The following is a 53,694-nucleotide window of genomic DNA, read 5'->3' as shown; positions in this document are numbered from 1 at the left end:
AATATGCGGCAAAGGCGAAAGAAGCCGCCGCGTGAGCGCGGCCAAGGACGGGGGCGCGGTCCTTTCGGGCGACCTTGCCCGCCGCGTGATTGATCCGCACGCCTATGCCGCATGGGACGGGCTGCTCGACACCTTCGACCATATTCGCGCGTCCACGCCGGTGGCGCGGGTGCAGCCGGACACGCCGGGGCTGTTCGAGCCGTTCTGGCTGGTCACCGCCTATGACGACGTCATGCGGATATCCAAGGATAACGCCGCCTTCCTCAACAACCCGCGCCCGGTGGTGTTCAGCTTCAATCAGGCGATCGAATTCAGCCGCGCGGCTACGGGCTCGAACATGCTGGTGGATTCGCTGGTGGTGTTTGATGCGCCGATCCACCCGAAATACCGCAAGCTGACCCAGGAATGGTTCATGCCGAGGAACCTCGCCAAGCTGGAAGGCGAGCTGCGCGCGCTGGCGGCGGCGACGGTCGACCGGATGCTGGAGCGCTCGAAGGATTCGGGCGGCGAAGTGGACTTCGTCAAGGAAGTCTCCGGCCCCTATCCCTTGCGCGTGGTGATGCAAATCCTCGGCGTGCCGCCGGAGGATGAATTCCGGATGCAGATGCTCACCCAGCAATTGTTCGGGGGGCAGGACAAGGATCTGTCGGGCAGCGGCATGGACCAGATGACGCCCGAACAGGTGGTGCAGATCGTCGCAGGCGCAGTGAAGACCTTCGAGGATTACTTCGCCGGAATCGCCGAAGACCGCCGCAAGCATCCGACCGACGATGTGGCCAGTGTCATCGCCAATGCGCTGGTGGACGGCCAGCCGCTGCCCCCGCGTGACATGGCGGGCTATTACATCATCGTCGCCACGGCGGGGCACGACACGACCTCGGCCAGCACCGCCGGGGCGATGCAGGCGCTGGCGCACGATCCGGAGCAATGGGCGCGGGTCAAGGCTGACCGCTCGCTGCTCCCCGGGATCGTCGAGGAAGCGATCCGCTGGACCAGCCCCGTGCAGCACTTCATGCGCACCGCGGCCGAGGACTGCGAGCTTGGCGGGCAACAGATCAAGAAGGGCGACTGGCTGATGATCAACTACGTCGCCGCCAACCACGACCCCGCGCAATTCCCCGATCCGCGCCGCTTCGATGCCGCCCGCTCGCCCAACCGGCACCTCGCGTTCGGCGCGGGGGCGCACCAATGCCTCGGCCTGCACCTGGCGCGGCTGGAGATGAAGATCCTGTTCGAGGCAATCCTCGACCGGGTGGGAGCGGTGGAACCCGCGGGCGAGGCGAAGAGGGCAAGCAGCACCTTTGTCGGCGGGCTCAAGACACTGCCGCTGAAGGTCACCGCAGCCTGAAAAATCGACCGAAATCGGCATTGCATCGACCGATTCTGCTATGGATTGGCCCCCATTTGCCCTAGCTTTCGGGCCATGGGATCTGATGTTCGCCTTGCACAGCCGGGGTTGGCAGCGTGAGCTTGCTTGAACCGCATAACCTGCCGTTCCTGATCGCATTCGGCGCACTCGCGGTGATTGCCGTGCTGCAACTCACCGGCGTGTCCGAAGTCATCGAAGGCGCGGGCGAGTTCGACGTTGGCGATAATGGTGCCGATGGCCTCGAGATGGGCGGACTTGGCGAGGCGCTGACCACGCTGCTGGGGCTGGGCCGCGTGCCGCTGCTGATCTGGCTGGCGGCGCTGCTCTTTGTCTTCGCCACTATCGGCGTGATCGGACAATCGGTTTTGACAAGCATGCTCGGCGCGCCGCTCTCGGCCGGATGGGCCGCGCTGCTGGCGGGCGGGGCGGCGCTGCCGCTCAACAGCATCGCCATGCGCCCGCTGGCCGCAATCCTTCCCAGGGATGAGACTACCGCGATCGAACTCGACGATCTGGTCCGGCGCGATGCCGAAATCCAGATCGGCACCGCCCGCGCCGGATCGCCCGCGCGCGCCAAGGTGATTGACGTGCATGGGCAGGCCCATTTCGTCATGGTCGAACCGCATGACCAGACACTCGCATTCAACGCAGGCGATACCGTCCTGCTGGTGCGCCGCGAAGGGCAGATCTTCTACGGCGTGCAATATGAAAGCCCGCTGTTGGGGCTGGATAGCTAAAGGGGAACGCAGATGGCTTTGACCACAACCGCTGATCCGGGGGCGACGGAAGTTGTGAGCTCGTCCGGGGATCTGATCACATACGGCGTGATGGTCGGCGGCGGGCTGCTGCTGCTCGTCATCACCCTCGCGTTTCTTGCCAGACTCTACCGCCGCGCGTCGAAGGAAACCGCCTTCGTTCGCACCGGCCTTGGCGGAGAGCGCGTGGTGATGAACGGCGGGGCGCTTGTGTTCCCGGTGTTCCACGAAACCATGCCGGTCAACATGAACACGCTGGTGCTGCCGGTGGTGCGCCGCGATACCGAGGCGCTGATCACGCTCGACCGGCTCCGGATCGACGTGAAGGCGGAATTCTACGTCCGCGTGCGTCCCGATGCCGCCGCGATTGCGATGGCCGCGCAAACGCTGGGCCAGCGCACCATGCAGCCCGATCTGCTCAAGGATCTGGTCGAAGGCAAATTCGTTGACGCGCTGCGCTCGGTCGCGGCGGGGATGACGATGAACGAGCTGCACGAACAGCGCGCCGATTTCGTCCAGAAGGTGCAACAGGTCAGCTCCAACGACCTCGCCATGAACGGGCTGGAGCTGGAGTCGGTCTCGCTCACCGGGCTCGACCAGACTTCGATCGAGCACTTCAACGCCAACAACGCGTTTGACGCCGAAGGTCTGACCAAACTGACCGAGCAGATCGAGGCGCGCAAGAAGCTGCGCAACGATATCGAGCAGGACACCCGGGTCCAGATCGAAACAAAGAACCTGGAAGCCAGCCAGCGCAGCTTCGAAATCGCGCGCGATCAGGAATATGCGCGGTTGGAGCAGGAGCGCGAGGTCGAAGTGCGTCGCGCTGCTCAGACCGCCGAAATCGCCCGCGAACAGGCCGAACGCAATCGTGAGGCCGATGCAGCCAAGATCGAGGCCAAGAAGCAGGTCGATGCCCAGCAGATCGAGGCCGACCGCCTTGTCGAGGAGGCCCGCATCATCCAGCAGCGCGCGCTGGAAATCGCCCGGCAGGAGCAGCAGATTGCTGTGCAGAACAAGTCGCGCGAGGAAAGCCAGGCCAAGGCCGAGGCTGATGAAGCGCGCGCCAAGGCGGTCGAGGCCGAGGAACGCGTCACCACCGCGCGCGAAAGCGAAATCGCCGAGCGTCAGAAGAAGATCGAGCTGATCGAAGCCGCCAAGCAGGCCGAACGCGATGCCATCGGCGTGAAGGTACAGGCTGAAGCGGAAAAGGACGCCGCCAGCAATCGGGCTCAGGCGCTGAAGCTGGAAGCGTCGGGTGAGGCCGAGGCTGAAAAGCTCCGCGCCGAAGCCGCGCGGGTGCGCTTCGAAGTTGAAGCTGCGGGTCAGCGGGCGATCAACGAGGCGGCCAACATCCTCTCGAACGACCAGATTTCGCTTCAGACCAAGCTGGCGCTGCTGAAAGTCTTGCCCGAAGTCATCCGCGAAAGCGCCAAGCCGATGGAAGCGATCGATTCAATCAAGATCGTGCAGGTCGACGGGCTCACCAATGGTGGCCGCGCGGCCAATGATGGCAACGGATCAGGCGGCGGCGCAGGCGGTGGTTCGGGCAACCTTGCCAGCGATGCCGTGTCAGCCGCCCTCGCCTACCGCGCGCAGGCGCCGGTGCTGGACGGGCTGATGAAAGAGCTGGGGCTCGACGGCTCCTCGCTGTCGGGTCTGGTCAAAGGCGCGGCGGACGCCGAGGCGGAAAAGCCCGCCCCCGCACCGGCCAAGCCCGCCAAGCAAAAAGCCATCGCGCGCGACAATGATGCCGATGATGCACCGACAGGCGAGGCAGCGGAGTAAATGACGAAAGGGGGCGGCGGAAACGTTGCCCCCGATGCGTTACTTCAGCAGATTGAGCGCAATCGCCCGCACCTCGGCGCCCATGTCCTCGCGCGCCAGTGCGATTGCCAGCGTCGCCTCGACAAAGCCGACCTTGCTTCCGCAGTCATAGCGCGCGCCGTCGAAGGTCACGGCGTGGAACGGCTGGGTGCCGATCATCTTGGCCATCGCGTCAGTCAGCTGGATTTCTCCGCCCGCGCCCTTGCCCTGATTCTCCAGCACACGCATCACTTCAGGCTGGAGGATGTAGCGGCCCGAGACGATCTTGTTCGAGGGGGCTTCGGCCACCGGGGGCTTTTCCACCAGCCCGCGCACTTCGGTCAGCGCGCCGCGCGATTCGCCGGGATCGATCACGCCGTAAGACGAGACTTGCGCCATCGGCACTTCGAGCACGGAGATGAGGTTACCGCCCACTTCGTGGTAGGCCTCCACCATCTGCTTCATGCAGCCGCTGCCGCCTTCGCGTGCGACCATCAACTCGTCGGGCAGGAAGATCGCGAAGGGCTCGTCCCCGACGATTGCGCGAGCGCACCAGATCGCGTGGCCAAGGCCGAGCGGCACCTGCTGGCGCACCGCGATGACATCGCCCGGCGTTGCGCGGGTGCATTCCAGCACGGAGAGGTCCTTGCCCCGCTCTGTCATGGTCTGTTCGAGTTCGAAGGCGATGTCGAAATGCTCGACGATTCCGGTCTTGCCGCGACCGGTGACGAAGATCATTTGCTCGATCCCCGCCTCGCGCGCCTCGTCCACGGCGTACTGGATCAGCGGACGATCGACGACCGGCAGCAGTTCCTTGGGCACGACCTTGGTCGCGGGCAGGAAACGTGTGCCGAGCCCGGCAACGGGAAACACGGCCTTACGGATCGGTTTGGGAGACATTTGCTGCCCTCTTTGCTTGCTGACGGTTGCCTCGCGTCGTCTGGACCCGTGCCTTGCGCCATAACCGAGGTCAATGATTGATCGGAAGCGTGCACCACGAGTTGCGCCAAAAGCGCTTTTCGTTAAGGCTGCGAGGCATGGACAAACTGATCATCCGCGGCGGCAACCGCCTTTCCGGCACCATCCCCATTTCCGGCGCAAAGAATGCGGCATTGACGCTCATTCCCTGCGCGCTGCTCACCGAGGAACCGCTGACGCTGCGCAACCTGCCGCGGCTGGCGGATATCGACGGGTTCCAGCACCTGATGAACCAGTTCGGCGTCACCACCGTGATCCAGGGCACGCGCCCGGAAGATTTCGGCCGGGTGATGAGCCTTGAGGCGACCCGTATCACCTCCAACGTCGCGCCCTATGATCTGGTGCGCAAGATGCGCGCTTCGATCCTGGTGCTCGGCCCGATGCTCGCCCGCAGCGGCGAGGCGACCGTGTCGATGCCCGGCGGCTGCGCGATCGGCAACCGCCCGATCGACCTGCATTTGAAGGCGCTGGAAGCTTTCGGCGCGAAGATCGAGCTGGCAGCGGGCTATGTCCGCGCGATCCAGCCCGATGGCGGCATGCCGGGCGGCGATTTCGACTTCCCGGTGGTGAGCGTCGGCGCGACCGAGAACGCGCTGATGGCCGCGGTGCTGGCGAACGGCACCAGCCGCTTGTTCAACGCCGCACGCGAGCCGGAGATTGTCGACCTGTGCAACATGCTCGCCGCGATGGGCGCGGAGATCGAGGGCATCGGCACCTCCAACCTCACGATCCACGGCGTCAAGCGCTTGCACGGCGCGACCTACCGCGTCATGCCCGACCGGATCGAGGCGGGCTCCTATGCCTGCGCGGCGGCGATCACCGGAGGCGAGGTCCGTCTGGAAGGCGCCAAGGCTGACGACATGATGGCGACGATCCACGCATTGCAAGCCATCGGCTGCGAAGTGACGTGGGACGCCAAGAGCATCACCGTGAAAGCTGACGGGACACTAAAGGCGACCAACCTGACCACCGCGCCCTATCCGGGCCTTGCCACCGACATGCAGGCGCAGCTGATGGCGCTGCTGTGCAAGGCCGAAGGCGCGAGCGTGCTGAAGGAAACGATCTTCGAAAACCGCTTCATGCACGTGCCCGAGCTGGCGCGCATGGGTGCGGACATCACCACCGAAGGCCGCACCGCGATCGTCAAGGGCGTCGACCGCCTGACCGGCGCCGAAGTCATGGCGACCGACCTGCGTGCCTCGATGAGCCTCGTCATCGCCGCGCTGGCCGCGGAAGGCGAGACGACCGTGCGGCGGCTCTATCACCTCGACCGCGGCTACGAGCGGCTGGAGGAGAAGCTCCAACTCGTCGGCGCGGATATCGAGCGGGTCGACGATTGATGCGGCGGCCCGCAATGCTGGCGGCGCTGGTCGCGCTGGCGGGCGGGCTTCACGCACAGGATCGAGCCGATCCGGCGGTGGAGCTGGTGGTGGCCGGGCCACCAATCAACGCGTCGGAAACGGGACAGGCCTATCTCTACGACGATCCCGGCTCCATGGACGAACAGGGCGGGAGCAAGGCCCAGACTTACTCGATGCTCGGACGCGAGGACTTGGCGGCTCAGCGCAAGAAGGAATATGATTCCTCGCCCTGCCTGCCGCTGACGCCGGGCGCCGAGGGCGAGGCCGAAGTGCTCGCACGGATCGTGGATGCGGCGCAGACGCATCGTATCGTTATCATCAACGAAAGCCACACGGTTACGCAGCACCGGGACTTCACCCGCACAGTGATCGCGGCGCTGCGTCCGCTCGGCTACAGCGTGCTGGCGGCAGAGACCTTCGCGAACACCGACGAGCCCGGTGCCGATGTGGTCGATGCTCATGCTGCGCTACCCTACATCCATCAGGATCTGGGCTGGTACAGCCGTGAGCCCGTCTTCGCCGCGATGCTGCGCGATGCCAAGCGCCTCGGCTACCGCTTCGCCGCTTACGAGCAGGTGTACGATCCGGACCGCCCTCAAGCTTCGACAGACGAGGAATGGCGCATCGACATCCGCGACCGTGAGATCGAGCAGGCGCAGAATCTCGCTGCGATCCTGGATGCGATGGCACCCGAGGAAAAGCTGATCGTCCACGTCGGTTACTCCCACGCTCGCGAAGCCGTGGTGATTGAAAAAGACGGGTGGGACGATGCGTGGATGGCCGCTCGCCTGAAGCGCGATCACGGGATCGACCCGCTGACCATTGACCAAACCTATTGTCGCGGCAGTTCGGACATGGTCGGGCTCGCTCAGCCGTCAGCCAACAAGCAGGGGTGGTTCGACCTCTATGTTGATCACCCGGCGGTGAAGTTTCTTCATGGTCGTCCCGATTGGCGGTTTTCAGGCGGCCAGCATCCGGTGCCGATCCCGCCTGCGTTGCGCCCGACCGGAGAGCCGTGGGTGGTCGAGGTGTTTCGCGAAGGCGAACCTTACGATGCGGTGCCGGTTGACCGCGTGTTGGTGGCACCGGGCGATGATGTGCGGCTGGCGCTGGCTCCCGGCCGCTATGTTGCCCGCGCCGTGCGACTTCAGCCCGTGGCAGATTGAGCGGGCGGCGCGTTCACCACCAACCACACCCGGATCGCGCTGGCGAGGCCGGGGGGCGTGGGGGACTTGATCCGTTCGGCATCGATCCGGGCGACGAGGGCGGCAATCGCCAGCCCCTCGCGCGTGGCGGCGGCCTTCAGCATGTCCCAGAACAGCGGTTCGAGGCTGATTGAGGTCTGGTGGCCCGCGATACTCAGCGAGCGTTTGACCGGGGGGTGATAGGGGGAAGGCGTCTCCATCCCCATCGCCAATATTAGGCCGCTTCGAAGTCGTCCACATATTCGGGGTAGAAGCCCGGTTCGCGCTCGGACCAGCCGGGCGCGGTGGCGGCGGCTTCGCTGAGCGATTGCAGCAGCAATTTGCGGCGCTCCGGGCGGATCGCGGGAAGCGCGCTTGCGGCGCAGAAGGCGGCCGGAAGATAGGGCCGCACCCGCGCGCCGAGCAGGCGTTCGTAGAGGAAGCGGAAGGCAGAGAAGCTCGCCAACCGCTCCTGTTCCAGATCGAAAGCGGCGCAGCGCACCAGCTTGCCGAGAAAGCGCTCGACCTCCTGCGGCGTGCCCTCCTGGGGGATCAGCGCGCGCAGGGTCTTGAGATCCTGATAGGCGACATATTGCCGGCGGATCGCAGTGTTTTCATGCTCGCTGCGACCCCAGCGCCGAAAGGCGTCGGTGCGGGCGAGGCCGATGTCGAGACTGCGCTTGATGTAACGCTGCTCGCAGGGAGCGAACCCGGCAAATTCCCGCATTTCGGCAATCGACATCATCATGGCGCGTGTCTCCTTCAGACGGGGGAGAACGTCGCACGGGATGGTTAATTTAAGGTTAGGTGTGTTTTGTTCACGCGAAGACGCAAAGGCGCGAAAAGGTCGGGTCATGCGGCGAGGCCGCTCACTGACACCATGCAAGGCTTAATGTTAGTGGCCCTGACGAGCCGCGAGCGCGACGATCTTCGCGTCTTCGCGTGAATCCAATCAAATCAGTCCCGCCAGCGGCGAGCTAGGATCGGCATACATCCGCCGCGCCATGCGGCCAGCCAGATAGGCCTCGCGGCCCGCCTCCACCGCCAGCTTCATCGCGCGGGCCATGCGGATCGGGTCTTTGGCTTCGGCGATAGCGGTGTTCATCAGGATACCATCGCAGCCCAGCTCCATGCCGACGGCTGCGTCCGAGGCCGTGCCGACGCCCGCGTCGACCAGCACCGGCACCTTCGCACCTTCGACGATCAGGCGGATCATCACCCGGTTCTGGATGCCCAGCCCCGATCCGATCGGCGCGCCAAGCGGCATGATGGCGACCGCGCCCGCATCCTCAAGCTGCTTCGCCGCAATCGGATCGTCGGCGCAATAGACCATTGGCAGGAAGCCTTCCTTGGCCAGCACCTCGGTCGCCTTCAGTGTTTCGCGCATGTCGGGATAGAGCGTGCGCGCCTCGCCCAGCACCTCCAGCTTGACCAGATCCCAGCCCCCCGCCTCTCGCGCCAGCCGCAGCGTGCGCACCGCATCCTCGCCGGTAAAACAGCCCGCGGTGTTGGGCAGGTAGGTGATCTTTTTGGGGTCGATGAAGTCGGTCAGCATCGGCGCTTTGGGATCGCTGAGGTTCACCCGCCGCACCGCGACCGTGACAATCTCCGCGCCCGAAGCGGCGACGGCGGCCGCGTTCTGCTCGAAGCTCTTGTATTTGCCGGTGCCGACGATCAGCCGCGAGGTGAAGGTGCGCCCCGCGACCGTCCATGTGTCAGCGGCATGATCGCCCCCGCCGACGAAATGCACGATTTCCAGCGTGTCACCCTCAGCCAGCGGGGCCTCGGCCAAAGTCGAGCGCGGGACGATTGCGCCATTGCGTTCAACCGCGACCTTTTCGGGCGCAAGATCAAGCTCGCGGACCAGATCGGCGATGGTCGTGGCGGCGGAACGGTGCGGCGCGCCGTTGAGGGTGATGCTCTTGGAGGTGTTCATAATGCGCGAGACATAGGCGCTCGCCCACAGGGTGCAACCACGAGATTTAGGCAGGGGCTCAGCGCGCGGCGCGCAGGTTCATCAAGTGGCCGGCCGATACCAGCGCAACCCCCAGCAGGGTGAGCAGGAATTCGTTCGCCCCGTGCGGCACAATCAGCGCAGCCGCCATCAGCAGCAGGCCCCCGAGCGCAATGGTGAAGGGCAGCAACCGTCCGTGGCGGAGCAGGCCCCAGCCGATCGCCACGGCTGCCACGCCCAGCGCCAGCGCCAGGCCGACGCGGTGGATGCTCTCGTCAAACAGGAAGTGCCCACCGAAACCGAGTGTCGAGATCACCACCAGCGTCGCCAGACAGTGAACCGCGCACAGGCCTGCCAGCCCAATCCCGATCTGATCGAGTCGGCGGCGCAGCGTGGGGCGCAGCGAGCTTCGACTCGCGGGAGGGAGGGCATTTTGGGGCATGCTGTGACCGCACATATGTAATGTTGTTACATTGTGCAAGGACGACTTGCACCCACCGCATAGGCCTTTGCGGCAAACGGACTTGCGAAAGCGGTCGCGCGGGCACAAAGAGCGCCGATCATGGCTACGTCCGCCTCCGTGTCGAACCTGTTCCGGCCCGCCCCCCACACCCGCGCCCGTCCGCTGGCGATTGCCCGCTGGCTCGAGATTGTCGCCTTTTTGGTGGTGATGATCGTCGTCGTCGGCGGGATCACGCGGCTGACCGAGAGCGGTCTTTCGATCACCGAATGGAACGTCGTCAGCGGCATTCTCCCGCCCCTGAACGAGACGGCATGGCAGGCCGAATTCGCCAAGTACCGGCTGACCGCCGAGTACCGGATGGAGAGCGGCCCGGCCGGGATGGACCTTGCCGCCTTCAAGTTCATCTTCTTCTGGGAATGGTTCCACCGCATCCTCGGGCGCGTGATCGGGCTGGCCTTTTTGCTGCCGCTGATCGTCTTCGCGCTGCGCCGGGCGATCCCGGCGGGCTACGGCCTGCGGCTGGCGGCGATGTTTGCGCTGATCCTCGGTCAGGGCGCGCTCGGCTGGTACATGGTGTCCTCGGGCGTGGGCGAGACCGACCTTACCGACGTGAGCCACTTCCGCCTGTCCGCGCATCTGCTGACGGCGCTGTTCCTGCTGGCGGGGCTGGTGTGGACGTCGCGTGATTTGCGGCGGCTCGCGCGGGACGACACGGCCCGCCCTGCGCCGCTGACCGCCGGGGCTGCGCTGGTGGCGGGCGTTTTGTTCATCCAGCTGCTGCTCGGCGCGTGGGTAGCGGGGTTGAATGCAGGCCTTGCCGCCAATGACTGGCCGCTGATGAACGGGCGGCTGGTGCCGGAGCTGGACTGGTCGCGCGGCGTGTTCTGGTCACTGACCCATGATCCCTTCCTGCTCCACTTCCTGCACCGCTCGTGGGCGTGGATCGCGGTCGCCGCGCTGGTGTGGTTGGCGCGCCGGGTGCGCAAGTCTGACAGGTTCGCCAGCCTTGCCGTGCACACCGCCTTCGGGACGATGGTATTGCTGGGCATTGCCACGGTGATGAGCGGCGTCTCGCTGTGGATCGCCGCGTCGCACCAGCTGGTCGGCGCATTGACGGTCGCAGCAACAGTGTGGGCGATGCATAGCGACGGGGTTGCACGGCAGGGCGGAGCCGCCGCCTGATGGGTGCCGCTCTCGTCTGGTGCCCCTTTCCTGACATCGAGAGCGCTCGCGCCGCAGCCGACACGCTGCTCGATGAAGGGCTGATCGCCTGCGCCAATATCCTCGGCACGATCGAATCCCGGTTTGTCTGGGAGGGTGCCCGCGCTTCGGGCACTGAGACCGCAGTGCTGTTCAAGACCACCGCCGAGCGACTGGATGACGTGGTCGAGCGGCTCGGTGAGCTGCATCCCTACGACACGCCCGCGATCCTTGGCTGGCGTGTCGATGAGGCCCATCCGGCAACGCTCGCATGGCTGACCGGAGCCGTTTCGGGCTAGCGGTATTATTTTACCGTATCGCGAAATGGCGCTTTTGCTTGACTTTGACGGGTGTCGGCGACATTTGCGCCCCACTTCTCCGCTCGGTCGCATGATCGGCGGGGGCGATTCTCCCGGACATTCTCCCGGCAGACAGTTTCGAACCAAGGATACATGCCATGAAGGCGCTCACCAAGCAGACCCGGTCGATCAAACCGGCCGAGGTCGAAAAGAACTGGCACATCATCGATGCCGATGGCCTCGTCGTCGGCCGTCTGGCCGCGATCATCGCCAACATCCTGCGCGGCAAGACCAAGCCGACCTACACCCCGCACGTTGATTGCGGCGATCACGTGATCGTCATCAATGTCGAGAAGGTGAAGTTCACCGGCAACAAGTCGACCGACAAGATCTATTACAAGCACACCGGTCACCCCGGCGGCATCAAGGAAACGACCCCGGCCAAGGTGCTGGGCGGCCGCTTCCCCGAGCGCGTGCTTGAGAAGGCTGTCGAGCGTATGATTCCGCGCGGCCCCCTCGGTCGTGACCAGATGCGCGCGCTGCACCTCTATGTCGGGACCGAGCATCCGCATGACGGCCAGAAGCCGCAGGTGCTCGACGTCGCTTCCATGAACCGCAAGAACAAGGTGGCCGCATAATGTCTGATGAAACCACCACCGTGTCCGACCTGGCCGACCTCAAGGACATCGCCGCCGGCGTGCCGCAGGGCGACGCTGCCGAGATCGCCCGCGTGGCCATGCCGCTGCGCGACCGTGAAATCGACGCACAGGGCCGTTCCTACGCCACCGGCCGCCGCAAGGATGCGGTTGCCCGCGTGTGGGTCAAGCCGGGCACCGGCAAGATCACCATCAACGGCCGCGATCAGGAAACCTACTTCGCGCGTCCGACGCTGCGTCTGGTGATCAACCAGCCCTTCACCATCACCGACCGCACCGGTCAGTACGATGTGGTCTGCACCGTGCGCGGCGGCGGGCTTTCGGGTCAGGCCGGCGCTGTGAAGCACGGCATCGCCCAGGCGCTCACCAAGTACGAGCCGGAACTGCGTTCGGCCGTGAAGGCAGAAGGCTTCCTGACCCGCGACAGCCGCGTGGTCGAGCGTAAGAAGTACGGCAAGGCCAAGGCCCGCCGCAGCTTCCAGTTCTCGAAGCGCTAATCGCGCTTCCGGGGCATTTCTCGAACCGCCAAAAGCCAAACTCCGGTTTCCGGAAACATCAAGGGCGGCCCCGCAAGGGAGCCGCCCTTTTGTTTTGCCACGCGCCTCCGCGTCTTGCGACCGCTTAGGGGGGAAACCCGGAGCCTAACGTTGCATCAGCATGAGCCCGAAGGATAGTCCGCTGCCGGACAGGAAGATCGGCCACGACCAGTACAGCTTGAAATCGGCGATATGCGCCATGTGGATCGCCAGTGCCCCGCCGCTGGACCCCTGCGACCCAATCACCAGCGCTATCGTCGCGGACAGGATCGCGCCGAGCGTCAACGCCTTGATCATCTCCATAGCCATTCCCCAAAACAGGAACACGCCGCCCAATTGGCGGCTTGCCGGTTAACAGGGCACGGCAGGAAAGTGCCTGCACGCACACGCATCCCGAGCCTGCAGGCCCTTATCACCAACAAAGTCTTAAGACCGGCAATAGAGAAAAGGTTAAGACAGCCCCCGGTCAGATTACCGATGGTGCGCCCGCACCCACCAGCCGCAGGTGGGTTTCGATGGCACCGCCCGGCGCGCAGTCGATCACCCGCCAGCTCGCCGGCGCATCATGCCGCAGGCGGGTCGATAGCGTGCCCGTCCCGATCATCCGCATTGCTTGGCCGCCACATGCGCGCTGCTGATCGAAGGGGACATGGACATGGCCAGAGATCACCGCATGGGCACCCGCAGCGGCAAGCCGGGCGAAAGCAGTATCGCCGCCGATCGTGGGATTGTGCGGCTTGCCCTCGTCACCCAGCAGCGGATGGTGGGCGATGACGATAATCGTGCGCGGATCGCCCTTCAGCGCCTCCATCAAGGCAAGCGCCGCGTTGAGGGCGGTGGGCTTCACCACCCCGTCCGACCATGGAAAGCGGGTTTGCGCGCGCACCGTCGTGCGCAGCGGCACCAACACCACGTCGGGGGATTCAAACCCGCCGCTCACCGCCGCGCGCAGGCGTTCGTAGCGACGGAAAGGATCGGTGAAGCGCTCCCACGGATTGTAATAGGGCATGTCGTGATTGCCCGGCTCGAGCACCACAGGCACGCCCAGCGCGGCGAACCACTCGCGCGCGGCGGCATATTCGGAATGCTTGGCGCGCTGCGTCAGATCGCCGGTGCAGACCACTGCATCCGGCCGCTCGGCCGCGACCGCTCCGGCCACGGCGTCGAGAGCGGCGCGGTCTTCCACCCCGAAATGGACATCGCTGATATGGAACAGGCGGGTTGGCATGGCGGCCCTATACCCGCCGGGTAAGGATAAGCCACGCAGCGCCCGCGTTGACGGCGGTGTAGACCGCATAGGCCCAGGCATAGCCCGGCCAGCCTTCGACCGAGAGCAGCAGCGCGAAGAACAGGACCGCGAACTCGCTGGCAAGCGCCGCGCGCTGGCCGAGTGTCTGGCTGGCTTGCGGCAGGCGCGCGAATAGCGGGTGTCCGCGATCGAACACCGCACGGTTGATCGCGAAGTTGGCGATTCCCAGCAGGAAGATGATGACCGTCGCCCAACTCATGGCGGCACTATGGCGCTGCGCCGGTCGATTGGAAACCGCCATTTGTCGCCCGGCCAACACCATTGGTCATCCGGCCTGTCCGCCCGTCGAGCGGCGCAAGCGGCTTCATCGAAGGTCGAATGCGCAGGGGTCAGCAGCGTCGTATCAGGGGTTTCGGCAGGACACTTGACCCCCCGGATCGGACCCCCCGCCCGATCTCAAGTCCCTGCTTTTGGAGGATAGAGAGATGAAACCCCTTGCGAAAACAATCACCCACACGCTTGCGGCGCTTGGCCTTGCCGGTGCTGTCGCTTCCCCTGCCTTCGCCGGCCCGGCCACTGGCGGCGATATGCAGCACATGACCATTTCGGTCCCCACGAACGACCTCGATCTCGGCACTGCCGCCGGTCAGCGCACGCTCGACCAGCGCGTGGAAAAGGCAGTGCGTTCGGTTTGCCGGACGACCAGCCCGACCACTGGTTCGCGGGTGATGAGCCAGGAGGCGCTGGCCTGCCTCGCCAAGGCCCGCAGCAATGCCAAGCAGCAGGTCGCTGCACTGATCTCGAACGAGCAGCGCGGCGGCTGAACCGCGCGCACGTTTCGTCCTGCGCCTAACTCAACGCGCAGGCCATACGGCCCGAACCCTTCCAGTCCCTGGGGTTCGGGCCGTTTTTTATTTGGATTCGCTGACGCGAACTGCGGGGCGGGTGGTCTGCGCCACCGAAGGTGGCACGCAAACAAAGACTCTACCGTCCCGCCATGGCTTTGACGCGGGCCAGATAGGTGCGGCCGATGCGCAGCGCCTCGCCATTGACCAGTTCCGCCGACCACACGCCCAAGCCATCGTGCCGCAACCCGCGGATATGATCGCGGCGCAGGATGGTGGAGCGGTGGATGCGGATGAACTGTTCGGGATCGAGCCGTTCCTCCAGCCCCGCGATGGTCTGGAGGAGGAGGTAGGAACGCCCCGCCTCCGCACCGCCGACATGCAGGCGCACATAATCGCGCTCGGCATCGATCTGGTGCACTTCGCTGACCGCGATGCGCAGCAGTTCCGACCGGTGCGGCACCCACAGCTCGTCGAGATGGCGGCTGGCCTTCTGGCGGCGCTGGCCGCGGCGGGCGACGGCACGCTCGATCGCGCGCTCCAGCCGGTCGGCAGAGACGGGCTTCAGCACATAATCGACCGCTTCCAGATCGAAGGCTTCGACCGCGAAGTGATCATGCGCGGTGACGAAGATCACCACCGGCGATTGCGACTGCTCGGCAAAATGCCGCGCCACGCCAAGCCCGTCCATTTCGGGCATGGTCATGTCGAGCAGGACGAGGTCGGGTGCGAGCTTTTCCGCCAGCCGCAGCGCGGCGGCGCCATCACTCGCGGTGCCGACCACGCGCACGGATGGGATTTCGGCACAGATGACCTGCACCCGCTCGACGGCAAGGGGCTCGTCATCGACGATCAGGGTCCGCAGTGCGGTGTCTTCGGTTTCGCTATCATGCATGGCGGTTTGTCTGGTGGTTGATGGGTCGCGACAAGGGAATACGGATTTCCGTGCAATAGCCGCCCGGCACAGGGGCGGAGCTGAAGCCGATATCGGGGCCGAAGCGCGCCTCCAGCCGGTCGCGGACATTGGCCAGGCCGATGCCGAAACCGTGGGTGGTGCCCTGCGGCACGCCGGGTCCGTCATCGCCGACGGTGATGACCAACCGGTCGAATTCCTCGCGCGCGGCAAGCGTGATCGTAACCGGACGCGACACGGGCGAGACCGCATATTTCACCGAATTCTCGACCAGTGGTTGCAGGATCATCCCCGGCACGCGGGCTTCCTCCAGATCGGGCGGCAGGTCGAACACCGTCACCAGCCGCGTGGGAAAACGCACAGTCTCGATATCGAGATAAAGCTTCTGGAGGTCAAACTCGTCCAGCAGCGCAACATCGGCGGTCGGTTCATTGGCGAGGCTGTGACGGTAGAAGCGGCTGATCGTCTGGATCATCTTCTCCGCACGGTCGGCCCGGCCGGTCATAACCAGTGCGGATAGCGAATTCAGTGTGTTGAACAGGAAATGCGGGTTCACCTGATAGCGCAGGGACAGCAGCTCGGCGGCCTTGGCGGCAGAGCGGAACTGTTCCTCGCGCCGCTGTGCCGCACGCGCCTGCACACCCGCCAGCAGCGCGAAATAGGTCGATGCCCATGCCAGCAGCAGGAAATACCGCCCCAGCGCGACGTCGAGCAGCTTGCGCCAGAAATCGGAGTAGGTTTCCGCAGGCGCGATCATCACCGCCTCGGATCCGACCACTTCTTCACGCGTGGCATCCGCGTCACTGCCCGGCCCGGCCGGGCTGACCCGCCGCACCGGCACATCGACCAGCAGGTTCCCGCTTTCATCGCGGCGCAGGTTGATGTTGTACTTCTTGGCGTAGAGCTTCTCCTGCGCCAGCTCCATGTCCTTGAACACCCACTGGTTGACCTGCCCGATCGCCAGGGCGACCGGGAAGGCAAAGGCAATCGCGGCGGAAATCTTGAGCCACAGCGGGCGGTTGTCGAACAGGCGCAGCAGCAGCCACAGCACCAGTGTCAGAAGCACGCCAATGCCGGTCACCATCAGCCGCCGCCAGCCGAGTTCGAACTGCAGGCCGAAGTCCATCACCAGACTGCGGAAGGTGGTCAGCGCGAAATAGGTCGCCCACAGCACCACCATCGACAACAGCACCGTGCGGAAAGACACGGTGGCGGCGGGCTCGCCGGGGATGGCGTCGCTGGTCATGGTCATCGTCATTATGCCGGGCAGCGATAACGCCCCTGCCCGGCGATGACCACTAGCAGAGGCGTTCATCGTCGGGCGGGGTCAGGCTTTGGTCGAAAGATGAACAGCCATTCAGGGACGCTGAACGGCCTGACCTTCACTCGCGGGGTCAGTCGCGGGGCTTGATCATGTCCGCGGGCACCACCCAAAGCGCGAACTGCTCTTCGGTGAGCAGACCCAGCGCAAGAGCGGCGGCCTTCAGGGTCGTTCCCTCGGCATGCGCCTTCTTGGCGATCTTGGCGGCGTTGTCATACCCGATATGCGGATTGAGCGCGGTCACCAGCATCAGGCTTTCATTGAGCAATTGGGTGATGCGATCCGTGTTGGCTTCGATGCCCACAACACAATTATCGGTGAAGGCGTGGGCGGCATCGCCGATCAGCTTCATCGATTGCAGCACGTTGTAGATGATCACCGGCTTGAACACGTTGAGCTCAAGATGCCCGTGCGATCCCGCAACCGTCACCGTCATGTGGTTGCCCATCACCTGCGCGCAGACCATCGTCATTGCCTCGCACTGGGTCGGATTGACCTTGCCCGGCATGATCGAGGAGCCCGGCTCGTTGGCGGGGAGGCTGAGTTCGCCAAGGCCGGAGCGGGGGCCGGAGCCAAGCAAGCGGATGTCGTTGGCGATCTTCATCAGGCTGACCGCGAGAACATTCAACGCGCCCGAAATCTCGACCATCGCGTCATGCGCGGCCAGCGCCTCGAACTTGTTGGGCGCGGTGACGAAAGCATGGCCGGTTTCGGCAGCGGCCTCCGCGGCGAAGGCCGTATCAAAGCCGACCTTGGCGTTGATCCCGGTGCCGACGGCCGTGCCGCCCTGCGCCAGTTCCAGCACGCGCGGCAGCGCCGCTTCGACGCGGGCAATGCCGTATTCGATCTGCTTGGCATAGCCGGAGAACTCCTGCCCCAGCGTCATCGGGGTGGCGTCCTGCAAGTGGGTGCGGCCGATCTTGACGATGTCGGCGAATTCCTTGGCCTTGGCATCCAGCGCGCCGTGGAGCTTCTTCAAGGCCGGAATCAGGTGATCCAGCGCCTCGGTCGCGGCGGCGATGTGCATCGCGGTGGGGAAGGTGTCGTTGGACGACTGGCCCATGTTGCAATGATCGTTGGGGTGAACCGGTGTCTTGCCGCCCTTGTTGCCGGTCAGCATCTCGTTGGCGCGGCTGGCGATCACCTCGTTGGCGTTCATGTTCGACTGGGTTCCAGATCCGGTCTGCCACACCACCAGCGGGAACTGGTCGGCAAGCGTCCCGTCGATCACTTCGCGCGCGGCGGCAACGATCGCCTCGCCCAGCGTCGCATCCAGCACGCCGAGCTTCATATTGGCCTTGGCTGCCGCAAGCTTCTGGATTCCCAGCGCGCGGACCAGAGCGGGGGGCATCGTTTCGCCGCCGATCGGGAAGTTGACGATCGAGCGCTGCGTCTGTGCGCCCCAATGCATCCGGGCCGGAACCGCCACTTCGCCCAGCGAATCGGTCTCGATCCGCACGTCCTCACCGTTCGCCGTCATGTCACTCATCGAAGCTATCCCTCATTAAGTCGAATTGAGCCCCACAGGGTACGGCGCTCCCCTAAGCCCCTGCTCGGGCGTGGTCAAAGGCCGAAATCGCCAAGTTTGCGGACGCGTAACGGGGGCCAAAAGCCTTGGAACCGCGCCGCTGCACGTTTAAGGAGAGGGTTGACGAGCTGTATTGCGTAACTAATACAGCTTTGCCGAGAGAACATGAGCACCATGACAACAACCCAAATGCATTCTGGCCTTCCCGACACCCGGATCGCGCGCCGCGCAATGATCGACAGCCAGCTGCGCACCAGCGGCGTCAACGAGGAATATGTGCTGGCCCGGATGCTGGCTGTTCCGCGTGAGGATTTTCTGCCCGCCGACAAGGCATCGCAGGCCTATATCGACCGCGCGATTGCGCTGGGCGATGGTGGCCACCTCGCCTCGCCGCTGTTCTATGGCAAGCTGCTGCTTGAAGCCGCGCCCATGCCGGAAGATCGCGTGCTGCTGGTCGGCGGCGGCACCGCCTACCTCGCCGAACTGCTGCGCCCGCTGGTGGCCGACCTGACCGAGATGACCGCTGCCGATGCTGTCTCGGCAGCCGGTACAGGCAATTATTCGCTGATCGTGATCGATGGCGCGATCGAACAGCTGCCCGATAGCCTTGCCGCGCAGCTTGCCGATGGCGGGCGGATCGTCACAGGTCTCGTGCTGCGGCAGGTCACGCGCCTCGCCTCGGGGCGGAAGGTTGCGGGCCAGGTCAATCTCCAGCCGATCGAGGATCTCGGCATTCCGGTGCTGACCGCTTTCGCGGCGCCCAAGGGCTGGACTTTCGCGTGAAGGCACGAAACGCCTCGCTGCTGCTGGCCGGATCGGCGAGCCTGCTGACGCTTACCGCGTTGGCCGCGCCCGCTCATGCCGATAACCTGCGCGAGGCGCTGGCCAAGGCCTATAACACCAACCCCACGCTCGAATCCGCCCGCGCCAACCAGCGCGCGACGGATGAAGGCGTGCCGATTAGCCGTGCGCCGGGCCTGCCTTCGGCCAACATCACCGCGACACATATCGAATTCATCCAGCAATCGGCCAACGCCTTCACCGCCCCCGATCGTAACCTCGGCGTCAATGCGCAGGTGCTGGTGCCGGTCTATTCCGGCGGCGCCGTGCGCAACGGAATCGCCGCCGCCAAGGAACGGGTCGAGGCGGGACAGGCTGACCTGCGCAACACCGAAAGCACGCTCTTCGCCCAAGTGGTTGCCGCCTACATGGATGTGCTGCGCACCGAGGCGCTAGTGGCCCTCGCAACCAACAACGTTGCCGTCCTTCGCACCAATCTCGAAGCGACCAGCGACCGGTTCCAGATCGGCGATCTGACCATCACCGACGTCGCCCAGTCGCGCTCGCGCCTCGCGGTGGCGGAAGGGGATCTCCAGTCTGCCGAAGCCAACCTCATCGCCGCGCGCGAAACCTATATTCGCCTGGTCGGCAACGAGCCGGGCGAACTTGAGGCGCCGCCGCCGCTTCCGGGCCTTCCTGATACGGTGGGCGAAGCGATTGTGGCCGCACTCGACAACAATCCCAACCTCGATGCGGCCAAACAGCGCGCCGAGGCCGCCGGGTTCGATACCAAGGTGGCCGGCGCTGGTCGTCTGCCGACCGTCAATTTCTTCGTGAACGGCGATTACAGCGACTTCTTCGGTACGCTGGGCGGGTCGCTCGCCAACCAGGTCGATCCCAACAACCCCACCGCGCCGCGCTTCGCGCAGAGCGAAAAGACCGCCAACGCGGGCGTGCGTGTGACCATTCCGCTGTTTCAGGGTGGCCTCCCCGCCGCGCGGCAGCGTCAGGCCGGGGCGCGCGAGAGCGCTGCTCTTGAGGATGTGATCGCCTCCGAGCGCCAGATCATTGCCGAAACTCGCTCGACCTATTCCAACTGGCAAGCCGCCAACGGGGTGATCCGCAGCGCGCAGGCCGCGGTCGAAGCGGCCGAGCTCAGCCTTGAAGGCGTGCGCGCCGAAAACTCGATCGGTAACCGCCAGATCCTCGACGTGCTCAATGCCGAGCAGGAGCTGGTCAACGCCCGCGCCCAGCTGGTGACCGCGCGGCGCAATGCCTATGTCGCCGGTTTCAACCTGCTGGCACTGATGGGCCGGGCAGAGGCACGCGATCTCAACCTGGATTCAGGCGTGCTCTACGATCCCACCATCAACGCCGACCGCGTCAGCAGCAAGATGTGGGACTGGGACCGCGATCCCGAGCCCGCCCCGAAATCGACCAGAACCGTTGACATTCCGCCCGCCAACGCAACAATTGGCCCGCAATTGCTGCCCGGCGAGTAAATCCGGTCCCGATTCGGGACAGGCCGGGGGCAGAAAACGGGGCAAGTGATGGCGCAGGATAACGAGGCGTCGGTCGAGGAAATCCTCGAATCGATCAAGAAAGTGATCGCGCGTGACAACCGCGTTGGTGCGCTCGAAGCGCGGCGGCGGCGGATGCTCGTTTCCGAAGATGACGATGCCGAGCCCGCGCCCCTCGCCCGGACGCACACCGTGCGCGACGCGGATGAAGTGCTCGATCTGTCGGATATGGAAGTGCCCGCGGAACCCTCTGCCTTGCCGATGGAGCAGCAGGAAGAAACCCCGCTGATCGCCGATCAGGTGCGCGATGCGATGCAGGAAAACCTCGCCGCGCTCGCCATGCTGGCCGAACCGCCGGCCCGCCCGCAAATCGTCCGTTCGGGAGAGACCTCGCTTGAAGGTCTGACCCGCGAACTGCTGCGCCCGATGCTGGCCGAATGGCTCGAAGCCAATCTGCCGACGATGGTGGAGAGCCTCGTGCAGGCGGAAATCGCACGGATTGTCGGCAAGCACCGCTGATTCGCGCCGAGACTTAAGGGCAATCACTGGCGCGCCGCGCCAAGGCGGGCTAATCCCGCCAACATGCACAATCTCAAAGTTTCCGGCGCCCTGATCGCCGTCGCCGCGTCCCTGCTGGCCGCACCGCTCGCCGCGCAGGATGTGTCTGCCGTTCCGGGTGTCACTGCCCCGCCGATGAGCGCCGAGGATCTGGTCACCCTCCCTCGGCTCGGCGCGCCCGCGGTGAACGCGGGCGGCACGCTGGCCGTCTACAGCGTCACGGTCACCGATCCCGAAAGCCTGGCGCGCAGCCCCGCACACTTCCTGCTCGATCTCGCCAAGCCGGGCGCTTCGCCGGTTGCGCTGGACCTCGGCATCCGCGCCTCGTCGCTCACCTTCGGCGCGGATGGGCAGATCTATTTCCTCAGCAGCGAAAGCCCTGACAAGCAGGCCGCAGCGCGTAGCCGGGTGTGGCGCGTCAGCCTTGCCAAGGACGGGACCGCCGGTCAGCCGCAAGTGGTCGCCGATTATCCCCATGTCGAGATCGCCGGCTTCAAGCTCGCGCCCAACGGAAAGGCCATCGCGCTGTGGGCGGAAGTGCCGCGCGATTGCCCGACCTTCGGCTGCGCGGACGCCAAGCCGCAGCATCTCCCCGGCCCCGGCACCGGCCGGCTCTATGACGGCAAGGACGGCTTCGTGCGCCACTGGGACCGCTGGGCAACGCCGGGCACCCCCAACCGCATCTTCACCTTCCCGCTGAAGGACGGCGTGGCGCAAGGGCAGGGCGCTCCGGTCGACGGCACGGATCCCGCCACGGGGATCACCGCCGACAGCCCTACCATGCCCTTCGGCGGCGGGGAGGAAATCGCCTTCGCGCCCGATGGCAGCACGCTCTATTTCACGGCGCGCCTTTCGGACGGGGCGGAGCCGACCTCCACCAATCTCGATATCTACGCCTCCGACCTGTCGGGTGCTGCGCCCAAGCTGCTGACCGCCGCCAATGAGGCGACCGACACCACCCCCGCCGTCTCCCCGGATGGCCGCTACCTCGCGTGGCTGGCGATGGACCGGCCGACCTACGAAGCCGACAAGCTGTCGGTGCGCCTGCTCGATCTCAAGACCGGGCAGATGCGCAATCTGACGAAGGACACCGATCTCAGCTTCGCCAGCCTTGCATGGAGCACTGACGGCAAGCACCTGATCGCCACCGCGCAAAAGGTGCTCGACACCCCCGCCTTCAACATCGATCCGGCGACGGGCAAGGTCACCGAACTCAACCTGATGGCCGGGAACGAAGCGCATGTCGCCAATCTCGTCCCGCTGCCGGGGGGCCGGGCGCTGTTCACGCGGGATTCGCTCGGGCAACCGGCCGAATTGTTCCTGTCGGACGGCATGGGCCAAGCCCGTCCGCTGACCGATGTGGCGACATCGCGCATGGGCGGCCTCGCCAGTATAGTCACCCGCCGCTTCAGCTTTGCAGGCGCCAACGGCGATACGGTTTGGGGCCAGATCACCCGCCTCGCCGACCAGACCGGCCCGATCCCGGCGATCCTCTACATCCACGGCGGGCCGCAGGGCAGCTACAACGACAGCTGGTCGAACCGCTGGAACCCGCGCGTCACCGCCAGCCAGGGCTATGCGGTGATCTCGATCGATTTCCACGGCAGCACCGGATACGGGCAGGCCTTTACCGATGCGATCAACAAGGACTGGGGCGGCAAGCCGCTGGAGGATTTGCAGAAGGGTCTGGACGCCGCGCTCACCCTCGACTCGCAGATCGACGGCACCAAGGCGTGCGCCATGGGCGCGAGCTATGGCGGCTTCATGGTCAACTGGATCGCCGGAAAGTGGCCCGACCGTTTCGATTGCATCGTCCAGCACGATGGCATCTTCGACAACCGCAGCTTCTACTATGCCACGGAGGAATTGTGGTTCCCCCGCTGGGACTTCGGCGGCTCCTATGAAGAGGCGCGTGAGACCTACGAGAAGTGGAACCCCGCGAACCACATCGACAAGTGGAAGACGCCGATGCTGGTCATCACCGGGCAGCAGGATTTCCGCGTCCCCTACACCCAGGGCATCCAGAGCTTCACCGCCTTGCAGGAACGCGGCATCCCGTCGCAATTGCTGGTCTTCCCTGACGAGAATCACTGGGTGCTCGGCGCGAAGAACTCGCTGCAATGGCACAACACCGTCTTCGCGTGGCTGGATCGCTGGCTGAAGCAGGACGCGCAGAAGTGAGCCGACAGGAACTCGCTTCCGCGCAGCATTCGCTTGCCAAGCATTATGGTGATCCGGCGGAAGGGACCGCGATCCAGCGGCACATCATGATCTGCGCCGTTTCGGACAAGCAGAAATGCTGTTCGCGCAAGGAAGGCGAGGAGGCGTGGAGCTTCCTCAAATCACGCCTGAAGGAACTCGGCCTCGTCGGCCCGCAGCGTAACGACGATAGCAAGCGCGGGTCGGGCGGGGGCGTACAGCGCACCAAGGCCGATTGCTTCCAGATCTGCGCGGCGGGGCCGATCGCGGTCGTTTGGCCGGACGGGGTGTGGTACCATTCGTGCAGCCCCAAGGTGCTCGAACGGATCATTCAGGAACATCTGGTCGGCGGCGTGCCGGTCGAGGATTACATCCTCAAACCTGCCTAATCGTCCTTCGGGCTCCAGAACTCGTCCTTGCCGGGAAGCTGGTTGTCGACCGATTCGTCGTGACCCGTCCCGTTGGACAGGAACACAAGGCCCATCAGCCCTCCGCCGAGCAGCATGGTAAGGCTGATGCCCAGCGCCGCCGCGATGTAGAAATGCACCGAAATCATGCCGTTATATGCAAATAGCAGGCCCATCGCCAGCATGACGGTCAGCGTGGTCGCGGCCAGCAGCCATTTCATGATCTGTCGATAGCGCGCCCAGGCGTGCGCGGCGTTCACAGGATCATCGAGCGGGGATTTGCGTGTCATGCCCCCGACATGGCGTGCGCTCTGCTGCATTGCAACGCGCGAAAGCTGCAAGGAGCGATACGCGCGGTGCAAGTGAGGGATTCGCTTTTTCCTTCAATGCATGGCATTTTCCCTGCCTGAGAGAGGGAGTCTTCCATGACCATTGCCCGAATCATCGCCCAGCGCGGCCCATCCGACATCATCGCCTGCGACGTAGCGACGCCTGTTTCGCAGGTCGTGCAGACCCTCGCCAGCAAACGCATCGGCGCATTGCCGGTGCTGCGTGACGGGCGTGTGGCCGGCATCGTTTCGGAGCGCGACGTGATCTACCGACTCGCCGATCATGGTGGAGCGTGCCTCGACATGCCGGTGGAGCAGATCATGACCTCGCCCGCCGTCACGGTCGAACCCGGCACTACAGTCGACGAGGCGCTGGCCATGATGACCCGTCGCCGGTTCCGCCATTTCCCGGTGGTCGAGGAAGGCACGCTGATCGGCTTCATCTCGATCGGTGACCTCGTGAAGCACAAGATGGACGAGGTGCAGCACGAGGCCGAAGCGCTGCGCAACTATATTCAGGCGGTGTGACGCTTGAGGATCGTCCGGCGAGGCCCTAGATTAGAACCATGACCGCAGAGCCCCTGATCCTCACCCCGTCCGCCGCCAAGCGCATTGCGCTGATTGCGGCCAAGCAATCGCGTCCCGCGATCCTGCGACTGGCGGTCGAAGGCGGGGGCTGTTCGGGCTTCCAGTACAAGTTCGACCTCGCCGACGCGGCGGATTCGGACGACAGCGTCAGCGAAACCGATGGGGTGAAGCTGGTGGTCGACCCGATGAGCCTCGATCTGATTGCGGGAAGCACCGTCGATTTCGTCGAATCGCTGGGCGGCGCGGCCTTCAAGGTCGAAAACCCGCAGGCCGCCGCCGGGTGCGGCTGCGGATCCAGCTTCGGGATTTAGGTTAGACCCGCGCGCGCTTCTGAGGCATCAGGGCGCGCATGAAAATCGCCACCTTCAACATCAACGGGATCAAGGCCCGCCTGCCGCGCCTGCTCGAATGGCTCGAGGAAACCCGCCCCGCGGTCGCCTGCTTGCAGGAGATCAAGTCGCAGGACGATGGCTTCCCCGCCGCCGATTTCGAGGCGATCGGTTATTCCGCGATCTGGCATGGGCAGAAGAGCTTCAACGGGGTCGCCATTCTGGTCGATACCGCCGCGGGCTACACTCTCACCGAGGTGCAGCGCGGACTCGGTATCCCTGGCCCCAACGAAGGTGATGACGAACAGGCCCGCTATCTCGAGGCCGACGTCTCCGGCGTGCGGGTCGCCTGCCTGTACCTGCCCAACGGCAACCCCCATCCGGGGCCGAAATTCACCTACAAGCTGGCGTGGATGGCAAAGCTGCGGGAACGCATGGCCGACATCTGGGCCGAAGAAGTGCCCGCCGTGGTGCTTGGCGATTTCAACGTCATCCCCGAAGATGACGACGTCTGGTCGGTCAAGGCGATGCAGGACGATGCGCTGATGCAGCCCGAAAGCCGCGCCGCCTATGCACGGATGCTGGCAGACGGCTGGACGGACGCCATCCGCACCCACAACCCGCGCGGCGGCGTGTGGACCTATTGGGACTATCAGGCGGGTGCCTGGCAGCGCGACCACGGCTTCCGGATCGACCACATCCTGCTCTCGCCCGAATGCGCCGACCGTCTGGAGGCTTGCGGGGTCGACAAGGCCTATCGCGGCCGGGAAAAGGCCAGCGACCACACGCCGGTTTGGGTGCGGCTTAACACCTGATCCAGCCTTATTGCGCTGACCGGCCCGCAGGGCCGCAAGGGCGACCGCCCGCCCGCAGCCGCTCGCCCGTCAGGGCGAAAAGCGGCGAGGATCACCTATAAAAGATATGCGTGTCGATCTGGGCGAGCCGCGTTTTGGTGTGGCTCCAGCCCGGACGCACGTAGCGGGCGTGGAAGAACACCGCATTGCCCGCTTCGGATTCCCACAGGCCCTTGTGCGCGATCTGCGCGACGGCGACGGCGCGGTTCCAGGCGGCTGATCCTTCGCGCACCTGCGGCATGTGCCGGCCACGCATGAAGGAGAACTGGCCCGGCTGGGCGACCACACCGCAATAGGAGCGGGGGAAGCGGCCGTCCTCGGTGCGGTTGATGATGACCTGCGCCACAGCCAGCTGGCCGGCCAGCGGTTCGCCGCGCGCTTCGAAATATACGGCACCGGCAAGGCAGCGCATCTGTTCGTCCAACGCAGCATCAGTGTCGACCATGCCAACCAGCTCGGACAGCGATCCGGCTTCGGTCAGCGTTGCGGCCGCAGGCGTTGCGTCAGCAAGCGGCTGGACCACTTCCTGCGCGATATAGGTGATGGAATCGGGGACCAACTCGGGCGCATCGACCGTAACGGGGGCGGTGAGCTGGTCAGTCGCGGCTTGCGCCAGCGCGGCGGCGTTACGGCCGCTCGGAAACATCGTGGTTGCGAACGCCACAGCGGCGATCGCAGCAATCGTGGTGGTCTTGCGACTCATGAATTCTACAAATCGGGCGGTGAGCGCGCACAGACGCAGGCGAGAACCTTTTCCAGACCGTTTGAAGGATGTGGGGGGTTCGAAGAAGCCTGCCGGCCGCTCCCCGTCTGCGTGCTGGTCGATACGGCCGAATTGCCGCCCTGCCAGCCTGCGCGAGGAATTGGAGCGGGCCTCTGACGGCGCCTGCCGTTTACGTCAACGCAATTCGTCGAGCTGCGCGACGAACCGTTCAGGATCCGCGATATCCACCTCGATTAGCCACATATCACTGTCTTGATGGCGTCTTCTGGCCAGATATTCGGAAAATTCCTGAGGATTCTCAGGGTTTTCCCGCTTTGCCGCAATAAACTTACGCGATCCGTCAAGTTGCGGCATCCTTTCGTACAGGACACCATCCCTGCCGCGACACAGGGTTACGAGGAGGATCGTCCCGGCATCATGCTCGCCCTTGGCCAGCACCGTGGCAAAGCCACCCCGGGACTCGGCCAGGCGAAGAATCCCGCTCGCCTCGATATGCGCTGGGAGCCTGCCTTCCACGATCAGAGGCCCGAAGGCCCGTCCGCAGCGTAACCCGGCAAGCTCGACAAGGCGATCCGCGAGCGCATGAAGGTGCCCGTGCCGCGCCCGATTTCGTCGCCCTCGCTATCGACCAGCCGCGCTTCGGCGACGAACACGCGGCGGCGGCCGCTCACCCAGCGCCCTTCGGCGGTAACGGTTCCGGCGCGCACCGGCTTGCTGAAGAACAGGTTGAAGCTGGTGGTCAGCAGGAAACGGTCAGTCACCAGCGAGTTGGCGGCATAGAAAGCCGCATCGTCGAGCATCTTGAAATAGATGGTCCCGTGCGCCGCCCCTGCCGCGTGGTAATCTTCCGGCGTGACTGTGAAGGTCAGGCGCGATTGCCCCTCGCCCGGGATATGCAGCGTGCTGGCAAACTTGGCGTTGACCGGCGCGGAGGAATAGAGCCGCTCCAGCGCGCGGTAGTGCTGCTGAGCCCCGGTTTCCGGCACGCCGGCCGAAGCAAATTCATCACTTGCAGGCATTGCTGTTCAGATCGGGTCAGGCCGCGGTGCGCAGGAACTGGTTGGTCAGCAGCGCATAGACCGCCTCGGCATCGGGCGCATCGGCGAGCATCTGCAACGTCGTCTCGTCACGCGTCAGGCGCGAAATTGCGGCGAGAGCGTGGAGGTGGGTCGCCCCGGCATTCTCCGGCGAGACAAGGCCGCACACCAGCGTTACCGGCCGCGCATCGGCAGCGGCAAAATCGATGGGGGTTTCCAGCCGGATCAGCGCGAGGCTGGGACGGCGGACATCCTTGCTGCGGCAGTGCGGGATGGCGACGCCGCGCCCGAAGCCGGTGCTCCCCAGCGCCTCGCGCGCTTCGAGATTTTCCAGCACTTCACTCTCGTCCAGCCCGTAAGCGGTGCTGAGCAGCTGCGCGGTGCGCGCCAGAACCTTCGGCTTGGTATCCAGCCGGGCGAACGCGATCGCCTGCGGTGAGAGAGCGAGGTTGACGTCCATTGTGATAATGATCCCGATTGAATGTGCGCCCGTCTGGCGATGATCCGGTCCGGTCGTCCCCGTTGGGGAGCAGATCGGGGCCGGGGCGGAGCCCCTCCTGCTACCGCCGCCTGAGCTTTCGGATCGGGCCCCCGCCGCAAGGAATTCCCTTACGGCAAGGGCAGATCTGTGCCCTATCTCGGCTCGACCCATCCGATCGAGCCATCGGCACGCCTGTAGACCATATTATGCCGCCCGGTGCCAGCGTTTTTGAAGAACAGCGCGGTGGTGTTCCTGAGGTCCATCATCATCACCGCATCGGCGACGCTGGCGGTGGGAATGTCGACGCGGGTCTCGGCGATCACCAGCGGTGCGTCGGCGACGATTTCCTCTTCCTGGTCCTCTTCGACGGCGAAGATCGTGTAGGCCGCCTCTTCCTCGCCGCGCGCATGATCGGCCTGCTGATGGCGGTCGGTCAGGCGGCGCTTGTAGCGGCGCAGCTGCTTTTCGATCTTGGCGACCGCATCATCGAAGGCAAAGTGCGCGTCCTGCGCGGAGCCTTGCGCCTTGAGGATCAATCCCTGCATCACATGGGTGATGATATCGCAGGTAAAGGCGCCGGCAGGGGCCTTGCCGAAGGTCACGTGCGACGAAAGGGCGCGGTCGAAATACTTGTCGACGATTGCGCCCAACCGGTCAGATGCATGCGCCTGAAGCGCGCTGCCGGTGTCCATCTGGTGGCCAGAAATCCGAATATCCATGTAGTTTAGTCCTCCCGTCGCTGATGAGGATCCCAGTATGAGGAATGGCCGTGCGCCCGGGTTCGGTTGACGTGGTCAACGGGACCAGATTGCGTTGGCTATCCCTGCGATGAATTCGCGGTGGCGTTCCAGCTCCTCCTGGCTGGCAACATGGGGGCGAGGTTCGCGCCGGGGCTTGTCCGTTGCCGGACGGTGCCAGGGCGCATTGGGGGTGGGGTGGGCGAGATCCGCATTGTCTGCCGGTGCATCGACCAGCCCCAGACCGATCTGCCGCCCGCCCGTCAGTTCGACATAGACCTGCGCGAGCAGCTCGGCATCGAGCAGCGCGCCGTGCTTTACGCGGTGGCTGCGGTCGATACCGTAACGGGTGCAAAGTGCGTCCAGCGACAGTTTTGCGCCGGGGTGTTTCTTGCGGGCGATGGCGACGGTGTCGACCATCCGCTCCATGCTGATCGGCGCGCGGCCCGCCAGTTCAAGCTCGTTGTTGAGAAAGCCGAAATCGAACCCGGCATTGTGCGCGACGAGATCGGAATCGCCGAGGAAGTCGAGCAGATCGTCCGCCAGTTCGGCAAAGCGCGGCTTGGTGGCAAGGAAGGCGGCGCTGAGTCCGTGGACCCGCTCGGCCTCGACCGGCATATCGCGATCGGGATTGAAATAAGCGTGGAAGCTGCGGCCCGTTTCCACCCGGCCAATCATTTCGATGCAGCCGATTTCCACCATGCGGTCTCCCGTCTTGGGATCGAGTCCGGTGGTTTCGGTGTCGAAGATGACTTCGCGTGTCTGAAGCGCCATTTGCCGGACTATCCTCCCATGCGGCAGGACTTGCAAGGCCTGCTTGCAATCAAAGTGCAGCAATAAGGGCTGCCACCTGCGCGCGGGTTTCTTCGAGGCTGGTGCCGGTGTCGATCACGTGGTGGGCGCGGTCGCGCTTGTGCGTGTCGTGAAGCTGCAGGCCGAAAATATGCTCGAATTTCTGCGGGGTCATGCCCGGACGAGCGAGCACACGGGCGCGCTGGACATGCTCGGGCGCGGAGACGACGACGATGGTGTCGACCGACTCGTGCCCGCCGCGTTCGAACAAAAGCGGGATGTCGAACACCACGGCGGGCTTGTCGTGATGTTCGGCGAGAAAGCCTGCGCGTTTCGCCGCCACGGCGGGGTGGACGATGGCTTCGAGCCGGGCGAGGGCCTCCTTGTCGCCGAAGACCTGATGGCCGAGCCGGTCACGGTCGACACCTTCGGGGCCGGTCGATCCGGGGAAGGCGGCCTCGATCGCGGGGACAAGTTCGCCGCCTGGCCCCTGCATCGCTCGCACTGCGGCATCGGCGTCGAACACCGGAATGCCGGCCTCGGCAAACATCGCAGCGACGGTCGATTTGCCCATGCCGATGCTGCCGGTGAGGCCGATGATTTTCGGGCGGGTCATGATGTTAGCAGCGCCCGCAATTCGGCATCATGTTCGCGCGGCGTGGCTGCACCGAAGAACCTCTCGAAGGCGACCGCCGCCTGCCCGATCAGCATCGAGAGCCCGTCGATAGTGCGGTGTCCTTTGGCCCGCGCACCTTCAAGGAAGGGCGTATCAAGCGGCGCGGTGACGATGTCATAGGCGATGCTGCCGGGCGGGGCATGGCTCCAGTCGAAGGCGAGCGGCGGCTGCCCCTGCATCCCGAGGCTGGAGGCGTTGATCACCAGATCGAGGCACCCCTCGCGGTCATCGAAGGCAAAATCGGTCGGGTCGGCGAAGTGCGACAGGTGGATGGCGTGGTGCTCCCCCTTGGGTGCGAGCTCATCGAGCAGGGCGCGCGCCTTGTCCGGATCGCGGCCCGCGACCACCAGCGTGAAGCCCTTGTCGGCCAGCGCGGTGATAATCGCCCGCGCCGCGCCGCCGGTGCCGATGATCCGGGCCATGCGGTAATAGTGCGTCTCTGCCAGATCGGCTTTGAGCGGCTCCAGAAACCCGCTTGCATCGGTGTTGGTACCCGCTAGCCCGCTCTCGACCCCCTTCAGCACCGTGTTCACCGCCCCTATCGCACCGGCAGCGGAGTCGATCCGGTCGAGATGCGGCATCACCGCCTGCTTGTGCGGCATGGTGACATTGCACCCGCGCCACAGCGGGTCCTGCCGGCGTTCGGCCAGATAGTCGGCAAGTTGGTCGGGTCGCACATGCGCCGCGCGGTAATCAGCCTCGATCCCCAGCTTCCCGAGCCAGAAACCGTGGATTTTCGGGGATTTGGACTGCGCGATCGGATCGCCGATCACCTCGGCATAGGGGATGGTCATGCGATCAGCACCCCTTCCTCGCGCAGCGCGCCGAGCAGGGGAAGCAGCGGCATCCCGAGCACGGTGAACTGGTCACCCTCGATCGCTTCGAACAGCTGCACCCCCGGCCCCTCGATCCGGAAGGCCCCTACGGTGTGGCCGATCTCCGGCCATTCAAGCGTTAGATAATGTTCGATAAATGCGTCGGACAATTCGCGCACATGCAGCCGCGCGATGCTGGCGTAGCTCCATTCGCACCCCGCGTCCCTGACCAGCGCGGCGGCGCTGTGGAGCTCCATCACCTTGCCGGAGAAGAACCGCAGATGCTCCCCCGCTTCCTCGCGGCTGCGCGGCTTGTCGAACCGCCGTCCGGCAGCGACCACCAGAGAATCCGACCCAAGAACAAGCGCTTGCGGATGCAGCGCTGCGACCGCCGCCGCCTTGGCGACCGCCAGCGCCTCGGCCACTTCGGCGGGCGAGGCACCCGCCAAACCGGCCTCCACCGCGCGTTCGTCGATATCGGCGGGGACGCTTTCGTAAGTGACACCTGCCGCATCGAGCATGGCGCGGCGCGAAGCGGATTTGCTGGCGAGGATCAATGTCATATCGGCTTACCCACCCCGCCTTCGCTCGCCGGCTTGCGCTCGCGCTCCTGCGCCAGGCGGATAATGGCCGCGGCGGTTTCCTCGATCGAGCGGCGGGTCACGTCGATCACCGGCCAGCCATTGTCGCCGAACATCCGGCGCGCAAATTGCAGCTCGGCCTTGACGCGGTCATTGTCGACATAGGCGGTCTCTGTCGCTTCGTTGAGGGATAACAGCCGGTTGCGACGGATCTGGATGAGACGCTCGGGCGAGGTCGTCAGCCCGACCACCAGCGGGTGCCGCAGCCGGTAGAGTGTCTGCGGCGGGGGGCTTTCCACCACCAGCGGAATATTGGCGACCTTGTAGCCGCGATTGGCGAGGTAGATCGAGGTCGGCGTCTTGGACGAGCGCGAGACCCCGACAAGGAGGATATCGGCTTCCTCCCAATCCTCATGCGCCAGACCGTCATCATGGGCGATGGTGTACTGGATGGCATCGACGCGCTTGAAATAGTTCTCGTCCATCATGTGCTGGCGGCCCGGCCGGCCATGCGCTTCCTGGCCGAGCTGCGCTTCCAGTGCGGCGGTCACCTGATCGAGCACCGGCACCGCGGGCAGGCCGAGATGGCGGCAATGCTCCTCCAGCCGCTTGCGGGTTTCGGGGTTCACCAGCGTGTAGAACACCAGCCCGGGATGCGCGGCGAGATCGGGGACGATCCGGTCGAGATGCTGCAAGGACCGCACCATCGGCCAGAAATGGCGGTTCACGCTCGGGTTATCGAACTGCGCCAGCGCCGCCTTGGCAATCATTTCCAGCGTCTCGCCGGTCGAATCCGATACAAGGTGCAGGTTGAGTCGGTTCATTGCCAATTGATCCCGGCGCGCCTGTGGACAGAAGGGGGCATAAACCACGGGAGGGGGAAGCGGACAAGCTGGGGAGCAATTTTCCTCCCCGCTACCGGCCTTTTCCTCGGGGTATTTGCCCACATGGGACAAGTTTTGTCGACAGTCTGTGAAGAGTGGGGATAAAGCTGGCTTGACGTCCAATCCATGCGGATTCGGTGGGGGCTTGGGAAGACAGGTGAGGTGGGGGTAATCCGGCAAGGCCCGGTAATTCCCGCTTTCCACAGGGCCAACAGACTCCATCAATCCTTTTATAATTTGATTTGTTTTGTCTAAAGGAACCCTATGCCCGGTCCGCTTCTCGATACGCTCAAAGGTGTCCGTCAGGACGTTGCCCCCGTCTGGCTGATGCGCCAAGCCGGGCGCTATCTTCCTGAATACCGGGAACTTCGCGCCGAAAAGGGCGGGTTCCTCGAGCTGGTTTACGACAGTGAGGCGGCGGCTGAAATCACCGTGCAGCCGATCCGGCGCTTCGGGTTTGATGGCGCGATCCTGTTCTCCGATATCCTGATCGTGCCGCACGCGATGGGGCAGGGGCTGACCTTCGCGGCGGGTGAAGGCCCGCACCTTGCGCCGACGCTGCTGGAGGTTGGACTCGACTCGTTCACGCAGGCTTTCGAGCGGTTCGAGCCGGTTTACGAGACCGTGCGCCTGACCCGCCAGCAGATTGGCCCGGCGGTGACCATGCTGGGCTTTGCGGGGAGCCCCTGGACGGTCGCGACCTATATGATCGCGGGCGAAGGCTCCAAGGATCAGGGCCCGGCGCGGTTGCTCGCCTATCGCGATCCGGCCCACATGCAGGCGATCATCGATGCGATCATCGATGTTTCGGTGACCTATCTGCGCGGCCAGATCGATGCGGGCGCAGAAGCGGTGCAGCTGTTCGACAGCTGGGCTGGCAGTCTTGCGCCCGACCAGTTCGAAAAGTGGGTGATTGCGCCGAATGCCGCGATCACCGCCAAGCTCAAGGAAACGCACCCGGACACGCCGGTCATCGGCTTCCCCAAGGGCGCGGGCGCGAAGCTGCCCGCCTATGCCCGCGAGACGGGCGTGGATGCGGTGGGTCTCGACGAGACGCTCGATCCTGCATGGGCCCATGCCAGCCTGCCGCAAGGCATGCCGGTGCAGGGCAACTTCGATCCGCTGTTGCTTGAGGCTGGCGGCCCTGCCGTGGCCGCGCGGGTCAAGACCATCATCGCCGCCTTCGAGGATCGTCCGCATGTCTTCAACCTCGGCCATGGGATCGGCCAGTTCACGCCGATTTCGCACGTCGAGGAACTGCTCGCAGCCCTAAGAGGTTGATCTGATGCAAGAACTGCTCTCCTCGATTTACCTGTTCCTCAAATCGGGCCACGTGATTTTCATGGTGTTCTGGCTGGCGGGGCTATTCATGCTGCCGCGCCAGTGCATCTACATGCTCGACCATGAACCCAAATCTGCGGGGGAGGCCAAGTGGGCGACCCGCATGGGCAAGCTGCGCGCGATCATCCTCACGCCGAGCATGATCATCGTCTGGGTGCTGGGGCTGTCGATGGCCTGGTCGGGCGGGTGGTTCAGTGAAGGCTGGCTCCACGCCAAGCTGACGCTGGTGCTGATCATGACCGGCTATCACGGCTGGCTGGTGGGCCAGACCAAGAAGATGGCACGGGGCGAGCGTCCTCTGACCGAAAAGCAGCTGCGCATGATCGGCGAAGTGCCGGGCCTGCTGCTGGTGCTGATCGTGGTGCTGGTTTACCTCAAGCCGTTCTGACGGTTTCAAACACGGGCGCGCGCCGCCGCAATCGCCGATTGACCTGACGGGCGCGCGCTCCTATTTCCTCCTGACCTATCCGGTTGCCGGAGCGCCAATCCGCTTCGCCACGGTCTGCTTTCTCCAAGCCCAGCCCTGACACATCGGGGCGCCGCCACCTTCACGGCGGTACTGACCATCCGGCCACTCCTGACTTTCGGAAATACAAAAATGCATCTCAAGGACCTCAAGCGAAAGACCCCGGCCGAATTGGTCGCAATGGCGGAAGAACTCGGCGTCGAAGGCGCTTCGACCATGCGCCGCCAGGATCTGCTGTTCAGCATCCTGCGCGAACTGGCCGAGGACGAGGAATACGAAGAAAAGATCATGGGCATCGGCACCATCGAGGTGCTGCAGGACGGTTTCGGCTTCCTGCGCTCGCCCGAGGCGAATTACCTTGCCGGGCCGGACGATATCTATGTCTCGCCCAACCAGGTGCGCCGCTGGGGCCTGCGCACCGGTGACACCGTCGAAGGCGAGATCCGCGCACCGCGTGAAGGTGAACGCTATTTTGCGCTGACCACCCTCACCAAGGTCAATTTCGACGATCCCGACGCAGTCCGTCTGCGCACCAATTTCGACAACCTGACGCCGCTTTATCCGGACCAGAAGCTCAACCTCGACACCCTCGATCCGACGGTGAAGGACAAGAGCGCGCGGGTGATCGACATCATCGCCCCGCAGGGCAAGGGCCAGCGCGCGCTGATCGTCGCCCCGCCGCGCACCGGTAAGACCGTGCTGCTGCAGAACATCGCCAAGGCGATCACCGACAACCATCCCGAGGTGTTCCTGATCGTCCTGCTGGTGGACGAACGCCCCGAGGAAGTCACCGACATGCAGCGTTCGGTGAAGGGTGAGGTGATCTCCTCGACCTTCGACGAACCCGCCAACCGTCACGTTCAAGTCGCTGAAATGGTGATCGAAAAGGCCAAACGCCTGGTCGAGCACAAGCATGACGTGGTGATCCTGCTCGACTCCATCACCCGCCTCGGCCGCGCCTACAACACCGTTGTGCCGTCCTCGGGCAAGGTGCTGACCGGCGGTGTAGACGCTAACGCGCTCCAGCGCCCGAAGCGCTTCTTCGGCGCCGCGCGGAACATCGAGGAAGGTGGCTCCCTGTCCATCATCGCTACCGCGCTGATCGACACCGGCAGCCGCATGGATGAAGTCATCTTCGAAGAGTTCAAGGGCACCGGTAACTCGGAAATCGTCCTCGATCGCAAGGTGTCCGACAAGCGCATCTTCCCCGCGCTGGATGTCGGCAAGTCCGGCACCCGCAAGGAAGAACTGCTGGTCCAGAAGGACAACCTCAGCAAGATGTGGGTGCTGCGCCGCATCCTGATGCAGATGGGCACCGTAGATGCGATGGAGTTCCTGCTCGACAAGATGAAGGATTCCAAGACCAACGAGGACTTCTTCGCCACGATGAATCAATAGTTTGCCCTGCCAAGCGGGCCATGGGGTCGGCCCGCGCGGACAGGATTGAAGGACAGGACGGGATTCGTGCTCAGCCAGTATCTCTATATCAGCACCGCGCCGACCCTGCCGCGCGAGGAGGTGGACGCCATCCTCGCCGCGAGCGCGCGCAACAACCCGGCACGCGGTATCACCGGGCTGCTGCTGTTCAACGGTCGCAACTTCCTCCAGCTGCTTGAAGGCGAGGAGGGCGAGGTTTCGTCGCTGATGGAGACCATCACCGCCGATCCGCGCCACGCCGGGGTGTCAGTGCTCGATCGCCGCGCGATCGCGGCGCGTGCCTGCCCGGATTGGGCGATGAAGCGCGTGATGATCGCCGAGAGCATCGAGAGCCGCCGCGACATGCTCGAGCGTGATCTGCCGCAGGATCTCGATCCCGATGTGCGCAAGATGATCGTCAATTTCGCGGTTCTGAACTGACGTCTAGCGTAAATCCCTTAGGCAGGGGCAACCGGCTTTCAGACCTTCATGCGCTAGACAGGGCCCCGACTATTTGGGGGACCGCAATTGCGCAGGATCATTTATCGCAGCTTCGCTTCACCCGATCTGGACCGGGTTGAAATGTTCAGGCTCGTCTACCAGGCCCGCGTCGCCAATGAGGCGCGGGGGCTGGGTGGTTTCCTTGTGCATATTGATGACCGCATCCTCCAAGTGCTCGAAGGCCCGACGTGGAAGCTGGTCGCCACTTTCGAGAACATCCGCCGCGATCCGCGCCACAGATGCGTCGAGGTGCTCGACGAGCGCCTGATTCCCGAACCCGCCTTTGGCGGCTGGCGGATGCGTTATTTCGATGGCCGCAACATCCCCCGGATGCTGGCGCAGATGAACGAGGGAGCGGGTGGGGATGTACCGCGGCTGGTGCGCGAGGCTGTGCTCGATTTCCTCGGCCCCGATCTGATCCGTCCGATTGTGGAGTCCTTCGTGACTGCCGCTCCGGCGGGGGTCAGCCCTTCGCTGTCTGAAGCTGCGCAGCCATCATCTCCCAGACCTTGTTGATCGCCTTCAAGGGACGAACCATAACCTTGAAATCGCTGATCTTTCCGTCTTGATTGAAGCGGATGATATCGACCCCGTTGATGCTGATTCCGTCGAGTTCGGTAACGAATTCGAGCATCATGTCGTCCCCGTCCACCAGCTCGCGGACATAGTGGAAGCTGTCGTTCCCCAGCACATGGCTGGCGGCGACGAGATAGGCCATCACCACGGGCTTGCCCGCCTGCGGGGTATGCACCACCGGCGAATGGAACACCGCGTCATCGGCGAGCAGGTCTGACAACACGGCAGGATCGGCGCCGCCCATCATGTATTCGTGCCACCGGGCGAGGCCTGCGTGTCCTGAACTCATTATCGTCCCCCTGTCTACCGATCCGGACCGGCCACCAGCCACCCGAGCAATTCGTCCCCGCTGGGCGATTCCTCCAGCGCCAGTGGCGGGCTGGGCTTCTTGCGGCGCTTCTCGTCGACCTTGGCATAGGCGGCATCTCCGCCGCCGGTGTTGAGCTGCAAGGTGCGGGTGACAAGATCGCCGGTCAGCAGGTTCCAGCTCGCCTCGCGCCCATCATGCGCGAAGGTGCGACTGTAGAGCGTCGCATCCAGGCCGATCAGCATCATCACCCCCTGCGTGCTGTCCCAGCGGAAGCGGTGGGTGGACGCGACCGCGGTGGTGCCGCCGGTCAATTCCTCAAGCACCAGCACCTTGCCCCGCAAATTGCCCTTTACGGCAAGCGCCGCATCGGCGAGCGGGTAGGCATCGAGCGCGAGGATCTGCACGGGATTTTCGCCGAAGTCAGTCTCGTTGACATAGCTTGTCACCACCCGCAGCTCGCGCGCATCCTCCTTCGCCGCAACATAGGCAAGATCGGGATTGCCATCGCCGTTGAAGTCGGCGCGAAGCTCCACCTCGATGGTCTCGCCCGCGTTTAAAAACGCCTGCGGCCCCTCCTGTGCGGCGACGGGAGAGGCGGCCAGCGCGAGCGCGAGGAGGGCAAGGCGGCTCATCCCAGATGTTCTGAGAAGAAGGCGGCGGTGCGCCCATCGGCGAGGTTCGCAGCGTCCTCCTGACGGCGCTTGCCGTGCTCGGTGGCAAAGCCGTGGTCCAGGCCCTCGTAATCGTGCAGCGTCACCTTGGGGTGATCGTCCAGCCCCGCGTGCATGGCGTCCTGTGTTTCACGTGGAACAAAGCCATCATTCGTCGGGATGTGCAGCATCAGCGGATGGGCGATGGCGTGCTTCTCGTTCAGCAGGCCATCAATGCCGACCCCGTAATATCCGACCGACGCGTCGATATCGGTGCGCGCCGCGGTCATATAGGCGAGCCTTCCGCCAAGGCAGTATCCGACGCAGCCCACTTTCGCCACGCCGAGGGTGCGGCGGATGTGATGGATGGTCGCCTCGATATCGCGGATGCCGGCGTCCTGGTCGAATTCCCCGAACAGGCCAAGCGCGCGCTGGAATTCCGGCTCGACATCGGGATCGAGCACGATGCCCGGCTCGATCCGCCAGAACAGATCGGGCGCGACGGCCAGATAGCCCTCGGCCGCCAGCTTGTCGCACTTCTGGCGGATGCCGGGGTTCACCCCGAAGATCTCCTGAATGACGATGATCGCCCCGCGCGGCGTGCCCACGGGCTGCGCGACATAGGCGCCGAAGCTGGCGTCACCTTCTAGCGTGGGGATGGTGGCATTGAGGCTCATGGGGTGTCTCTCTCGTGGTTCGCAAGGCTTGCCACGTGGTCTATCTCTTGCCTTGCTCGGCTGCCAAGCCCAAATGAGTGAGGTGAGCGGGAGAGGAGACCAGCCCCATGAAGATCAACATCGAAATCGAATGCACGCCCGAGGAGGCCCGCAGCTTCATGGGCCTGCCCGATGTCAGCGTGGCCAATAATGTCTATGTCGAGAATATAGCCAAGGCGATGCAGGGCATCTCCAATCCTGACCAGTTGCAGCAATATGCCTCGGCCCTCGCGCCGATGGGGCAGGTGGGGCTGAAGCTGTTCCAGAGCTTTGTCGAAGGCGGGATGAAGGCCGCCCAGGGCGGATCGAAGCCCTCCGAATAGATCCTGATGAGCGAGACCCCGACGATCTTTGCGCTATCGAGCGGCGCGCCGCCTGCTGGCGTCGGGGTGATCCGGGTGTCCGGCCCGCGTGCCGGTGCGGCCTTGGAGGCGCTCGCGGGCAGGGTGCCGCCCGCGCGGCGGGCCTCGCTGGCCAAGCTGCGCGATACGGCAGGCGCATTGCTGGACGAGGCGCTGGTGCTGTGGTTCCCCGGCCCGAACACGGCGACAGGCGAAGATCTCGCTGAATTCCACTGCCACGGCGGCCGTGCGGTGATTGCGGCGGTGGAGGGTGCGCTGGGGGCACTTGCGGGTCTGCGCCGCGCCGAACCGGGTGAATTCACCCGCCGCGCCTTCGCCAACGGCCGGATCGATCTGGCCGAGGCCGAAGGGCTGGCCGATCTGCTCTCCGCTGAAACCGAGCTGGCGCGCGCCGCCGCCCTGGCGAATTTGGGCGGCGCATTGTCCCGTCAGGTCGAGGGCTGGCGTGAACAGGTTCTCGGGTTGTCCGCCGAAGTGGAGGGTGTGCTCGATTTTTCCGACGAGGAAGACTCCGCCGATTTGCCCGAATGTTTCACGTGGAACATTTCTGCGCTGGCGGGCGAGATTAGGGAATGGCTGGCCCGGCCGCGCTCCGAGAGGTTGGGCGAGGGATACCGCGTCGTCCTCGCCGGGCCGCCAAACGCTGGTAAATCAACACTTTTCAACGCCCTGATCGAGAGCGAGGCCGCCATCACCTCGCCGATTGCCGGAACCACCCGCGATGTGATCGAACGCAGTGTTGCGATCGGCGGGGTGCCTTTCACCTTCGTCGACACCGCCGGGTTAAGGGCAGTCGAGGGTGGGGCAGAGGCCGACCAGATCGAAGCCATCGGCATCGCCCGCGCCGAGGCCGAGTTGGTTCGGGCTGATCTGGTGCTGTGGCTGGGGCCGGAAGGCGAAGGGCCGCAAGGCGCATGGGAAATTGCCGCGCAGGCCGACCGTGCGGGGTTTGTACCCAAAGCGGGCGCGCGCTTCACGCTCTCTGCGGCCACGGGTGAGGGAACGGCAGCGCTCAAGAATGCATTGGCGCAGACGGCCCGCGATGGGCTCCCCAAGCCGGGCGAGGCATCGCTGAATGCGCGCCAGCATACGCGACTATCCGAGGCGGGCGAGGCGCTGGAAGCGGCGCTGCGACTGTCTGATCCTCTGCTCGTCGCCGAGGAGTTGCGGCGTGCTCGGTTGGCATTCGATCGGTTGATCGGGCGCGCAACGACCGAAGACATGCTCGACACGCTGTTCGGACGGTTCTGCATCGGCAAGTGATGGCGGCCGCAAAATGTTTCACGTGAAACATTTTGGCCCGTGAATCCGCTTTGACTGTCTGCCCCCGGCGGCCTATTTGCCCGCCCATGCACCAGTTTGATGTCATCATCATCGGCGGCGGTCACGCCGGGGTCGAAGCCGCCCGCGCTTCGGCGCGGATGGGTGCGCGCACGGCGCTGGTCAGTTTCGACCTTTCCGCCATCGGAGCGATGAGCTGCAATCCCGCGATTGGTGGTCTGGGCAAGGGTCATCTGGTGCGCGAGGTCGATGCGCTCGACGGTGTGATCGGGCGCGCGGCAGATGCGGGCGCGATCCACTACCGGATGCTCAACCGCTCCAAGGGCAGCGCTGTATGGGGTCCGCGGGTCCAGGCTGACCGGGTGCGGTTCAAGGCGGCGGTGCAGGCGATTGTCCGCGCGCAGGCGAACCTTGCGCTTGTTCAGGGCGAGGCTGCGGCGCTGGTGATGCAGGGCGGGGCGGTCGCAGGTCTCGAGCTCGCCGATGGCACCATCCTCGATGCCCCCCGCGTTGTGCTGTGTACTGGCACCTTCCTTGGCGGCGTGCTGTTCCGCGGCGACGAGCGCTTCGAGGGCGGTCGCATCGGCGAGAATGCTGCCAAGCGGCTCGCGCAGCAGCTTCGTTCGGCGGATTTGCCGATGGCGCGCCTCAAGACCGGCACCCCGCCGCGTCTTGACGGGCGGACAATCAATTGGGCGGTGTTGGAGGAGCAAGCTTCCGATGGCGAGGCGTGGACCATGTCCCCGCTCACCCCGCGCCGTATCAATCCGCAGGTGTTCTGCGCGATCACCCGCACGACGCAGGCGGGGCATGACGCGATCCGCGCGAATCTCCACCGCTCCCCGCTGTTCTCCGGTGCGATTGCGGCGGCAGGGCCGCGCTATTGCCCGTCGATCGAGGATAAGATCCACCGCTTCGGCGACCGCGAGGGGCACCAAGTGTTCCTCGAACCCGAGGGGCTGGATAGCCACGTCGTCTATCCCAACGGTATCAGCACCTCGCTTCCCGTCGATGTGCAGGAAACCGTGGTTCGCACCATGCCGGGCTGCGAGCGGGTCGCCATCGTGCAGCCGGGTTACGCCGTGGAGTACGACCACATTGATCCGCGCGCTCTGACGCCCGACTTGCAGGTGCGCGCCATCCCCGGACTTTACTGCGCGGGCCAGATCAACGGCACCACGGGTTACGAGGAAGCCGCCGCTCAAGGTCTTGTTGCCGGGATGGAGGCGGCGGCGGCCTCGCTCGGCAAGGCTGCGCCCCGGCTTGACCGGGCGAACAGCTATATCGCTGTCATGGTCGATGATCTTACGCTTCAGGGCGTGTCGGAGCCCTACCGTATGCTCACGGCCCGCGCCGAATATCGCCTGCGCCTGCGCGCCAACAATGCCGCAACCCGCCTGACAGGGCTGGGCATCGAGGCAGGCTGCATCGGCGAAGAGCGCCGCCTGTGGTGGGAACGGCGCGAGGCGATGCGCGAAATGTTTCACGTGAAACATTCCGAGAAGGTCCACGCCCGCGAACTCGCCGATCTCGGCCTGCCCGTTCGGCGCGATCATGGCGAGAAGTCGCTCGCGGAATGGCTGCGCTTCGACGGTGTCTCGCCCGAGGCGCTGACCCCCTGGCTGGGCGAAGTGACCGCGCTTGATCCGCTGCTGGCCGAGGAAATGGCCGAGGATGCCGCCTATGCGCCCTATCTGGCGCGGCAGGATGCCGAACTGCGCGATCTGCGTGCCAGTGAGGCGCTGTCGCTGCCTTCGGACTTCCCCTATGGCGAGGTGCCCGGTCTCTCCAACGAAATGGTCGAGCGGCTCAGCAAGGCTGCGCCGGGCACGCTGGCGGCAGCAGGGCGGGTGCCGGGCGTCACGCCCGCCGCGCTCTCGGCCCTGCTGGTGCATGCCCGCCGGCGCATGACTGACGGGCAGCGCGCGGCATGATTACCAACGAAACCGAAGCCCGCGCCTATGTCGCCGGGTTGACCGATGCTGAGGGCATGGCCCGGCTTGAGGCCTTTGCCGCACTGGTGCTTGAAGAGAACCAGCTGCAGAACCTGATCGCCAAAGCGACCGAACCGCACCTGTGGCAGCGCCATATCGCGGACTCCGCGCAGCTCCTCGAAAATGTTTCACGTGAAACATTGGGGCCCAATGCGGGTGGCCCGTGGCTCGATCTGGGAAGCGGCCCGGGCTTTCCCGGATTGGTGATTGCCGCGCTTTGTCCGAATATGCCGGTGGTCCTTGTTGAATCCCGCGCGCGGCGTGTGGAGTTCCTCAATCGCGCCATTACCGCGCTTGGCCTGAGCAAATGCCGGGTCGAGGGGCAGCGTCTGGAGCGGGTTACGCCCTTTGCGGCCCGCGCCATTTCGGCACGTGCTTTTGCTCCGCTTCCCAAACTCCTCAGCTTGTCCGCACCCTTCTACACAAGGCAGACCGCCTACGTGTTGCCGAAGGGGCGTTCCGCCGCGCAAGAGTTGGAGACGCTCAAGCCTTCGAGTCGGGCAATGTTTCACGTGAAACATTCCTTGACCGATCCCGAGGCCGGGATCATCGTGAAGGCCTGACACGCGAAACACGCGCAGGTTCACTTGAATCCGCGCGGGAAGGACGGAACAACGCCATGCTGACCCCTCCATGTTCGTAATCGCGATCGCCAATCAGAAGGGCGGGGTGGGTAAAACCACCACCGCGATCAACATTGCCACGGCAATGGCAGCGACCGGATGGCGCACGCTGCTGATCGACCTCGATCCGCAAGGCAATGCCTCGACCGGGCTGGGCGTCTATGCCGCCGCGCGCGAGGTCTCGAGCTATGATCTTCTGGTGGACGAGGTTCCGCTGGATACGGCGATCGTGCCGACCACCATTCCGCGCCTCGACATCATCCCTGCCACGGTCGACCTGTCGGGCGCCGAGGTGGAGCTCGTCGCGGTCGAAGGTCGTACCCACCGGCTCGACAAGGCGCTGGCCAACCACACGGGCCACGACATCTGCTTTATCGACTGCCCGCCGTCGCTGGGCCTGCTCACGCTTAACGCGCTGTGTGCTGCCGATACGCTGCTGGTCCCGCTGCAGTGCGAGTTCTTCGCGCTGGAAGGGCTCAGCCAGCTGCTCCAGACGGTCGATCAGGTGCAGCAGCGGTTCAACCCGGATCTCGGCATCATTGGCATTGCGCTGACCATGTATGACCGGCGCAACCGGCTGACCGATCAGGTCTCCGATGATGTGCGCGATTGCCTTGGCAAGCTTGTGTTCGAAACGGTGATCCCCCGCAACGTCCGCCTCTCCGAAGCGCCGAGCCACGGGCTCCCGGCGCTCATCTATGACCAGCACTGCACCGGTAGCCGCGCCTATATGTCCCTGGCGCGCGAATTGATCGGGCGATTTCCCGCAGAAAGACAAGCCGCATGAGCAAGCAACCTGAACCCGTCAGCCTCGTTGCAGCGGCCCGATCCGCCGTGGATCGGCCGCGCCGGCTGGGCAAGGGGCTCGGCGCGCTGATGGGCGAGACCCGGCGCGAGGAACCTTTGGTGCGCCGCGATGATGCGACGGACGAGACGCAGCAGGTGGCGGGAAGCTCGCCGCTGCGGATGCTGGCGCTGGCCGCGATCAAGCCGCTCCCCGGCAACCCGCGCAAATATTTCGACGAAGCGGCGCTGGACGAGCTGGCTGCGTCGATCGCGACGCGCGGGGTGATCCAACCGATCATCGTCCGCCCGCACCCCAATGGTGAGGGTTATCAGTTGGTTGCGGGCGAACGCCGTTGGCGCGCAGCCCAGAAGGCGCGGCTGCACGAGATTCCCGCGCTGGTCCGCGATCTGTCCGAGCGCGAAGTGATGGCGCTGGCGCTGATCGAGAATCTTCAGCGCGAAGACCTCAACCCGGTCGAGGAAGCGCGCGCCTATCACCGCCTCTCGGAAGTCGAGGGGATGATCCAGGTCGATATCGCCAAGATGGTGGAGAAATCGCGCAGCCACGTCGCCAACATGATGCGGCTGGTGACGCTGCCCGATCCGGTGCTGGACCTAATTCAGGAAGGCAAGCTGACGATGGGCCACGCCCGCGCGCTGATCGGGCGCGAGGATGCACTGGAAATCGCCCAGATCGCCGCGGCCGAAGGGCTTTCGGTGCGCGATGTGGAAACGCTCACCCGCAAGCCGGCTAAGCGCGATGCTGCGCCCGCGCCCGCACCTTTCCAACCCACTGAAAATGCAGATATTGTTGCCGTTCAGCAGCACCTTGAGGAATTCCTCGGCCTCAGCGTCAGGATCAAGCCGGAGATCGATCCGCGCAAGGGTACGGTGACGATCCGCTACACCACGCTCGATCAGCTTGACCTGCTGTGCCAGCGCCTGACCGGCGGCGAGTTTTAGGCGCGGACCAACCCTCTACCAGACAAGCAAAAGCCCCGCAGGTCGCCTGACTCTGCGGGGCTTCCTGTTTGTCCCTTAGGGGACGGTCAGAGCTTACCGATCGGATTTGATCATCTTGGGCGAGGGGCGCGGCGCGGGGGCCGGGATCACGCGCGCTGCGCCGGGGACGGTATAGGTTTCGAAACGCTCGGTCTCGCGCACCACCACCTGCTGCTGCACCTCGGTGCGCACCGGCACCATCACCATCTGCGGCGGCGGGGCATAGGTGTAACCGTAGCTCGCCGGGTAGCCATAGCCATAGGCCTGCGCCGGATAGGCGATCTCGCGGCTGGCGATGCGCGCGCCGGGGGTGCCGTAATGCGACAGGTAGCTGTCGAGCGCGGCTGCGCAATCGTAGCGGTCCTCGTCATCGTCGCCATCGAAGATGCTGCCGAGCAATCCACCGATCAACCCGCCGCCGCCCACGCCGAGCACGGTGCCCAGCACGCGGTCACCGGCACCGGCGATTTCATATCCGGCAAAGCCGCCTGCGATTGCGCCCAAAAGGCCGCCGATGATCAGGCCGGTGTCATCCCGGTCCTGCCCGCGCGTGCGGCGCTGGCATTCGTCGATCCATTGCTGGCGCTCGAACACCATCGGGGTGGGCGCATAGGCCACTGGCGCGGCATAGGCGTGGCTGTAGCCCTGGGGCGGCGCGGCGGGAGTTGCGGGCAAGGGCCGCGGCGTATCAATGCGGCGGGTGCGAGTGATCGTCTCGACCCCGTTGACCGTGGTCACCGTCTCGCCCGCCTGCGCCGTTACCGGGCCGCTGCGCATGTCGGCAGGCAAAGTGCGCAATTCCGCCTCGCTCATCGGGGTGAGCGGCGGCAGATCGGTGTAGTTCTGGGCCTGCGCCGCGGCCGGAAGGGCAAGTGCGAACGCGGCAACCGCAACAGCGGGCGAAAGGGCGGGCAAAGTCTTGGACATGGGCAAATCCCCCTGAATCAGCCGGGCGCGGCTGATGGTTAACAAAAGCCTACCACCGGAACCACCGTCCGCCCAAGGATGCCGTCGCCTCTGTCCCGTTTCGGGAAGGTCGCGGGTGTGGGCCGCCTTCAGATGCGTGCCGAAAGCATTGCGGCCAGCGCCTCGATCCCCGCCGCGTCAGCCTCGGCAAAGCGGGCGGGGGAGGGGCTGTCGAGATCGATCACCGCCACAACCACCCCATCGCGCAGCACCGGGACGACCAGTTCGGACTGGCTCGCGGCGTCGCAGGCGATATGCCCGGGGAAAGCGTGGACATCGGCAACAAGTTGCGTGGCGCGACTTTGCGCCGCCGTGCCGCACACGCCTGTGCCGAAGGGGATGCGGATGCAGGCCGGGCGGCCCACGAACGGGCCGAGCACCAGCTCGTCAACCGCACCATTCTTCGCCGCGCCGACGCGGTAGAAGCCCGCCCAGTTCAGATCTGGCAGGAATTCCCACAAAAGCGCCGCAACATTGGCCATGTTGGCGACCGAATCGGGTTCGTCCGCAGTCAGCGCATCGGTAGCGGCCAGCAGCTCGCGATAGAGCTCTTCCGGCGCGAGCGGCGTGGCGGGTTTGAAATCATACATGGCGTAACGGCCTTTCGTCGCTTCCCGCCCACGGTTCTAGGTTGCCGCAAGCGCAGCCGGGGCTTATCCCACCGCACATGGCCATTTTCCGCAAAATCGCAATCGCTCTCGTCACCCTGATCGTGGTGGCGGGCATCGCTCTTTATTTCCTCAGCCGCGGCGATACCGCCGATCTGCCGGTCGACGAGGTCGCCGGCACCGATCCGGTGCTGCAGGAGGGCGATCCGCAGAACTTCCCGACCGTCCAGATCGCCGAGCCGGTGGGCTGGAAGGCGGGCGAGGCGCCGACCCCGGCCGAGGGGCTGGAGGTGGTGCGCTTTGCCGAGGGGCTTGACCATCCGCGCACGCTGTTCGCGCTCCCCAATGGCGATGTACTGGTCTCGCTGACCCGCGCGCCGGAGAAGAAGAACCGCGACACCGGGGTGATGGCGACGATTCGTGGCTGGGTCGAAGGTATCCTGTTCGCCAAGGCAGGGGCGGGCGGTAAATCGCCCAACCAGATCGTGCTGTTGCGCGATACCGACGGCAACGGAAGCGCCGAAACGAAGCAGGTGATCCTGACCGAAGGGCTCGATTCGCCCTCGGGCCTCGCGTGGAAGGACGGCACGCTGTACGTGGCCAACCACAATGCGGTGCTCGCCTTCCCCTATGAACTGGGCGGCGAGAAGGTGATCGGAGCGCCGCGCAAGCTGATGGACCTGCCGGCGGGCGGCGGGCACTGGATGCGCAACCTCGAACTCTCGCCCGATGGGGAGCGGCTGTATGTCGCTGTCGGCTCGGTCAGCAATATCGGCGAGCAGGGCATGAAGGTCGAAGAAGGCCGGGCGATGATCTGGGAATATGATCTCGCCAAGCGTCGCCAGCGCCAGTTCGGCGCGGGTCTGCGCAATCCCAATGGCATGGATTTCAGCCCCTGGTCGGGCGAGCTGTGGACCACCGTGAACGAGCGCGACATGCTCGGATCGGACCTCGTGCCCGATTACCTCACCAATGTGCCGGTCGGCGCGCAGTATGGCTGGCCGTGGGTCTACTACAAGACCAACCGTGACCGCCGGGTCGACGCGCCGATGCCGCGCTTCCTGATGGAATATGTCCGCAAGCCCGAATTCGCGCTCGGCCCGCACGTCGCGGCGCTGGGGCTGGTGTTCTCGAAGGAAGGTGACCGGATGGGCAGCGGCTTTGCGGGCGGGGCCTTCATCGCGCGGCACGGGTCGTGGAACCGCAAGCCGCCCTCGGGCTATGACGTGGTGTTCGTGGACTTCGATGATCGCGGCAATCCGGTGGGCAAGCCCAAGCCGGTGCTGACCGGCTTCCTCACCGGCGAGGGCACGACGCGCGGTCGTCCGACCTGGGTCGAATGGGCGGGTGACGGGTCGCTGCTGGTGTCGGACGATACGGCCGGGATCATCTGGCGGGTGCGTTCACCCTCGGCCACGCCTGCGACTGCGATTGCGCGCCTGCAAGGCGAGTCGCTCCCCCCGCGCCAGCTGACCGACCCGCGCGCCGATTTCGAAGCGGATTACCTGCGCAAGCAGGCGGGGCAGAAGGTCAATTAGAGCCTGACCCCCGCCCGTCCGGCGAGTTCGGTGGCGAATTGCAGTGCGGTGCGGCCTGACCGGTTGCCGCGCTGGATGGCGAAGGCCATCGCCTCCTCGGGATCGAAGCTGAGGCCGAGCGGCGCTGTGTAAGCCGCGATAATTGCGAGGTAGGTGTCCTTGTCCGCCGGGTGGAACCCCAGCGTCAGCCCGAAGCGGTCGGCAAGCGCCAGCGCATCGTCCCGCTCGTCGCGTTCGTGGATGGCGGCGGAGGTATCCTCCCGCTCGACAATCGCGCGGCGGTTGGCGGTCACGGCGAGGCGGATGTGCGCCGGACGCGGCGCAACACCGCCGTCGAGCAGGCTTCTGAGCGCCAGCATCTCCGCCCGCCCGTCCGCGCCGAAGCCGAGATCGTCGATGAACAGCAGAAAGGCGCGCGGTTGCTGCGCCAATTGCGCGATCAGTGCGGGGAAGTGAGGCAGGGATTCCGGGGCGAGCTGCACCAGCGCCAGAAACTCCGGCCGCTCCGCCTGCACATCGGCCACCACCGCGCGCACCAGCGCCGATTTGCCCATGCCGCGCGCGCCCCACAGCAGTACATCATGCGCCGCCGCGCCCGCAGCAAGCCGCGCGCAATTGTTGCGCAGCGCGACTTTCTGGGCGTCAATCCCGTGGAGCGCGTCGAGCGGCAGTGCATTCAGCACCGGCACAGCGCGCGCGGCCTCGCCCTCCCAGATATAGGCAGGATGGGCGAGCCAATCGGTCGGCGGAGGCGGCGGAGGCGCAAGCCGCTCTAGCGCGGCGGCAATCCGTTCGAGCGCCTCGTCCGTCACCTCAGCCAACCAGGGCTTCGGCGGGCAGGGCGTAAAGCAGTTCTGCCCCCGCGACCGCTCCGGCCTTAAGGCCAGCGGCCTCCGGCACGATCCGGTCGAGGAAGAAGCGCACCGTCACCGGCTTGATCGCCGCGAGTTCCGGCGCAGCGCCTGCCGCAACCGCCTCGGCCTGCTTCATCAGCTGCCACCCGGCGACCGTGACGGCGGCCATGGTGCAGAAGGGGACGCTCCCGGCCAGGCGATCGTCGAGGCTTGCCTCGTCACGCATCCAGCGCGCTACGTTGGCGCAATCGCGCGCGAGTGCGGACAGGGCGAATTCCTCGGCGGCTTCAACGGCAATCGTATCGAGCAGCGTCACCAGCGCTTCCCCGCCATCAAGGCCAAGCTTGCGGGTCACAAGGTCGGCGGCCTGGATCCCGTTGGTGCCTTCATAGATCGGCGCGATCCGCGAATCCCGCCAGTGCTGCGCCGCGCCGGTTTCCTCGACAAAGCCCATCCCGCCGTGGATCTGGATGCCGAGGCCCGCCACCTCCACGCCGATATCCGTGCCCCACGCCTTGAGCATCGGGACAATCAGCTCCGACCGGTTCTTCGCCGCTTCATCGCCCAGATTGCCGCGATCGACCTGCCCGGCGCAGTAATAGAGCAGCGCGCGGCTCCCCTCGGTCAGCGCCTTCATGCGCAGGATCATGCGGCGCACGTCGGGATGCTCGATGATCGCCACCGGGGTCTTGTCAGGCGAACCGGCGCGGGCGGATTGCACCCGGTCGCGCGCATAGGCGAGCGCCTGCTGCGTCGCCCGCTCGCCGATCTGCACGCCCTGATTGCCGACATTGATGCGCGCATTGTTCATCATCGTGAACATCGCGGCGAGGCCCTTGTTCGGCTGGCCGACCAACTCGCCGATGCATTCGCCATTGTCGCCATAGCTCATCACGCAGGTGGGCGAGGCGTTGATGCCGAGCTTGTGTTCGAGGCTGACGCAGCGAAGGTCATTATGCGGGCCGAGGCTGCCGTCCTCGTTCACATGATATTTCGGCACAACGAACAGCGAGATGCCGCGCGATCCCTCGGGCGCGCCCGGCAGGCGGGCGAGGACGAGGTGGATGATGTTCGCGGCCAGATCATGCTCGCCCCAGGTGATGTAGATCTTCTGGCCGGTGATCAGATACTTGCCTGCGTGGGGGCCGTTGACGATTGGCTCCGCGACCGAACGCAGTGCGCCGACATCGCTCCCTGCGGCGGGCTCGGTGAGGTTCATCGTGCCCGACCATTCGCCGCTGACCAGTTTGGGAAGATACTTCGCCTGCTGGTCGTTCGACCCGTGATGTTCCAGCGCCTCGATCGCGCCGACAGAGAGCATCGGCAGCAGCGTGAAGGCCATATTCGCCGCGCCGAGGTTTTCGAGCACGTTGCAGGCCAGCGTGAAGGGCAGGCCTTGCCCGCCGTGAGCGATGGGCGAGGCAATCGCATTCCAGCCCTGCTCGACATAGGCGCGATAGGCAGCGTCGAACCCGTCGGGCAGGCGCACCACGCCGTTTTCGAGCTTTGCACCTTCAAGATCGCCCTTGCGGTTCAATGGCGCGAATTCCCCGGCGGCGAACTGGCCAACGCCGGCAACGATGGCTTCGACGAGATCGGGTTCGGCATGGGCGAAGCGCTCGGTCTGGGCGAGTTCGTCGATCCCGGCATTGACGCGGATGGCGAGCAACTGGTCGGCGGTCGGCGGGGTAAAGGGGGTCACTTGGGGGCGTCCTTCAGGTGGGAAAACGCCTGCACACTTGGCAGGGCGGGGGTTTGAATATAGCGCCGGGGCATGAGCGGCAAGGACGTTACGGAAGTGGTGCTGGCAGACGCCGCGGGGATCGCGCGGGCGGCGCGTTGCCTCGAATCGGGTGGGCTTGTCGCGGTGCCGACCGAAACGGTCTACGGCCTCGCCGCGCGGGCGGACAGCGCCGAGGCGGTGGCGAAGATCTATGCCGCGAAGGGCCGCCCGGATTTCAACCCGCTGATCGTGCATGTCACCGGGGTTGAGCAGGCGGCGCGTTATGGCGTGTTCTCGCCCGAGGCCCGCGCGTTGGCGGAGGCGCATTGGCCCGGGCCGCTGACACTGGTTGTGCCGCGCCGTGCCGATAGCGGTCTTGCTGACGCGGTCACCGCGGGCCTTGCGACCATTGCCCTGCGTGCGCCCGCCCATCCGGCGATGCGGGCGTTGCTGGAGCAACTCGACTTTCCGCTCGCCGCGCCCTCGGCCAACCGCAGTGGCTTTATCAGCCCGACCACGCCCGGACACGTGCTCGCCTCGCTCGACGGGCGGATCGATCTTGTGCTCGACGGTGGGCCGACCAGGGCGGGGGTGGAGTCGACGATTGTTGCTGTGCGCGCCGATGGCCGCGTCGAGGAATTGCGCCCCGGCCCGCTTTCGATCGGGGTGCGCGGAAGCGGAGCGCATATCGAGGCACCGGGACAGCTCGCCAGCCACTATGCGCCGGGCAAGCCGGTGCGGCTGAATGCCGAAGCTGCCGAGGCTGGCGAATTCCTGATCGGCTTTGGGAAGATCGCGGGTGACTGCACGCTGTCAGCCAGCGGAGACGTCACCGAAGCGGCGGCGCGCCTTTACGCCTGCCTGCACGAAGCTGCGCTTGCCTCTCAGCCCCGCATTGCGGTCGCACTGGTGCCGGAGGGTGGCGTGGGCCGCGCGATCAATGACCGGTTGCGGCGGGCGGCGGCTTAATCCCCGTCTGGCTCCACCGGCACACCCGGCATAATCGCCTTCATCTCGGCCCGGATCGCCTGAGCCTTGTCGCAGGCTTCGTCATTGCCGTCGGCGCAGCGTTCCATCTGCTTGTCGTAATCGCGCTCAAGCTTGCCGAGCCGTTCCTCGCGCTTGCGGATGTCGCGTCCGCGCTTCTCGTCTGCTTCGGACTGGCTGGTGGTGGCGACATCCACGCCCTTGCTCACCGCGCGTACCGGCAGGGTGACCACATCCACGGCTGCGCGCGCAAGGCAGCCCTGCAAGGCGAGGGCCGCTACAGAGAGAGCCAGGAGACGAATTGCGTGCATCACGCGAACAATGTCGCGCGTCGCCTGCCATAAGGCAAATGCTATTCTGCGGGTTTGGCCGCTACCGGCGCGGCCGGTGCCTTGGGCGCGACCGGTACCTCGGGGCTTTGCGCAGGCGCCGGGATCGAGGCTGTCGCTCCGCTACCGCCGGGCGAGCAGTTCAGCGCGCCCGATCCCACGGCATTGACCGTGCACTTGGCCGTTCCCGTAACGGTGACATCGCCTGCGCCCATGATGTTGGCTTCAACCGTGCCGTCCGAGGCAAAGGCGATATCGCCCGCGCCGCCGATGGTGACTTCCGCCGTATCGGCCTTCAATCCGGCCAGTTCCACTTCACCGCTGCCGCCGATCAGCACTTCCAGCTCTTTGGTGGTGCCAGCCCCGCGCACCGTGCCGCTGCCGCCGATATTGATGGCGAGTCGCTGCGCCGCAATGCTGCCGAATTCGACCAGCCCGCTGCCGCCGATGTTGATATCCGCCTCGCTCGCCAGACCTTGCGCCTTCACCGTGCCGCTGCCGCCGATCACGACTTCCTTGGGCGCGGGCATGGTGATGCGGATGGTGGCGTTCGTCTCGCCCTCCCAGCCTTCCTCGCGGGTGATGCCGATCAGCTCGCTGTCGCGCACGAAGCGCAGGCCTTCGGTGCCGCTGCCTTCGACCTTGATCGCGAAGGTATCGCCCTCGGTCAGGATCACGGTGTCACCAGAGGCAAGGAACACCTTGGACGGCGGGGCGCCGGCGATCTCGATGTCGGAGAGCGGCACGCCCTTCTGCCCGTTGATCTCGATATCCGCGCCGTCACAACCGGCGAGCGGGATGGCAAGGGCGATCAGCGCAGCCGGAGCGAGGCGGTGGTAGATGGCGTGGATCATGCGGTCTCTCCCGTGAGCCGGTTGGCGTGTTGCCTGTGTAATACACCTACTGGCATGGTGCAAACAAAAAGGGCCGCCCCGCAGGGCAGCCCTTGATGTTCGCTTGTCGCGGAAGGTGCCTCAGGCTTCTTCGGCGGTGTCGTAATATTGCGGAGCGTGTTCGCGCAGCACGTCGAGGATCTTGCCGAGCGCGGTGGGCTCGTCAGTCTCTTCCATCGCCGCGAGTTCGCGAGCGAGGCGGCTCGATGCCGCTTCGAAGATCTGGCGCTCCGAATAGGACTGCTCGGGCTGGTCTTCCGGGCGGAACAGGTCGCGGGTCACTTCGGCAATCGACACGAGGTCGCCCGAGTTGATCTTCGCTTCATATTCCTGGGCGCGGCGCGACCACATGGTGCGCTTCACCTTGGGCTTGCCCTTGAGGGTTTCCATCGCCTGCCTGAGGGTCTTGTCGGAAGACAGCTTGCGCATTCCGATCGCTTCGACCTTGCCCACCGGCACACGCAGAGTCATGCGCTCTTTCTCGAAACGGAGGACGTAGAGTTCGAGCTGCATCCCGGCGATTTCCTCGCTCTGGAGCTCGATCACCCGGCCTACGCCGTGCTTGGGGTAGACAACATAATCGCCGACGGTGAATGCGTTCGCGGTGCTTGCCATGCAAGTTCCTTTCAATCGGCCGACCTGGCAACGGGAGAGAGCGGACGACTTACCCGGCAGCGCGACCTTTCCCCTCACGGAGAGAGCGCCGGGTGTAGATCATCCGGTTAGGGGGTTGCTGGTGTCGGGCCTTCCTGGTTTTCAACGCCTGCGCGGGCTCTGCCCAGCGCGGTCATCCGATTATATAGCACGTCTGCAACAAAATTGCGAGTCGGCGATTTGCGCAGGCCTATGCAGCTATGCAGATTGATAGGTTAGGCGCAAAAATCAGTCGCCATCACCCGGATCGGCGCTGAAATACTTCTCGAACTTGTCCTTTTCGCCCTTGTGCGCGTCGGCATCTTCGGGCGGCGCCTTCTGGCTGGTGATGTTGGGCCACTGCGCCGAGAACTTGGTGTTCAGCTCGAGCCACTTTTCCAGCCCGTCTTCCGTGTCGGGCAGAATCGCCT

The 53,694-nt window shown here is 65.1% G+C and carries 65 protein-coding genes (2 of these 65 cut by a window edge); 32 read left to right on the top strand and 33 right to left on the bottom strand.

All coding sequences use genetic code 11. From position 1 onward, the window contains the following. The 4 genes from KVF90_RS03000 to KVF90_RS02985 form a co-directional block, all read left to right on the top strand. A protein-coding gene (locus tag KVF90_RS03000; RefSeq protein WP_264394644.1) for an acyl-CoA synthetase crosses the window boundary here: on the top strand, positions 1-35 show its final stretch. Its footprint begins 1,507 nt before the window's first position; 35 of the gene's 1,542 nt are visible here — the last part of the coding sequence; its start codon lies beyond the left edge, outside the window; its stop codon occupies positions 33-35. Then, the gene (locus tag KVF90_RS02995) at positions 32-1,348 is read left to right on the top strand and encodes a cytochrome P450 (RefSeq protein WP_264393363.1); all 1,317 of its coding nucleotides are present in this window, start codon (positions 32-34) and stop codon (positions 1,346-1,348) included. The genes KVF90_RS03000 and KVF90_RS02995 overlap by 4 nt, the downstream gene beginning before the upstream one ends. Before the next feature lie 116 nt (positions 1,349-1,464). Continuing rightward, complete coding sequence (locus tag KVF90_RS02990) at positions 1,465-2,106, top strand: YqiJ family protein (RefSeq protein WP_264393362.1); 642 nt, start codon at positions 1,465-1,467, stop codon at positions 2,104-2,106. 90 nt (positions 2,107-2,196) lie between these two features. After that, complete coding sequence (locus tag KVF90_RS02985) at positions 2,197-3,912, top strand: flotillin family protein (RefSeq protein WP_264394642.1); 1,716 nt, start codon at positions 2,197-2,199, stop codon at positions 3,910-3,912. 39 nt (positions 3,913-3,951) lie between these two features. Here KVF90_RS02985 and KVF90_RS02980 read toward each other — a convergent pair whose 3' ends face one another. Beyond that, positions 3,952-4,830: a UTP--glucose-1-phosphate uridylyltransferase gene (locus KVF90_RS02980; protein ID WP_264393361.1), complete on the bottom strand. Its 879-nt coding sequence runs from the start codon at positions 4,828-4,830 to the stop codon at positions 3,952-3,954. Between the two features lie 137 nt (positions 4,831-4,967). Between KVF90_RS02980 and murA the strand changes: the two genes are divergently transcribed. Then, entirely contained in the window at positions 4,968-6,248 is a 1,281-nt protein-coding gene (gene murA / locus KVF90_RS02975; protein WP_264393360.1) for a UDP-N-acetylglucosamine 1-carboxyvinyltransferase, read from the top strand. Then, positions 6,248-7,435 carry a hypothetical protein gene (locus tag KVF90_RS02970; protein ID WP_264393359.1) on the top strand — a complete coding sequence of 396 codons (1,188 nt, stop codon included), beginning with the start codon at positions 6,248-6,250 and terminating at the stop codon, positions 7,433-7,435. The genes murA and KVF90_RS02970 overlap by 1 nt, the downstream gene beginning before the upstream one ends. On the opposite strand, the gene KVF90_RS02965 is transcribed toward KVF90_RS02970, so the two are convergent. From KVF90_RS02965 to KVF90_RS02945, 4 genes are all read right to left on the bottom strand, one after another. After that, positions 7,417-7,674, bottom strand: coding sequence for a ribbon-helix-helix domain-containing protein (locus tag KVF90_RS02965; RefSeq protein WP_264393358.1), 258 nt, complete (start codon positions 7,672-7,674; stop codon positions 7,417-7,419). The two genes, KVF90_RS02970 and KVF90_RS02965, sit on opposite strands and share 19 nt — an antisense overlap. A gap of 14 nt (positions 7,675-7,688) precedes the next feature. Then, positions 7,689-8,201, bottom strand: a complete 513-nt coding sequence (locus tag KVF90_RS02960) for a hypothetical protein (protein ID WP_264393357.1) — start codon at positions 8,199-8,201, stop codon at positions 7,689-7,691. Positions 8,202-8,405: 204 nt separating this feature from the next. Beyond that, positions 8,406-9,389 (bottom strand): sulfur carrier protein ThiS, encoded by a 984-nt coding sequence (thiS, locus tag KVF90_RS02955; RefSeq protein ID WP_319641049.1) that lies wholly within the window; start codon positions 9,387-9,389, stop codon positions 8,406-8,408. A 58-nt stretch (positions 9,390-9,447) separates the two neighbouring features. After that, the gene (locus KVF90_RS02945) at positions 9,448-9,849 is read right to left on the bottom strand and encodes a MerC domain-containing protein (protein ID WP_264393356.1); all 402 of its coding nucleotides are present in this window, start codon (positions 9,847-9,849) and stop codon (positions 9,448-9,450) included. A gap of 120 nt (positions 9,850-9,969) precedes the next feature. On the opposite strand from KVF90_RS02945, the gene KVF90_RS02940 reads away from it, so the two are divergent. From KVF90_RS02940 to rpsI, 4 genes are all read left to right on the top strand, one after another. After that, complete coding sequence (locus KVF90_RS02940; protein WP_264393355.1) at positions 9,970-11,052, top strand: COX15/CtaA family protein; 1,083 nt, start codon at positions 9,970-9,972, stop codon at positions 11,050-11,052. Next, the gene (cutA, locus tag KVF90_RS02935; RefSeq protein WP_264393354.1) at positions 11,052-11,369 is read left to right on the top strand and encodes a divalent-cation tolerance protein CutA; all 318 of its coding nucleotides are present in this window, start codon (positions 11,052-11,054) and stop codon (positions 11,367-11,369) included. The genes KVF90_RS02940 and cutA overlap by 1 nt, the downstream gene beginning before the upstream one ends. A gap of 158 nt (positions 11,370-11,527) precedes the next feature. Further along, positions 11,528-12,007, top strand: a complete 480-nt coding sequence (gene rplM / locus KVF90_RS02930) for a 50S ribosomal protein L13 (protein WP_264393353.1) — start codon at positions 11,528-11,530, stop codon at positions 12,005-12,007. After that, on the top strand, positions 12,007-12,522 hold the full coding sequence (rpsI, locus tag KVF90_RS02925) for a 30S ribosomal protein S9 (protein ID WP_264393352.1): 516 nt from the start codon (positions 12,007-12,009) through the stop codon (positions 12,520-12,522). The genes rplM and rpsI overlap by 1 nt, the downstream gene beginning before the upstream one ends. Positions 12,523-12,666: 144 nt before the next feature. On the opposite strand, the gene KVF90_RS02920 is transcribed toward rpsI, so the two are convergent. From KVF90_RS02920 to KVF90_RS02910, 3 genes are all read right to left on the bottom strand, one after another. Beyond that, entirely contained in the window at positions 12,667-12,864 is a 198-nt protein-coding gene (locus tag KVF90_RS02920; protein ID WP_264393351.1) for a hypothetical protein, read from the bottom strand. Positions 12,865-13,027: 163 nt separating this feature from the next. Beyond that, complete coding sequence (locus tag KVF90_RS02915) at positions 13,028-13,789, bottom strand: metallophosphoesterase family protein (protein WP_264393350.1); 762 nt, start codon at positions 13,787-13,789, stop codon at positions 13,028-13,030. 7 nt (positions 13,790-13,796) lie between these two features. Beyond that, complete coding sequence (locus KVF90_RS02910) at positions 13,797-14,069, bottom strand: hypothetical protein (protein WP_264393349.1); 273 nt, start codon at positions 14,067-14,069, stop codon at positions 13,797-13,799. A gap of 226 nt (positions 14,070-14,295) precedes the next feature. On the opposite strand from KVF90_RS02910, the gene KVF90_RS02905 reads away from it, so the two are divergent. Continuing rightward, a complete protein-coding gene (locus KVF90_RS02905) occupies positions 14,296-14,634 on the top strand; it encodes a UrcA family protein (protein WP_264393348.1) in 339 nt (112 codons plus the stop codon). A 160-nt stretch (positions 14,635-14,794) separates the two neighbouring features. Here KVF90_RS02905 and KVF90_RS02900 read toward each other — a convergent pair whose 3' ends face one another. From KVF90_RS02900 to fumC, 3 genes are all read right to left on the bottom strand, one after another. Further along, a complete protein-coding gene (locus tag KVF90_RS02900; RefSeq protein WP_264393347.1) occupies positions 14,795-15,550 on the bottom strand; it encodes a LytR/AlgR family response regulator transcription factor in 756 nt (251 codons plus the stop codon). After that, positions 15,543-16,814, bottom strand: a complete 1,272-nt coding sequence (locus KVF90_RS02895) for a sensor histidine kinase (protein ID WP_264393346.1) — start codon at positions 16,812-16,814, stop codon at positions 15,543-15,545. The genes KVF90_RS02900 and KVF90_RS02895 overlap by 8 nt, the downstream gene beginning before the upstream one ends. Positions 16,815-16,962: 148 nt before the next feature. Further along, positions 16,963-18,369 (bottom strand): class II fumarate hydratase, encoded by a 1,407-nt coding sequence (gene fumC, locus KVF90_RS02890; protein WP_264394638.1) that lies wholly within the window; start codon positions 18,367-18,369, stop codon positions 16,963-16,965. 222 nt (positions 18,370-18,591) lie between these two features. On the opposite strand from fumC, the gene KVF90_RS02885 reads away from it, so the two are divergent. From KVF90_RS02885 to KVF90_RS02865, 5 genes are all read left to right on the top strand, one after another. Further along, on the top strand, positions 18,592-19,200 hold the full coding sequence (locus tag KVF90_RS02885; RefSeq protein ID WP_264393345.1) for a protein-L-isoaspartate O-methyltransferase family protein: 609 nt from the start codon (positions 18,592-18,594) through the stop codon (positions 19,198-19,200). After that, a complete protein-coding gene (locus KVF90_RS02880; protein WP_264393344.1) occupies positions 19,197-20,699 on the top strand; it encodes a TolC family outer membrane protein in 1,503 nt (500 codons plus the stop codon). Before KVF90_RS02885 ends, KVF90_RS02880 begins: the two co-directional genes overlap by 4 nt. 48 nt (positions 20,700-20,747) lie before the next feature. Next, complete coding sequence (locus tag KVF90_RS02875) at positions 20,748-21,236, top strand: DUF2497 domain-containing protein (protein WP_264393343.1); 489 nt, start codon at positions 20,748-20,750, stop codon at positions 21,234-21,236. 63 nt (positions 21,237-21,299) lie between these two features. Then, entirely contained in the window at positions 21,300-23,456 is a 2,157-nt protein-coding gene (locus tag KVF90_RS02870) for an alpha/beta hydrolase family protein (protein WP_264393342.1), read from the top strand. Next, positions 23,453-23,863 carry a (2Fe-2S) ferredoxin domain-containing protein gene (locus tag KVF90_RS02865; protein ID WP_264393341.1) on the top strand — a complete coding sequence of 137 codons (411 nt, stop codon included), beginning with the start codon at positions 23,453-23,455 and terminating at the stop codon, positions 23,861-23,863. Before KVF90_RS02870 ends, KVF90_RS02865 begins: the two co-directional genes overlap by 4 nt. On the opposite strand, the gene KVF90_RS02860 is transcribed toward KVF90_RS02865, so the two are convergent. After that, on the bottom strand, positions 23,860-24,171 hold the full coding sequence (locus KVF90_RS02860) for a hypothetical protein (RefSeq protein ID WP_264393340.1): 312 nt from the start codon (positions 24,169-24,171) through the stop codon (positions 23,860-23,862). The genes KVF90_RS02865 and KVF90_RS02860 overlap by 4 nt on opposite strands. 135 nt (positions 24,172-24,306) lie before the next feature. Between KVF90_RS02860 and KVF90_RS02855 the strand changes: the two genes are divergently transcribed. The 3 genes from KVF90_RS02855 to xth are packed head-to-tail and all read left to right on the top strand — an operon-like array spanning position 24,307 to position 25,942. Then, positions 24,307-24,738: a CBS domain-containing protein gene (locus KVF90_RS02855; RefSeq protein ID WP_264393339.1), complete on the top strand. Its 432-nt coding sequence runs from the start codon at positions 24,307-24,309 to the stop codon at positions 24,736-24,738. 38 nt (positions 24,739-24,776) lie between these two features. After that, on the top strand, positions 24,777-25,109 hold the full coding sequence (erpA, locus tag KVF90_RS02850; RefSeq protein ID WP_264393338.1) for an iron-sulfur cluster insertion protein ErpA: 333 nt from the start codon (positions 24,777-24,779) through the stop codon (positions 25,107-25,109). A gap of 38 nt (positions 25,110-25,147) precedes the next feature. After that, the gene (gene xth / locus KVF90_RS02845; RefSeq protein ID WP_264393337.1) at positions 25,148-25,942 is read left to right on the top strand and encodes an exodeoxyribonuclease III; all 795 of its coding nucleotides are present in this window, start codon (positions 25,148-25,150) and stop codon (positions 25,940-25,942) included. A 91-nt stretch (positions 25,943-26,033) separates the two neighbouring features. On the opposite strand, the gene KVF90_RS02840 is transcribed toward xth, so the two are convergent. The 10 genes from KVF90_RS02840 to KVF90_RS02795 form a co-directional block, all read right to left on the bottom strand. Next, on the bottom strand, positions 26,034-26,684 hold the full coding sequence (locus tag KVF90_RS02840) for a cell wall hydrolase (protein ID WP_264393336.1): 651 nt from the start codon (positions 26,682-26,684) through the stop codon (positions 26,034-26,036). A gap of 195 nt (positions 26,685-26,879) precedes the next feature. Further along, positions 26,880-27,221: a DUF1491 family protein gene (locus KVF90_RS02835; protein WP_264393335.1), complete on the bottom strand. Its 342-nt coding sequence runs from the start codon at positions 27,219-27,221 to the stop codon at positions 26,880-26,882. A 2-nt stretch (positions 27,222-27,223) separates the two neighbouring features. After that, positions 27,224-27,724, bottom strand: a complete 501-nt coding sequence (locus KVF90_RS02830; RefSeq protein WP_264393334.1) for a PaaI family thioesterase — start codon at positions 27,722-27,724, stop codon at positions 27,224-27,226. 16 nt (positions 27,725-27,740) lie between these two features. Further along, positions 27,741-28,202, bottom strand: a complete 462-nt coding sequence (locus KVF90_RS02825; protein ID WP_264393333.1) for a PTS sugar transporter subunit IIA — start codon at positions 28,200-28,202, stop codon at positions 27,741-27,743. 173 nt (positions 28,203-28,375) lie between these two features. Continuing rightward, on the bottom strand, positions 28,376-28,942 hold the full coding sequence (gene hpf, locus KVF90_RS02820; RefSeq protein ID WP_264393332.1) for a ribosome hibernation-promoting factor, HPF/YfiA family: 567 nt from the start codon (positions 28,940-28,942) through the stop codon (positions 28,376-28,378). Between the two features lie 75 nt (positions 28,943-29,017). Beyond that, positions 29,018-29,734, bottom strand: a complete 717-nt coding sequence (gene dnaQ / locus KVF90_RS02815) for a DNA polymerase III subunit epsilon (protein WP_264393331.1) — start codon at positions 29,732-29,734, stop codon at positions 29,018-29,020. 49 nt (positions 29,735-29,783) lie between these two features. Continuing rightward, entirely contained in the window at positions 29,784-30,368 is a 585-nt protein-coding gene (gene coaE, locus KVF90_RS02810; RefSeq protein WP_264393330.1) for a dephospho-CoA kinase, read from the bottom strand. After that, entirely contained in the window at positions 30,365-31,222 is an 858-nt protein-coding gene (aroE, locus tag KVF90_RS02805) for a shikimate dehydrogenase (protein WP_264393329.1), read from the bottom strand. Before aroE ends, coaE begins: the two co-directional genes overlap by 4 nt. After that, positions 31,219-31,806 (bottom strand): Maf family nucleotide pyrophosphatase, encoded by a 588-nt coding sequence (locus tag KVF90_RS02800; RefSeq protein ID WP_264393328.1) that lies wholly within the window; start codon positions 31,804-31,806, stop codon positions 31,219-31,221. The genes aroE and KVF90_RS02800 overlap by 4 nt, the downstream gene beginning before the upstream one ends. Continuing rightward, positions 31,803-32,648 (bottom strand): pyruvate, water dikinase regulatory protein, encoded by an 846-nt coding sequence (locus KVF90_RS02795; protein WP_264393327.1) that lies wholly within the window; start codon positions 32,646-32,648, stop codon positions 31,803-31,805. Before KVF90_RS02795 ends, KVF90_RS02800 begins: the two co-directional genes overlap by 4 nt. A 324-nt stretch (positions 32,649-32,972) precedes the next feature. Here KVF90_RS02795 and hemE point away from each other — a divergent pair, with 324 nt between their 5' ends. The 5 genes from hemE to KVF90_RS02770 all read left to right on the top strand — a co-directional run bounded on the left by hemE (position 32,973) and on the right by KVF90_RS02770 (position 36,948). Further along, positions 32,973-33,989, top strand: a complete 1,017-nt coding sequence (gene hemE / locus KVF90_RS02790; protein WP_264393326.1) for a uroporphyrinogen decarboxylase — start codon at positions 32,973-32,975, stop codon at positions 33,987-33,989. Positions 33,990-33,993: 4 nt separating this feature from the next. Beyond that, positions 33,994-34,437, top strand: a complete 444-nt coding sequence (locus KVF90_RS02785; protein ID WP_264393325.1) for a CopD family protein — start codon at positions 33,994-33,996, stop codon at positions 34,435-34,437. Between the two features lie 210 nt (positions 34,438-34,647). Then, complete coding sequence (gene rho / locus KVF90_RS02780; protein ID WP_264393324.1) at positions 34,648-35,913, top strand: transcription termination factor Rho; 1,266 nt, start codon at positions 34,648-34,650, stop codon at positions 35,911-35,913. A 66-nt stretch (positions 35,914-35,979) separates the two neighbouring features. After that, positions 35,980-36,372, top strand: coding sequence for a BLUF domain-containing protein (locus KVF90_RS02775; protein WP_264393323.1), 393 nt, complete (start codon positions 35,980-35,982; stop codon positions 36,370-36,372). Positions 36,373-36,459: 87 nt separating this feature from the next. Beyond that, entirely contained in the window at positions 36,460-36,948 is a 489-nt protein-coding gene (locus KVF90_RS02770; RefSeq protein ID WP_264393322.1) for a BLUF domain-containing protein, read from the top strand. Here KVF90_RS02770 and KVF90_RS02765 read toward each other — a convergent pair. The 3 genes from KVF90_RS02765 to KVF90_RS02755 are packed head-to-tail and all read right to left on the bottom strand — an operon-like array spanning position 36,896 to position 38,645. Next, a complete protein-coding gene (locus KVF90_RS02765) occupies positions 36,896-37,297 on the bottom strand; it encodes a nuclear transport factor 2 family protein (RefSeq protein ID WP_264393321.1) in 402 nt (133 codons plus the stop codon). The two genes, KVF90_RS02770 and KVF90_RS02765, sit on opposite strands and share 53 nt — an antisense overlap. 14 nt (positions 37,298-37,311) lie before the next feature. Then, positions 37,312-37,950 carry a hypothetical protein gene (locus KVF90_RS02760; protein ID WP_264393320.1) on the bottom strand — a complete coding sequence of 213 codons (639 nt, stop codon included), beginning with the start codon at positions 37,948-37,950 and terminating at the stop codon, positions 37,312-37,314. Next, positions 37,947-38,645 (bottom strand): dienelactone hydrolase family protein, encoded by a 699-nt coding sequence (locus KVF90_RS02755; protein ID WP_264393319.1) that lies wholly within the window; start codon positions 38,643-38,645, stop codon positions 37,947-37,949. Before KVF90_RS02755 ends, KVF90_RS02760 begins: the two co-directional genes overlap by 4 nt. Positions 38,646-38,752: 107 nt before the next feature. On the opposite strand from KVF90_RS02755, the gene KVF90_RS02750 reads away from it, so the two are divergent. The 6 genes from KVF90_RS02750 (at position 38,753) to KVF90_RS02725 (ending at position 44,693) form a co-directional block, all read left to right on the top strand. Beyond that, positions 38,753-39,007: a DUF6489 family protein gene (locus KVF90_RS02750; RefSeq protein WP_264393318.1), complete on the top strand. Its 255-nt coding sequence runs from the start codon at positions 38,753-38,755 to the stop codon at positions 39,005-39,007. A 6-nt stretch (positions 39,008-39,013) separates the two neighbouring features. Further along, complete coding sequence (mnmE, locus tag KVF90_RS02745; protein WP_264393317.1) at positions 39,014-40,309, top strand: tRNA uridine-5-carboxymethylaminomethyl(34) synthesis GTPase MnmE; 1,296 nt, start codon at positions 39,014-39,016, stop codon at positions 40,307-40,309. A gap of 86 nt (positions 40,310-40,395) precedes the next feature. Further along, positions 40,396-42,261, top strand: a complete 1,866-nt coding sequence (mnmG, locus tag KVF90_RS02740; protein ID WP_264393316.1) for a tRNA uridine-5-carboxymethylaminomethyl(34) synthesis enzyme MnmG — start codon at positions 40,396-40,398, stop codon at positions 42,259-42,261. Next, positions 42,258-42,884, top strand: coding sequence for a 16S rRNA (guanine(527)-N(7))-methyltransferase RsmG (rsmG, locus tag KVF90_RS02735; RefSeq protein ID WP_264393315.1), 627 nt, complete (start codon positions 42,258-42,260; stop codon positions 42,882-42,884). Before mnmG ends, rsmG begins: the two co-directional genes overlap by 4 nt. A 70-nt stretch (positions 42,885-42,954) precedes the next feature. Next, complete coding sequence (locus KVF90_RS02730) at positions 42,955-43,731, top strand: ParA family protein (RefSeq protein ID WP_264393314.1); 777 nt, start codon at positions 42,955-42,957, stop codon at positions 43,729-43,731. Next, the gene (locus tag KVF90_RS02725) at positions 43,728-44,693 is read left to right on the top strand and encodes a ParB/RepB/Spo0J family partition protein (RefSeq protein WP_264393313.1); all 966 of its coding nucleotides are present in this window, start codon (positions 43,728-43,730) and stop codon (positions 44,691-44,693) included. The genes KVF90_RS02730 and KVF90_RS02725 overlap by 4 nt, the downstream gene beginning before the upstream one ends. 93 nt (positions 44,694-44,786) lie before the next feature. Here KVF90_RS02725 and KVF90_RS02720 read toward each other — a convergent pair whose 3' ends face one another. Next, positions 44,787-45,659 carry a hypothetical protein gene (locus KVF90_RS02720; RefSeq protein ID WP_264393312.1) on the bottom strand — a complete coding sequence of 291 codons (873 nt, stop codon included), beginning with the start codon at positions 45,657-45,659 and terminating at the stop codon, positions 44,787-44,789. Positions 45,660-45,787: 128 nt separating this feature from the next. Beyond that, positions 45,788-46,288, bottom strand: coding sequence for a GAF domain-containing protein (locus tag KVF90_RS02715; RefSeq protein ID WP_264393311.1), 501 nt, complete (start codon positions 46,286-46,288; stop codon positions 45,788-45,790). Between the two features lie 77 nt (positions 46,289-46,365). Between KVF90_RS02715 and KVF90_RS02710 the strand changes: the two genes are divergently transcribed. Further along, the gene (locus tag KVF90_RS02710) at positions 46,366-47,844 is read left to right on the top strand and encodes a PQQ-dependent sugar dehydrogenase (protein ID WP_264393310.1); all 1,479 of its coding nucleotides are present in this window, start codon (positions 46,366-46,368) and stop codon (positions 47,842-47,844) included. Here the strand turns inward: KVF90_RS02710 and KVF90_RS02705 are convergent. Together KVF90_RS02705 and KVF90_RS02700 are read right to left on the bottom strand one after the other, a co-directional pair. Continuing rightward, positions 47,841-48,656 (bottom strand): ATP-binding protein, encoded by an 816-nt coding sequence (locus KVF90_RS02705; RefSeq protein ID WP_264394636.1) that lies wholly within the window; start codon positions 48,654-48,656, stop codon positions 47,841-47,843. The genes KVF90_RS02710 and KVF90_RS02705 overlap by 4 nt on opposite strands. A gap of 1 nt (position 48,657) precedes the next feature. Then, entirely contained in the window at positions 48,658-50,400 is a 1,743-nt protein-coding gene (locus KVF90_RS02700; RefSeq protein ID WP_264393309.1) for an acyl-CoA dehydrogenase, read from the bottom strand. A 72-nt stretch (positions 50,401-50,472) separates the two neighbouring features. Here KVF90_RS02700 and KVF90_RS02695 point away from each other — a divergent pair, with 72 nt between their 5' ends. Continuing rightward, complete coding sequence (locus KVF90_RS02695; protein WP_264393308.1) at positions 50,473-51,390, top strand: L-threonylcarbamoyladenylate synthase; 918 nt, start codon at positions 50,473-50,475, stop codon at positions 51,388-51,390. Here KVF90_RS02695 and KVF90_RS02690 read toward each other — a convergent pair. The 4 genes from KVF90_RS02690 to fdxA all read right to left on the bottom strand — a co-directional run. Continuing rightward, entirely contained in the window at positions 51,387-51,719 is a 333-nt protein-coding gene (locus tag KVF90_RS02690) for a hypothetical protein (protein ID WP_264393307.1), read from the bottom strand. The two genes, KVF90_RS02695 and KVF90_RS02690, sit on opposite strands and share 4 nt — an antisense overlap. Before the next feature lie 41 nt (positions 51,720-51,760). Beyond that, positions 51,761-52,591 carry a head GIN domain-containing protein gene (locus KVF90_RS02685; RefSeq protein ID WP_264393306.1) on the bottom strand — a complete coding sequence of 277 codons (831 nt, stop codon included), beginning with the start codon at positions 52,589-52,591 and terminating at the stop codon, positions 51,761-51,763. Between the two features lie 120 nt (positions 52,592-52,711). Further along, complete coding sequence (locus KVF90_RS02680; protein ID WP_264393305.1) at positions 52,712-53,245, bottom strand: CarD family transcriptional regulator; 534 nt, start codon at positions 53,243-53,245, stop codon at positions 52,712-52,714. 267 nt (positions 53,246-53,512) lie between these two features. Beyond that, positions 53,513-53,694, bottom strand: partial view of a ferredoxin FdxA gene (fdxA, locus tag KVF90_RS02675; RefSeq protein WP_264393304.1) — the 3' portion only. The gene runs 157 nt beyond the window's last position; the window shows 182 of its 339 coding nt (coding positions 158-339); its start codon lies beyond the right edge, outside the window — the gene reads right to left on this strand; its stop codon occupies positions 53,513-53,515.

The sequence above is a fragment of the Porphyrobacter sp. ULC335 genome (assembly GCF_025917005.1).
In the GTDB taxonomy this organism is placed as follows: domain Bacteria; phylum Pseudomonadota; class Alphaproteobacteria; order Sphingomonadales; family Sphingomonadaceae; genus Erythrobacter.
The sequence above is the reverse complement of the archived record's forward strand: the minus strand, read 5'-3'. Positions and strand labels throughout refer to the sequence as shown.

Coding starts and splice junctions, on each gene's coding strand:
- KVF90_RS02965 (WP_264393358.1), bottom strand. CDS start 7,674: ATGGAGACGCCTTCCCCCTATCACCCCCCGGTCAAACGCTCGCTGAGT.
- KVF90_RS02870 (WP_264393342.1), top strand. CDS start 21,300: ATGCACAATCTCAAAGTTTCCGGCGCCCTGATCGCCGTCGCCGCGTCC.
- KVF90_RS02860 (WP_264393340.1), bottom strand. CDS start 24,171: ATGACACGCAAATCCCCGCTCGATGATCCTGTGAACGCCGCGCACGCC.
- KVF90_RS02945 (WP_264393356.1), bottom strand. CDS start 9,849: ATGCCCCAAAATGCCCTCCCTCCCGCGAGTCGAAGCTCGCTGCGCCCC.
- hpf (WP_264393332.1), bottom strand. CDS start 28,942: ATGGATATTCGGATTTCTGGCCACCAGATGGACACCGGCAGCGCGCTT.
- KVF90_RS02715 (WP_264393311.1), bottom strand. CDS start 46,288: ATGTATGATTTCAAACCCGCCACGCCGCTCGCGCCGGAAGAGCTCTAT.
- thiS (WP_319641049.1), bottom strand. CDS start 9,389: ATGAACACCTCCAAGAGCATCACCCTCAACGGCGCGCCGCACCGTTCC.
- KVF90_RS02985 (WP_264394642.1), top strand. CDS start 2,197: ATGGTCGGCGGCGGGCTGCTGCTGCTCGTCATCACCCTCGCGTTTCTT.
- KVF90_RS02710 (WP_264393310.1), top strand. CDS start 46,366: ATGGCCATTTTCCGCAAAATCGCAATCGCTCTCGTCACCCTGATCGTG.
- KVF90_RS02730 (WP_264393314.1), top strand. CDS start 42,955: ATGTTCGTAATCGCGATCGCCAATCAGAAGGGCGGGGTGGGTAAAACC.
- fumC (WP_264394638.1), bottom strand. CDS start 18,369: ATGACGGCGAACGGTGAGGACGTGCGGATCGAGACCGATTCGCTGGGC.
- KVF90_RS02895 (WP_264393346.1), bottom strand. CDS start 16,814: ATGACCAGCGACGCCATCCCCGGCGAGCCCGCCGCCACCGTGTCTTTC.
- rsmG (WP_264393315.1), top strand. CDS start 42,258: ATGATTACCAACGAAACCGAAGCCCGCGCCTATGTCGCCGGGTTGACC.
- mnmG (WP_264393316.1), top strand. CDS start 40,396: ATGCACCAGTTTGATGTCATCATCATCGGCGGCGGTCACGCCGGGGTC.
- KVF90_RS02875 (WP_264393343.1), top strand. CDS start 20,748: ATGGCGCAGGATAACGAGGCGTCGGTCGAGGAAATCCTCGAATCGATC.
- KVF90_RS02760 (WP_264393320.1), bottom strand. CDS start 37,950: ATGAGCCGCCTTGCCCTCCTCGCGCTCGCGCTGGCCGCCTCTCCCGTC.
- dnaQ (WP_264393331.1), bottom strand. CDS start 29,734: ATGGCGCTTCAGACACGCGAAGTCATCTTCGACACCGAAACCACCGGA.
- KVF90_RS02960 (WP_264393357.1), bottom strand. CDS start 8,201: ATGATGATGTCGATTGCCGAAATGCGGGAATTTGCCGGGTTCGCTCCC.
- KVF90_RS02855 (WP_264393339.1), top strand. CDS start 24,307: ATGACCATTGCCCGAATCATCGCCCAGCGCGGCCCATCCGACATCATC.
- KVF90_RS02720 (WP_264393312.1), bottom strand. CDS start 45,659: ATGTCCAAGACTTTGCCCGCCCTTTCGCCCGCTGTTGCGGTTGCCGCG.
- KVF90_RS02750 (WP_264393318.1), top strand. CDS start 38,753: ATGAAGATCAACATCGAAATCGAATGCACGCCCGAGGAGGCCCGCAGC.
- erpA (WP_264393338.1), top strand. CDS start 24,777: ATGACCGCAGAGCCCCTGATCCTCACCCCGTCCGCCGCCAAGCGCATT.
- KVF90_RS02905 (WP_264393348.1), top strand. CDS start 14,296: ATGAAACCCCTTGCGAAAACAATCACCCACACGCTTGCGGCGCTTGGC.
- mnmE (WP_264393317.1), top strand. CDS start 39,014: ATGAGCGAGACCCCGACGATCTTTGCGCTATCGAGCGGCGCGCCGCCT.
- KVF90_RS02980 (WP_264393361.1), bottom strand. CDS start 4,830: ATGTCTCCCAAACCGATCCGTAAGGCCGTGTTTCCCGTTGCCGGGCTC.
- KVF90_RS02940 (WP_264393355.1), top strand. CDS start 9,970: ATGGCTACGTCCGCCTCCGTGTCGAACCTGTTCCGGCCCGCCCCCCAC.
- KVF90_RS02680 (WP_264393305.1), bottom strand. CDS start 53,245: ATGGCAAGCACCGCGAACGCATTCACCGTCGGCGATTATGTTGTCTAC.
- coaE (WP_264393330.1), bottom strand. CDS start 30,368: ATGACCCGCCCGAAAATCATCGGCCTCACCGGCAGCATCGGCATGGGC.
- KVF90_RS02970 (WP_264393359.1), top strand. CDS start 6,248: ATGCGGCGGCCCGCAATGCTGGCGGCGCTGGTCGCGCTGGCGGGCGGG.
- KVF90_RS02690 (WP_264393307.1), bottom strand. CDS start 51,719: ATGCACGCAATTCGTCTCCTGGCTCTCTCTGTAGCGGCCCTCGCCTTG.
- hemE (WP_264393326.1), top strand. CDS start 32,973: ATGCCCGGTCCGCTTCTCGATACGCTCAAAGGTGTCCGTCAGGACGTT.
- murA (WP_264393360.1), top strand. CDS start 4,968: ATGGACAAACTGATCATCCGCGGCGGCAACCGCCTTTCCGGCACCATC.
- KVF90_RS02840 (WP_264393336.1), bottom strand. CDS start 26,684: ATGAGTCGCAAGACCACCACGATTGCTGCGATCGCCGCTGTGGCGTTC.
- KVF90_RS02755 (WP_264393319.1), bottom strand. CDS start 38,645: ATGAGCCTCAATGCCACCATCCCCACGCTAGAAGGTGACGCCAGCTTC.
- rho (WP_264393324.1), top strand. CDS start 34,648: ATGCATCTCAAGGACCTCAAGCGAAAGACCCCGGCCGAATTGGTCGCA.
- KVF90_RS02795 (WP_264393327.1), bottom strand. CDS start 32,648: ATGAACCGACTCAACCTGCACCTTGTATCGGATTCGACCGGCGAGACG.
- KVF90_RS02900 (WP_264393347.1), bottom strand. CDS start 15,550: ATGCATGATAGCGAAACCGAAGACACCGCACTGCGGACCCTGATCGTC.
- KVF90_RS02915 (WP_264393350.1), bottom strand. CDS start 13,789: ATGCCAACCCGCCTGTTCCATATCAGCGATGTCCATTTCGGGGTGGAA.
- KVF90_RS02765 (WP_264393321.1), bottom strand. CDS start 37,297: ATGAGTTCAGGACACGCAGGCCTCGCCCGGTGGCACGAATACATGATG.
- KVF90_RS02725 (WP_264393313.1), top strand. CDS start 43,728: ATGAGCAAGCAACCTGAACCCGTCAGCCTCGTTGCAGCGGCCCGATCC.
- cutA (WP_264393354.1), top strand. CDS start 11,052: ATGGGTGCCGCTCTCGTCTGGTGCCCCTTTCCTGACATCGAGAGCGCT.
- KVF90_RS02825 (WP_264393333.1), bottom strand. CDS start 28,202: ATGGACGTCAACCTCGCTCTCTCACCGCAGGCGATCGCGTTCGCCCGG.
- aroE (WP_264393329.1), bottom strand. CDS start 31,222: ATGACCATCCCCTATGCCGAGGTGATCGGCGATCCGATCGCGCAGTCC.
- rplM (WP_264393353.1), top strand. CDS start 11,528: ATGAAGGCGCTCACCAAGCAGACCCGGTCGATCAAACCGGCCGAGGTC.
- KVF90_RS02785 (WP_264393325.1), top strand. CDS start 33,994: ATGCAAGAACTGCTCTCCTCGATTTACCTGTTCCTCAAATCGGGCCAC.
- KVF90_RS02685 (WP_264393306.1), bottom strand. CDS start 52,591: ATGATCCACGCCATCTACCACCGCCTCGCTCCGGCTGCGCTGATCGCC.
- KVF90_RS02910 (WP_264393349.1), bottom strand. CDS start 14,069: ATGAGTTGGGCGACGGTCATCATCTTCCTGCTGGGAATCGCCAACTTC.
- KVF90_RS02800 (WP_264393328.1), bottom strand. CDS start 31,806: ATGACATTGATCCTCGCCAGCAAATCCGCTTCGCGCCGCGCCATGCTC.
- KVF90_RS02830 (WP_264393334.1), bottom strand. CDS start 27,724: ATGCCTGCAAGTGATGAATTTGCTTCGGCCGGCGTGCCGGAAACCGGG.
- rpsI (WP_264393352.1), top strand. CDS start 12,007: ATGTCTGATGAAACCACCACCGTGTCCGACCTGGCCGACCTCAAGGAC.
- xth (WP_264393337.1), top strand. CDS start 25,148: ATGAAAATCGCCACCTTCAACATCAACGGGATCAAGGCCCGCCTGCCG.
- KVF90_RS02695 (WP_264393308.1), top strand. CDS start 50,473: ATGAGCGGCAAGGACGTTACGGAAGTGGTGCTGGCAGACGCCGCGGGG.
- KVF90_RS02920 (WP_264393351.1), bottom strand. CDS start 12,864: ATGGAGATGATCAAGGCGTTGACGCTCGGCGCGATCCTGTCCGCGACG.
- KVF90_RS02885 (WP_264393345.1), top strand. CDS start 18,592: ATGACAACAACCCAAATGCATTCTGGCCTTCCCGACACCCGGATCGCG.